The organism is Streptococcus anginosus (genome assembly GCF_900636475.1).
Lineage (GTDB): Bacteria > Bacillota > Bacilli > Lactobacillales > Streptococcaceae > Streptococcus > Streptococcus anginosus.
In genome coordinates this window covers 1556716-1614386 of sequence record NZ_LR134283.1, presented here as the reverse complement: position 1 = coordinate 1614386, position 57671 = coordinate 1556716, and the positions used below count along the sequence as shown (strand labels likewise).

Below are 57671 nucleotides of genomic sequence, written 5' to 3'. Positions count from 1 at the left end.
AAAGCCCACCGATTCCTACTTCAATTAAAGCCACTTCTACCTGCTCTTCGTTGAAATACAATAAAGCCATGAGCGTTAAAATTTCAAAATAGGATAAAGGCTGCAAAAGCTGTTTTTCCATTGCTTGAATGCGATGCCCAATTCTAATGAAATCATTGTCAGAAATGGGTTCATGGTTGATACAAATCCGATCGTGAATGCTTGCCATGTGAGGTGACGTAAAAGTTCCCACTTTCTTTTCATGCTGCACGAATAGCTGACTCATAAACGCAATCGTTGAGCCTTTTCCGTTCGTTCCTGTCACATGAATAATGGGATAATTTTCTTCTGGATGATCTAAAAGACTTATCGCCTGTCTCATTCGCTCTAAGCCAGAGCGAAAATTTAAACCAATGCGACTTTCTAGCCACGTTTCAATTTCATTCATATTCTTCTCCCAGCAAAAAGGGAGTGAAGCAGAACCAGATTTTGGTTCCTGTCACCCCCACAACTCACTTGAATGGTTGGTACTCTTGCTCCACATAGGAATTAAACCAACCACTCATTCGTATACCATAAAATAACGATTCACACAGCCTTTCAATCTCTTCATCGTCTGTAATATGAAAAGCTAGTGTACACAATTTTTATTCTTCCATAAAGCTATTGAAAACTTCTTCAATCATGTCCCATTCAGCATCTGAATCTTCTGGGATTGGTTGCAAATCGCCTTCTGTTCCGTCCTCATTTTCAGTAAACGAGTAGGCTTGAATTTCTACCTCGCCATTTTCATCTTCTTCTGCGCTAGCTGGAATCAATAGAACGTAGTTTTTCCCAAATTCTTCTTTTCCGTCAATGGTCAAGAGAATTTCAAACAAAGTTTCATTTCCTTGCTCGTCTACTAGCGTAATCAACTCACGTTCTTCGTGTTCATGGTCATGGTTATGATCGTGTGCCATGTTTTCTCCTTTATTTATTAAAAATTTCGATCTAAATAATTCTGCAATATGAGCTGCGCTGCGAGCTTATCAATCACTTTTTTTCGCTTCTTTCTGCTCACATCCGCTTGCTCGATCAGCATTCTCTCCGCAGCTACCGTTGTTAGACGCTCATCTTGGTATTCAACTGGCAAATGAAATAATTGCTCAATCTTAGCACCATAAGCTTGACTTGCTTCTACACGTGGTCCGCTTGTGTTGTTCATATTTTTAGGGAGTCCTACAACAAACTTCTCAACCTTATATTCTTTTGCAAGCTCACTTAAACGGTCAAAACCAAATTCCCCTTTTTCTTCATCAATAGGAATAATTTCAAGTCCTTGAGCTGTAAAACCAAGTGGATCACTAACCGCGACACCGACTGTTTTTGAACCAACATCTAACCCCATAATTCTCATTAGAGATCAATGCCTTGCCCTTTCAAATAATAACGAACTAATTCTTCTACAATCTCATCACGTTCATATTTACGAATTTGATTTCGTGCATTATTATAGCGAGGTACATACGCAGGATCACCACTAAGCACGTATCCTACGATTTGGTTGATTGGGTTATAGCCCTTTTCATTCAGCGACACATAGACATCTTTCAATGTTTCACTAATCTCTTTTTTGTTTGAATCATCAAGATTAAAACGTACTGTCTCATCTGTAAATCCCACAATTACACCTTCTTTCACTAGAATACCCATATTATAGCACATTTCAATACTTTTCACAAATGAAAGGGGTTGAAAAAAGCTGAATAAATTTCAGCTTTTTTTGTTTCATATACACCTATAAAATCATGGATTTGCAACTTCTTTAGCACCAGCTGCTTTGACAGATTCAATATACTGTTTGGGTGTTAAATTTTTGATAGTTGAAAACATAGAGCCATATGTATCCAGTTTTGATGCTTCATCAAGGTTGATTTTGCTCATATCAATATTGATTGTAACTTTAATAATATAGTCTTTTGTAATGTCTGTTTTAACATCAACACCGCCCAAAGACTTAAATTTATCCAATCCTGCAGCCTTTTCAAAAGCAGAAATCAAGTGCGGCTTAGTGCTTTCTAAATCTTGACCCGCTAATACACTCTTCATATTTTCAGGAAGTATTTGTTCAAGATTTATCACAAACTTCTTAAAGGTTTTTCCTTCATAAGAAATAGTTTGCGTAAGTGTTTGTTCAATCCCTTGGACAGTCTGTTTTTGTTGAAAAGACTTGGTCACAACAGAATCCTTTTTCACAACACTCGAACCAGTCTTACTATCCCCTGACTGATTCTGACCGGATTTTTGACCACAAGCTGTGAGCAGCAACAAACTTGCTCCTAACAAAACAACCGATTTTCTCATAAAAATATCCTCCTTGTATTTTAGAGCTTTATAAGAATAGTATACCATCTTTTGTAAGCGTTGTCAAAATGACCTGTCTAAAAAGGCAACCAATGATTGACAGTTATTGATTGACTTCCGTTGCACCACTCGCAATCTGATCTTCAACATATTCTTTTGGTTTCATTTTTAAAAATTCTTTTAATTTCATATTTTTTAAATATTCAGTATCAGCGGCCTTATTAACATCCAAAACTTGAAAATCAAAAGTATGAACTCGCTTCAATTCTTGCTCATTTATAATTTCCAAAGAGGTCGAAAAACCTTCCAAACTTTTTGCTTGTGTAAATTTTTCATCTTCAGCCAAAGATTTCTCCAATAATTTTTGCGCCTCAGCAACTCCAACTTCCGCAACTACTTTTTTCATTTCTTCTTTCATCGGCATGATTTGCTCAATCGTTAAACTTAAAAATTGATCGCCTTTGTAAGTAATTGTTTGTGTTTGTTGAACCCCTTCAGCTGTTTTAGGGAATGATAAGGTTTTTGTCACAACTGTTTCTTTTTCAGCGTTTGCAATAACTGGCAACGTATTATCAATTGATTGCTTGCTTGTTTTTGATTTTGTTTCTTTTTTTTGACCACATCCTGCTAAGACTGTAAGAATAATGGTTAATAGAATCAGGCTTCTTTTCATGGATTAACTCCTCCTCATTCTTTATTTTATCATATTTTTAATATCAATAAACATCGAAATAAAAAAAGAGTGGAAATTCCACTCTTTACAAGGCCGCGCGTAAACGCGCTTCTGTATTTTCAACATTACGAACCGAGCGAGGTAAGAATGCACGAATATCATCTTCTTTGTAGCCCACTTGTAGGCGCTTGTCATCTACTAAAATAGGGCTTTTCAAGATGCGTGGAGTTTCCATAATCAAGTCAATCACTTCACTCACACTTAATTCTTCAATATCTACACCTAAGCCTTTTGCATAACGATTTTTTGAAGAAACAATGCTTGCAACCCCATTTTCAGTTTTTGTTAGAATATCTAATAACTCTTCTTTTGTAATTCCTTCTTTACCAAGATTTTGTTCTTTATAAGTTAACTGGTGAGCATTGAGCCATGTTTTTGCTTTTTTACAACTAGTGCAACTTGAGACAGTATAAATTGTAATCATGTAAGTACTCCTTTCGCCACACGGTACTATTATCATACTATATTATACCACAAAATCCCTCCGTCTTGCGACCTATTTTTAAAAAATTATTCCTCAATCTCAATCGTGTCATCCAAATCTAGTGTGACTTCCTCCACCTTGTTTGCTGATTTAGTTGCTTCTGCATTTTTTTCATCTTCAGCATCATCCTCAATCAAACCGTAATGCACTCGAACTTTATGATCAATTTCATCAAAAATTTCTGGATGATCCGCCAAGTATTTCTTAGCATTTTCAGACCCTTGACCAATCTTTTCATCATTATAAGAATACCAAGCACCCGCTTTTTTGATAATATCAAGGTCTGTCGCAATTTTAATCAACTCGCCTGTTTTAGAAATTCCTTCGCCATACATGATTTCTACGAAAGCTTCCTTGAATGGCGGAGCAACCTTATTCTTCACAACCTTAATCTTGGTTTCCTTACCGACATTAGTGTCCTTTTCATCACCAGTTCCCTTGATTTGAGTATTGCCACGGACATCCAGACGGACAGAAGCATAAAATTTAAGAGCTCGACCGCCCGGTGTTGTTTCTGGATTTCCAAACATAATACCAACTTTTTCACGCAATTGGTTGATGAAAATCGCAATTGTCTTCGTTTTATTGATAGAAGCAGACAATTTACGCATAGCTTGACTCATCATCCGCGCTTGCAAACCAACGTGACTATCTCCAATATCTCCATCAATCTCAGCACGTGGTACGAGGGCTGCCACGGAGTCAATAACTACCAAATCTACCGCACCAGAGTCAATCAATTTCCCAGCAATTTCAAGGCCTTGCTCGCCTGAGTCAGGTTGAGAAAGTAAGAGTTCATCAATATTAACCCCAAGAGCCTGCGCATAAGCTGGATCAAGAGCGTGTTCTGCATCAATAAAAGCTGCAATACCGCCTTCTTTTTGAGCCTGCGCCACCGCATGAAGAGCTACGGTCGTCTTACCAGAAGACTCTGGTCCATAGATTTCAATAATCCGCCCCTTTGGATACCCTCCTGCACCAAGAGCGATATCTAATGCCAAACTACCTGAACTCATGACTTGAACTTTTTGTTCAGCACGCTCACCTAGGCGCATAATTGCTCCCTTACCAAAATCTTTTTCAATATTTTTAAGTGCAGTGTCTAGCGCTTTTTGACGTTCCTCGCCAAATTTTTTTGAAATTTCTTCTAATTTTTTTTGTTTTTTCGCCATTTATTTCTCCTGTATAATGATAAATTATTTTTTTGCCTATCTAATTATTGTAGCATATTTTCGTTTTTTAATAAAGTTTTTCGCAGCAGATTGAAAGCATGCAGAACGGCTATTTTACGTACATCTGTCCGACTACGACCCGCACTATTAACCTTAATAGACTGAACATCCTCTGTAGTTGCTAAGCCAATATAAACTGTCCCTGCTGGATGTCCTTCTAAGCTGTCTGGACCTGCCACACCTGTCAAGCTCACCGCATAGTCACTAGCGGTCAATTTTCTTGCCTGCTCAGCCATTTTCTCAGCTGTAAAAGCTGAAACTACCCCATGTTTTTCCAAGTCTGCCAAAGGAATGTCCAGCATTCGGCTCTTTTCCTCCATACTGTAGGTAACAAAGCCACCACTAAAGACATTGGAGGCTCCAGCAAAGCTTGCCAAAGTTGCTTGAAAGAGTCCTGCAGTCAAACTTTCAGCTGCTGTGACGGTCTTTCCTGCTCTTCTCAGCAGTTCAAAAGCTGTTTGTCCCAGAGAACTATCATCTCCATAAGCGTAGAAAAGATCAGCTAAATGTTGTTTCTCAAAAGTCTGTACTGCCAAAATTTTCTTTTCTAAATGAGCAAACTTAGTATCTGCTTCATTTTGACTAGCAGCCTTGGTGGACAATCGCAATGTCACCTCTCCCGTCTTAGCATAAGGAGCAATGGTTGGATCGGTCTGATTATCAATTAAATCTCCTAAAAGGGTTACTAATTGACTTTCACCGATACCAAAGAATCGCAAGACTCTTGAATACAATTTTTGACCAGTTGCTAACAGCGGAACCAGCTCATTATTTACCATAGGTTTTAATTCACTAGGCGGACCAGGTAGAACAACATAAGTCACGCCACTGACTTCAATCACGCCTCCTATTGCAAGCCCAGTTTCATTTTGTAGAGGAGTCGAGCCTTCCACTATCTGAGCTTGTCGCTCATTGTTTGGTGTTCGAGCATAATCCGGTCGACTTGCGAAAAAGCGGTCCAATTTCTCCGTAGCCATTCGGTCAAATACCAACCTACGATTTAAGAATTTTGCCAAAGTCTGCTTAGTCAAGTCATCTTCTGTTGGGCCTAATCCTCCAGTTAAGATGACCAAATTACTACGATTTCGAGCAATTTCTAAAATGGATAACAGACGAGCTTCATTATCTCCAACCGCTGTTTGGAAATACACATCTACACCCAGACTCGCTAATTTTTCCGATAAAAATCGGGCATTTGTATTGACAATCTGACCTGTCAGAATTTCAGTACCCACAGCAATAATTTCTGCTTTCATAGAACCTCCTACTTTACTATTCGCAATTGATTTTATTTTATCACAAAAAATCTGAAAAACTTCATTTTAAGAAAAGAATCTGTAAGCAAATTGATAAGACTAAGAATTTTTCAAAAAGAAAAAGTCTGGAATTGCCAGCCTTCTAATTTATAACTATAATTGTGTCACATCAATAATATGATTACCTCGATTATGGGAGTGAGGTAGAACTCATCTTGAAAATTTTTAGTTCGTAATCTCACCTCCGCAAGCTTGCTCAACAGTCTGGGAGACTGTTGAGACGGTGGATAAAGAAAATAAAGTTTTCGTCAAAAGTGTTTTTGCGAGATTGAAAAGCTAATACCCTGAGACTTGCTTCGCATCACCACAAAGCCGTGCTTTGAGCAATCAGCTACTACGTCATTGATTTATCGCTTTATATACTTTGAAGTTGGAGACTTTCGCCCCAGCCTCTTCAAAAATGAGGATTAGCTTAGCGAAACTAGGGTTTATATAAAAAACAGACAATTTTGTACTGCCTGAGTGCCTTTAGTTTGCTGTGTTAGATAGAATCAAATGTGATAAAATAAAGAAAACAAAACATTTAAGGAGATTTAATGATGTGGGCAGTTTTTGCATTTCTTTCTGCTTTATTTGCAGCACTGACATCTATCTTAGCCAAAATCGGGATTTCTGGCGTCAATTCTAATCTAGCGACAGCTATTCGGACAGTGGTCGTTGTTTTAATGGCTTGGGGTATGGTCTTTTTGACCAAAGGGCAACTCGGTCTCGCTAACATCAGCAAGAAAAGTTGGATTTTCTTGATTTTATCTGGATTAGCGACGGGCGCTTCCTGGCTCTGTTATTACCGAGCATTGCAGGAGGGAGAAGTCTACAAGGTCGTTCCTATTGATAAGCTTAGTGTTGTCCTCACACTCATTCTTGCTTTTATCTTTTTCCACGAGGATTTTACTATGAAATCCTTGATTGGCAGCATTTTGATTACGATTGGAACTTTGGTCATGGTTTTGTAGTGATGTCATATCATCATAAATACAGCAATATTACGAAAAATATAAAACAGTATCGGTCAATAAATATTGCACCGACTACTTACATAAAAGATAGCAAAGCTATTAAAATCGTTTGATTGTTTTTCTTGCTTGATTAAAATCGCAAGTCTCCTCATGGTCATTGACAAGACCTGCCGCCTGCAGGAAAGAATAGACACAGACTGGTCCTACAAATTCAAAGCCTCGTCTCTTCATATCTTTAGCCAGTTTTTCAGACAATGGAGTTTTGGAGGGCATCTGCTTGTAGTCCTTGACAGGATTGTCAATCGGTGTAAAGTCTACAAAAGACCAGAGATAATGATCAAAACTGCCAAACTCTGCCTGTATTTTCAGAAAAGCTTGGGCGTTAGCACGTGTTGCATAGATTTTCCGACGATTTCGGACGACGGCAGGATTTTGTAAAATGCCTTCTAACTCCGCGTCCGTCATGGCTACCACCTGATGAACATCATAGCCATGAAAAGCTTGTCGGAAGGCTGCTCGTTTATTGAGAATAGTTTCCCAAGACAGTCCTGCCTGATAGGTCTCTAGGCAGAGCAACTCAAATAAAGCCCGCTCATCATGCAAAGGAATCCCCCACTCTTGGTCATGATAAGCGACATATAAAGGATTATTCTTTTTTGCCCAACTACATCGTTTCATCTTTTCTCCTTTATTTTACCAGCATTTTAAGAGCCGACTTGATGTAGTTCTCAGCTGTATCGGTCGTACCTTCAAAGAATTTCTTAATTTTCTTGAGTTCAGCCGCCTTGTAGCCCAGAGCCAACATAGCTTCCATAGCTTCTTCCAATTCTTGATTGTCACTAGTAGCTGCAACAGCAACTTGCTTAGGGGTAACACCTGTTGCCACAACCTTACCTTCTAAGTCCAGCACCATTTGTTGGGCTGTTTTTTTGCCGATTTTAGGAAATTTTGTCAGATAAGTAATGTTTTTCTGCTCAATGGCCTGCACCAAGCCGGCATTATCATCGGCAGCGATTATCGCAAGAGCAGAAACAGGTCCAATACCAGAAACCGAAATCAAATTGAGAAAAAGCTGCTTTTCATCCTCTGTGCGAAAACCGTAGAGGAGCTGGGCATCCTCTCTGACCACCTGATGAACAAAAACTTGAATCTCCTGATTGACCTGACCTGAATAGGCATAGGGATTTGCCACATGCAGGATATAGCCAATTTGCCCCACTTCCACTACAATATATTTGGCTGTGATTTTACTTAAAATTCCTTTAAAATATTCGTACATTTTTTCTCCTTTTCAACCCTTCTAGTATATCATATTTTTAACTGATAAATTGCAATAAAAAGTGCAACGTTTACTCGTACTCATCCACTAGAGCTTCACAAGCAGTTCTGTAAGCTAAACATTTTCGTGGTCGGTGATTGATATCATATAAGGCCTTGTTCAAAGCCTCATCAGAGATAGCGGCTAAATCTGTTTTCTTTGGGAAATATTCTCTTAGTAAGCCATTTGCGTTTTCATTGCTTCCTCTCTGCCAGGATGAATAGGCGTCCGCAAAGAAAAAGGAAATTCCTAAATTCTCTACCAGAGGATAGCAGGCAAACTCTTTTCCCCTGTCTGAAGTGAAGGTTTTAAGAGCCTCTTTTGGAAATAGCCTACAAAGTTGTTCGATGGCTGAAAACATGGATTTGGCTGTTCTGTCTAGTATCTTGAAAGCTAAGTAAAAGCGCGTTTTTCGCTCCAGAAAGGTCGCTAAACAGCCCTTGCTTTTGCCTCTGGAAGACACCACAGTATCGAGCTCCCAGTGACCAAAGGTCTCACGATTCCTGACCTCTTTAGGACGTTTGGCAATCGATGTGCCAATCCTAAATGTCCCACGTGTTTCTTTGGGTTGTCGAGTTTTTCCTTTACGACGAAGGATGCTTAAATCCAGATCAATCAAACCAGCATAGAGCCAGTTATAGATAGTTTTAAAAGTTACCATTGGCTTTTGTTCAAGCTGATAGCGGCCACAAATCTGTTCAGGCGACCAGGAGGATTTTAAACCGTCTTCAATTTCCTTTTTCAACTTTGGTGTCAAACGAGACTTCCGACCTTTTTGCTTAGCCCTGTGGTCATAATGTTCCTGTGCTAAGGCTGCGGAATAACCATTTTGGCATCGTCTTAACTCTCTTGAAATGGTAGACTTATGGACGCCAAGTTTATTTGCAATTTAGCAAGGTTTCAAACCTAATTCTAAGTAGGTTTCTATCTTTATTCGGTCGGTTATGGTAAGATGGGAGTAGCTCATAGATTTTCCTCGGGTTCTGTTTGTGTGGTTACTTACAGTTTACACCAATGAAACGCTATGAGTTTTTTTGTTGCACTATATTTTACAATTTATCAACTAGAAAAAATTGAAACTGTGGGAGAAACCTTACATTGGATAGAAAAAAGCTAAAAAACAGAGAATATGGTAACTCTCTGCTTTCAAGATATTTAGTATTTCCCCAATTCTCTCAGGCTGGTATGATTTTCCTGAATCCGACGGAACATTTTTTCCATATCAGATTTTGTGAAGTTGACCAAAACGGGACGACCGTGAGGGCAGTTGTAGGGATTGTCGCATTGTGATAACTGAAAAATCAAATCACGCGCTGAATAGTCATCTAAACTGTGATTGGCTTTAATAGAGCGTTTGCAACTCATCATAATAGCTAGCTCAGCGCGATATTTCTTGATAGAGACTTCCTTGGTTAGAAGCAGCATATCGCACATCTCATAAATAGCTGATTCGATCTCCTCTTCCTTAAGCCAAATGGGATGTTCACGAAGAATAAATTGATTAGTTCCGTATTCTTCAAGGAAAACACCGACTTCTTCTAAAAGAGTCATTCGTTGTTTCAGACGCAACATATCATCAGCTGGAAATTCAAAGATATAGGGAACCAGAAGCTGCTGCTGACTAGCATCTACATCTCCGATTTTTTCGCGGTAATATTCGTACTTTACTCGCTCTTGAGCTGCATGTTGGTCAATAATATAAAGACCACCGTTTCCTTGAGCAAAAAGGTAGGTGCCGTGCATTTGCCCGAAATATTCCAATTCTGGAAACGTTGAAGTTTCTTCTCCATCTAGCTTATCTAAAGCTCTCTCTAAGCTCGCCTGATCCAGCTCTGGATGATCTAGTTGATTGTAAGAAGGAGATTGTCTTTCTGCAAATTTGACAGAAGCAGCTTTTGAATTGAGTTCATCTGTATCAGCAGATTGTTGATCTAATCGAGCAGATTCCTCAAAAGAAGGTTGAGCTTCTGACACTTGTGGTTTCACAAAGAAGTCATTTCTTTCTTTATCGTAATAAAGTCGGTTCTCTTTGAGAGGGAGGCTGGTCTGCTCAGGCTTAATTGCTCGGTTAATGGTTGATTTGGCTAAATTCTCTAATGCGTCCGGAATCAAATCTTGCTCTTTCAAACTTGCAGCAATAGCTTGCGATATCAAGGCCATGAGCTCTCGCTCCTTTGAAATCCGCACTTCTTGCTTGGTCGGGTGAACATTAACATCAGCAAGATATGGGTCAATCCGAATATCAATCACAGCAATCGGGAAACGTCCCACCATGAGCTTGCTACCATATCCATCTAAAATAGCTCGATTGAGTAGGAAATTCTTGATGTAGCGACCATTGATGAGAATAGTAATGTAATTCCGATTAGCCCTTGTTAATTCTGGCAAACTAATATAGCCTGATACTTCAAAATCCAAATCAGATGCTGAAATTTCAATCATTTTTTTGGCTGTTGTCAGTCCATAAATGCCAGCAATTGCTTGACGCAGATTTCCTGTTCCTGCTGTCCGTGTCATCTCTTTACCGTCATTAACAAGAGTGAAAGCGACCTCCGGATGAGCCAAGCTCAAACGATTCATCACATCTACAATATGAGATAGTTCCGCTTGTTGACTTTTCATATATTTCAAACGAGCAGGCGTGTTGAAAAAAAGGTCTTCCACTTTGATTTTGGTACCCCTAGGACAGCTACTTGGCTCTAAAGTCTCAACTTCTCCACCTTGCGCAATCAGAAGCGTTCCATGTGCACCACTACTTGTCGCAGTTTCAATCGTCAAACGTGAAACAGAGGCAATGGACGGAAGCGCCTCACCGCGAAAACCCAATGTCCGAATCCGAAACAGGTCGGCTTGTTTCTTGATTTTACTAGTAGCATGCCGCCGCAAAGCCAAGGAAACCTCCTCATGCTCAATTCCTTCACCATTATCAATGACTTGAATGCTCCTGAGTCCCGCTTCTTCAATCTCAACTATAATCTGAGTGGCACCAGCATCAATGGAATTCTCTATCAACTCCTTGACCACGCTGCTAGGTCGCTCGATGACCTCACCTGCTGCAATCTGATTAGCAAGATTTTCTGGTAGTTCAATAATTTTTGACATAGTTTTCTCCGTAAGTATTCTAGCTATTATTATAACATAAAGCTGTTTTTCTATCAGAAGTCTGGTGTGAGAGGAACACACATCGTTTCCTAGAAAGGACCAAATAGACAAGCAAAGCAACCACTTAGGTAAAAGTCCTTGTTTTCCTAGTCGAAATAATGTTTAATAGATTTAGGGAAGAGGGAGGTAGTTAGTGACCTCTTGGTATTAACGAAAATCAGCAGCAAACCAACATCTGGAAAGAAGGGATGTTTATGAAAGTTCAATTGCATATTGACGAAAAGTTTTCAGAGGAAAAAGTCATTATCGAAGCACCGGCTTTGTCAGATGCCATTCAGCAACTGCTGAAATTTGCTCAACAACTCGATAAAAACAAAGTTATTCGAGCCAAAAAAGAGGAAGAGATTTACCTATTAGATACTACTGAAATTCAGCGGGTTTATATTGAAAACCGCCAAGTTTGGGCTGAAACAGTAACAGACAATTATCACTTAGGGCTTCCACTTTATCAAGTTTTGGAATTGCTTCCTGCTGATTTTCTACAGATTTCCCAATCTGAAATCATCAATACCAAACAGATTGATCATCTGAAATTGACCGGCAGCGGTCTGATTCAGATTACACTAAAAAACGGTCAGATAACTTATTCATCTCGCCGTTATCTCAAAGCTATAAAGGAGAAATTACAGCTATGAAAAAAACATTATTCAGAGATGCTCTAGGAGGTATTGTTATCGGGCTTCTCCTATCCGTCATCTTTTCTTACTTTTTTGCACCTGTCTATCATCCGCTCAACCCTTATTCAGCAGTTGGTCTTTGGATGGAACAGCATCATATTCACGGCGCCTTAGTCGTTCTCCATTGCGCAGCGATATGGTGTCTAATCGGCTTGCTCTTTAGCTTAGGGAAAGAGCTTTTCAAAAAAGATTGGAGCATTCTCAAAGCAACAATCTGTCATTATGGGCTTATGATTTTAGGGTTTATCCCTCTAGCTCTATTAGCTGGCTGGTTCCCAAGTGAACCCATTTTCATCGTACAGTTAATTTTGGAATTTACTGTTGTTTATCTCATCCTTTGGGCAATCCTGTCTTATCTGACTAAAAAGAAAATTGAGAAAATCAATCATCACTTAAACAGACAAAGCAAATAGCAAGAAATAACCGCTGTGAAAAAACTCACGGCGGTTATTTGAGCCCAACTTAGAATGCAGATTGCTAGAAAACGATCATAGCTTACTAAATTGTTGTGGTTTGAAGATTAGACCCTAGCTGCAATTCTGGTATGACATTTCAGTAAATTAAGCTGTTAGCCAGTCACATCCACTATAGCTTCAACATTTTAAAGTTTCTTCTTTATCTCTGCCACAGCCAACATCACTTCCATTGGGGTCATATTATAAATGTCCAACTGGCGCAACTCGTCTAAAATAGGTGATTCAGTTGTTTCTGTAAATAAAGACATCTGCTCAGCCACTTGATTTTTTTCACGAGCAGCCGCAGGCAATGTATTAGAGATGCCAAAAGATGACTTCTCATTTGCTTGGCTTTCTAATCGTGTCAATATTTGATTCGCTCTTGTCAACAAATCATTTGGCAAACCTGCAATTTTTGCTACATGAATCCCATAAGATTTATCAGCAGGTCCAACCTCAATCTTATGAAGAAATGTTACTTGACCATCTTTTTCTAGGGTTGCTACATGGACATTTTCTAGTTGTGTCAAGCTAGTTGACAGTTCTGTCAACTCGTGATAGTGAGTCGCAAAAAGTGTCTTGGCTCCTGTCCGATTGTGAATATACTCAATAATAGCTTGAGCAAGCGCCATGCCATCATAGGTCGCTGTTCCTCTTCCTAACTCATCAAAAAGAATAAGTGAATTTTCTGTTGCTTGAGAAATAGCATGGTTTGCTTCCATCATTTCAACCATAAAGGTTGATTGTCCAGAAACCAAGTCATCAGCTGCACCAATTCGAGTAAAGATTGCATCAAAAATCGGCAATTGAGCGCTTTCAGCTGAAACATAAGAGCCCATTTGAGCCATAATCACAATAATTGCTAACTGCCGCATATAAGTTGACTTCCCACTCATATTTGGACCTGTAATTAGTTGAACATTAACATTCTCATCCATTGAAATGCTATTAGGAATATAGGTTTGTGCACCCATAACTTTTTCTACGACCGCATGCCGCCCTTTATCAATTTGGATAGAGCGTTGCTCAATAAATTCTGGTCTCACAAAGTGTTGCTTTTCAGCTACAGCTGCAAAGCTTTGCAGCACATCAACCGTTGCCAGAGTTTGTGCCAAGGATTGCAGGCGTTTGATATACTTACCAGCTTCCTCACGAATGCGCATAAAAATCTCGTATTCCAAATTAGCTGATTTTTCACGCGCTTCCAACATCTCCCCTTCAATACGAGCCAGTTCTTCCGTACCAAAACGCTCTGAATTTTTCAGAGTTGCCTTGCGGAAAAAATGACTGGGAACGTGTTCAAGCTGGGAATTTGTGACATGAAAATAATAACCATCTTTTTTATTGTAATCAATCTTCAGGTTGTTAATTCCACTGGCTTCTCTTTCTTTCGCCTCAATATCTGCAATCCAGCTCGTTCCATCTCGCATAACCACTCGATATTTATCCAAGGTTTCATCAAAACCTGTTTTAATAATATTACCCTCTGTAATGACATTTGAAGCATCCGGCGAAATTGCTGACTGAATTAAGGACGCCAGTTCAGGAATTTCATCCAATTTGGCAATCAAATCTTCCAAAACTGGGCTGTCAATTCCTTTTAAGATTCCCTTAATTTGTGGTACATGACTCAATGTCGCAGCAAGTTGTAATAAATCTTTTGGATTGGTCTTGCCAAACGAAACCCGACTGGCTAAACGCTCAATATCATACACTCCTTTGAGAGTGTCTGATAAGTCACTGCGCTCAAAGAAATGATCTAAAAAGACTTGCACTACATCCTGCCGCTTGACGATTCGCTCTTTATCAATCAACGGACGTTGAATCCACGCTCTCAACAATCGTGTTCCCATAGCTGTCTTGGTATCATCCATCAGCCAATAAAGGCTCCCGTGCTTCTTTCCTGTCCGAGCATTCTCTGTTAAATCCAGACTTGCCATAGTTGAGTAGTCCATCTGCAAGAAATCTTTGATTTCATAATGATGAACTTGTTTCAAATGACTAAGCTCACGTAGCTGCGTTTTATGAACATACTGTAATAACTTTCCAGCTACTTGGTGCTCTAGCGGTGACAAGTCCTTTCCTAGTAGCTGAACATCATCAAATGTAGTTTCTACTTGCGATAAAAGGAGAGTCATTTGAGTCTCCAATACTTGGCGCTCCATTTCAGGCAATTCATACCCTAAGACCACTTCACGCGCTCGCAAGTTTCGGATTTCTCCACAGACTATGTTAAAGTCACTAAGACTTGTGACCTGAAATTCACCCGTTCCCACATCCATATAAGCCAGTCCATATATACCTGACAGCTTATCCAAAGCCACTAAAAAGTTATTCTGACTGTCTGGTTTTGAAGAATCAACTACTGTCCCCGGCGTAATCACCTGTACTACTTCGCGTTTGACTACTCCAACCGCTTTTTTAGGATCTTCCATTTGCTCTGCAATCGCAACTTTATAGCCTGCTTCAATTAAAACATCAATGTATTGCTGCACTGAATGGTAAGGAACTCCTGCCATTGGGATTGGATTTTCCGAGTTTTTATTGCGACTAGTCAGAGCAATCTCTAAAATCTGTGCCGCATTGGTCGCATCATCATAGAATAATTCATAAAAATCTCCCATGCGAAATAGCAAAAAAGCATCTGGATAATCTTTTTTTATATCTAAATACTGTTGCATTCCTGGAGATAGTTTTTCTTTTGTCATTCTCATCCTTTCTGTTGGTTAATAGTGATAAGAGTGGGATAGAAAACAATAGTTTCGCAGAAACTTGATTTCGTTGTCCCACATCCGCATAGCTGGGAGTGGGACAAAACTCATCTTGAAAATTTTCAGTTCGTCATCTTACCTCCACAGGATTGCTCAACAGTCTGGGAGACTGTTGAGCAATCAGCTACTGCGTCTTGTTGACTACATAAACAAAGGAAGCTGAGCTCTTTGTCCCAGCCTCATCATTCATTCTCTTAATCCATTTTCTCAAGGAGCTGCTCTTCCATTTGTTTTGCAGCTGCTGTATCACGACAGATAACTAAGAGCGTGTTAGCCCCTGCTACCGTTCCTAAAATCAGCTCACCTTTATTGGCATCCACAAAGTTAGCCAGAATAGAAGCATCTCCTAAGCGAGTATGAAGAACCAAGGAAAATTCCGCCCGAGAAACACCCTCTACATGATAAGACAAGAACTCAACCAAATCGATTTTATTTGTTTCATCTGCTAAAACATAATAAACTTCATTGTTTTTCTTGGCTTTCGTCAATCCAATTTCACGTAAGTCCCGAGAGAGGGTTGTCTGTGTTACAATGATGCCTTGTGCCTTTAAACGATCCTGAATATCTTTTTGTGTACTCAGTTTTTCTTCCTTAATCATTCGCTTAATTAGTTTATGACGTTCACTCTTTTTCATTTTATCCTCAATAATGTATATTTATACTCAAAATTATACCAAAAAAATTGAAGATTCGTCAAAAAATATGTTAAAATACTAGTAAAAGACCAAAGGAGAAACCATGGATAATAAACAATTGATTGCAAGTGAACTGGCTAAGGTCATTGACAGCTTAGACCAAGACTCTATTTTAAATTTACTAGAAAAACCCAAAAGCTCAGATTTAGGTGATATTGCTTTTCCTGCCTTTTCTTTAGCGAAAGTAGAACGAAAAGCGCCTCAAGCGATTGCAACAGATATTGCAGAAAAAATTGACTCAACAAACTTTGAAAAAGTAGTGGCAACTGGTCCTTATGTTAATTTCTTCCTTGATAAATCAAAAATTTCAGTTCAAGTTATCAAAGAAATTGTAAAAGAAGGAAATAACTATGGGCAGCAAAATGAAGGAAATGGAGAAAACATCACCATTGACCTCTCCAGTCCAAACATTGCAAAACCATTTTCAGTTGGTCATTTGCGCTCAACCGTTATCGGTGACGCTCTTTCTAATATTTTCCATAAATTGGGTTACAACACCATTAAAATCAATCACTTAGGTGACTGGGGAAAACAATTCGGTCTTTTAATGGTGGCCTATAAAAAATGGGGCAGCAAAGAAGCCGTCGAAGCAAATCCAATTGATGAATTACTGAAACTGTACGTTCGTATCAATGCGGAAATCGAAACAGATCCTGAGCTTGATGACGAAGGTCGCCTCTGGTTCAAAAAATTAGAAGACGGTGATCCTGAAGCTACTGAATTATGGCAATGGTTCCGCGACGAAAGCCTGAAAGAATTTAACCGTATCTACAAATTACTTGGCGTTGAATTCGATAGCCTGGCTGGTGAAGCCTTCTATAATGACAAGATGGACGAAGGCATCAAAATCCTTGAAGAAAAAGGATTGTTGGAAGAGTCTAAAGGAGCTAGCATTGTCAACCTTGATGATGTTAATCTGCCACCAGCTATGATTAAGAAATCTGACGGAGCAACACTTTATATTACACGTGATATTGCGACAGCTATGTACCGTGCTCGCACTTACAACTTCGTTAAAAACATTTATGCTGTAGGTCAAGAACAAGCTAATCACTTCAGACAATTAAAAGCCGTTTTGAAGAAGATGGGATTTGACTGGAGCGATGATATGATTCACGTAGACTTTGGATTGGTAACAAAGAACCGCCAAAAATTGTCTACACGTAAAGGAAATATCATCCTTCTTGAACCAACTCTTCAAGAGGCTATCAGTCGTGCTAAATCACAAATTGAAGCCAAAAATCCTGACCTCGAAAACAAAGAAGCCGTTGCTCGTGCTGTCGGGGTAGGAGCTGTTAAATTCTACGATTTAAAAACAGACCGTCGCAACGGTTACGACTTTGATTTGGAAGCCATGGTATCCTTTGAAGGAGAAACAGGTCCATACATCCAATACGCTTATGCACGTATCCAATCAATCCTTCGCAAGGCTGACTTCAAGCCAAGTGCTGAAGCAACATACAGCCTAGATGATGCTGAAAGTTGGGAAATTATTAAACTGCTACAAGATTTTGCCCGTGTTGTCAAACGTGCAGCTGACAATTATGACCCATCACTCATTGCAAAATATGCGATCAGTCTTGCACAAGCATTTAACAAATTCTACGCACACACTCGTATCTTGGACGAAAGCCCTGAACGTGACAGCCGTCTGGCTCTCAGCTACGCAACAGCTGTTGTTCTAAAAGAATCTCTTCGTCTTCTCGGCGTTGATGCTCCAGAAAAAATGTAATTTCCTAACCCTATCAAAAAATCCTATCGGTATTTACAACGATAGGATTTTTTATTACATTCCGTATAATTCTTCAATTTTCAGACCAATTCGTTTGACATCTTCATTCAAGCCACGAAGTTCAAATGTGTCCAAGACTGGAAAGCCAAATCGCTCTGCATATTGCTTAGCTGTTAAACAATATTGGTTGTTAAAATTACGATTACCACTACCAACAATGCCAAAACAGCGCTTGTAATTCTCTTCAAAAGCGATAAAGTCACCTAAATCATTGGTAAGAATCTCCACATCCCCATTATCCAAACCATTTCCACCTTCTAAGTAGGTTGGCAAAAAGGCTACAAAAGGCTGAGACATGGCGTAAAATGGTCGCTCCTCTTTCACCATATCTTTTATATCCACCTGCTCAATCTCAACATTTTCATGTCGCTCTTGCAAAAAAGTAGACAAACGTTTGATAAAACTCGCTGTGTTGCCACTTAAGCTAATATAAACCAAGGAAATCTTCATATTTTCTCACTTTCTAAAAATAAAACACATCTATCATTCTCTTAAAATTTTAAGCTGATAGATATGTTTTGTCAACTATTGTAATTCTTCTTTTGCTAAGTCTTGTTGCTGCCGTTTCATCTTGAAAAAGACAATAACAAGGAAAAGAATATTAAATGCAAAATAAATAATGGTCAAAACTCTTGTCGATGAGATTGCTGTGGCACGCATCGTTTGATCTTTATAAAGATTGTTGAGTGGCATACCACCGATATAATTGTAAATTGTCCCAATAATTCCTAATAGCACATAAGCAATATAGGCAAAATTAGCGTATAGAATTTTTTTCTTGACGATAAACACAATGGCAGCAATCAACAGTAGAATGGAAAGAATAACTAATATTTTATGCGGAATATTATGAAGAAAAACAAGACTTCTTTCAGTTACTTCCACGATTTGCTTCACAACCGTTTCAGACAATCCTTTATAAGAACTTGTATTCGTTATTTTTTCACTGCCAAAAAAGGTTCCTACAAGTGTAAAAGATGATAGAATGGCTGATAGTGTCAGCAAGACATATAGATAAATTGGTCGTTTTTTCACAATAATCCTCCTCGTTGTGAAAAAGTTTTCAGTTTTATTTATTATAACGTAAGCAGTCAAAAATGGCAACAAAAGTTTCACTAGTGTCAATTATTTTTTTCAAACAAAAGCCCCTCAACTATCAATCAAGGGGCCTATTCGCTATTGAACTAGTTCAAATGCCAAATTTCATCGTTATATTGAGCAATCGTACGGTCAGCAGAGAAGAAGCCTGCTTTTGCAATATTGACAAGAACTTTTTCAAGCCAAACATCACGGTCTTCATAATCCGCAAACATACGTTCTTTTGTTTCGATATAGTCTTCCAAGTCAAGAAGCGTCATGAACCAGTCTTTGTTGATCAATTCATTGTAAAGTCGTTCCAAGCGCTCTTTCTTACCAACTGCAAGAACGGCATCACTGACAATGAAATCAACCAGCGGTTTGATTGCTTTACGAGCATAGAATTCACTTGACTTATAAGCTTCTTTGGCATACAAATCAATAACTGTTTCAGAATCTTCACCGAAGATATAAATATTATCATCGCCAACTAATTCATGAATTTCAACATTTGCCCCGTCTGACGTACCAAGTGTCAAAGCACCATTTAGCATGAATTTCATGTTACCAGTACCTGAAGCTTCTTTAGAAGCAAGGGAGATTTGCTCAGAAATGTCACCGGCTGCAATTAAGAAGCTAGCTGCTGTTACATTGTAGTTTTCAACCATAACGACTTGCAAGTACGGAGAAACTTCTGGGTCGTTAGCAATTACTTCTGACAAGCAAAGGATTAAATGAATAATATCTTGCGCAATCGTGTATGCTGGAGCAGCTTTCCCACCAAAGAAGACTGTAATTGGACGCGCAGGAATGTTTCCGGCCTTGATATCCAAGTATTTGTGAATGACATAAAGAGCATTCATTTGTTGACGTTTATACTCGTGAAGACGTTTGATTTGGATATCAAAGATTGATTCAGGATTGATTTCAACACCTTGGTGCTCTTTCAAGTGACGAGCTAATTTCCGTTTGTTGTGAGCTTTGATTTTTTCAAGTTCAGCTTTCACATCAGCCTTACCAGAAAATTCAAGTAAGTCTTCTAATTTTGAAGCATCATGGTGCCAATCGCGGCCAATCAAGCTATCAATGTAATTTGACAAGCGTGGATTTGCATGCATGAGCCAGCGACGGAAGGTGATTCCGTTTGTTTTATTGTTGAATTTTTCTGGATAAATGTCGTAAAAGGCTTTGAGTTCTGAGTTTTTCAAGATTTCTGTATGAAGAGCAGCAACCCCATTGACACTATATCCATAGTGAATATCCATGTGAGCCATGTGCACACGATCGTGTTCATCAATGATTTGAACAGCTGGATCTGCGTATTCAGCCTTCACGCGCTTATCCAATTCTTTGATGATTGGAACCAAGTGTGGAACAACTTCTTCCAAGAATTCAAGTGGCCATTTTTCAAGCGCTTCTGCAAGAATAGTATGGTTTGTATAAGCAGTCATATTACGAACGATTGAGATTGCTTCATCAAGCTCAATCCCACGTGCAGTCAAGAGACGAATCAACTCAGGAATGACCATTGATGGGTGAGTATCATTAATTTGCACAACTGCGTAGTCAGCCAAGTCATGAAGATTGCTCCCTTTTTCAATCGCTTCATCAATAATCAATTGTGCGCCATTTGACACCATAAAGTATTGTTGGAAGATACGGAGCAATTCACCTTGCTTATTACTATCATCTGGATAAAGGAATAGAGTCAAATTACGAGCAATATCTGTCTTATCAAAGTCAATCCCATCTTCAATGATACTTGCATCTACTGAGTCAAGGTCGAACAGACGAAGACGGTTTTTAGTAGCTGTCTTGTAACCAGGCACATCAATATCGTAAAGAGTTGATGTTAAAGTGAAATCAGCAAATGGTACTTGATAGCTACGGCTTGATTTTACTAACCAATTTTGCTCTGTTAACCAGAAGTTTGGTACTGTCGTTTGCTCATTATTTTTCAAAACTTGTTGGAAAAGACCAAAGTGATAGTTCAGACCTACACCGTCTCCATTCAAACCAAGTGTTGCAATAGAATCAAGGAAACAAGCAGCCAGACGTCCTAAACCACCATTACCAAGTGAAGGTTCTAATTCTACTTCTTCCACTTCAATCAAGTCTTTACCAGCATCTGCCAATTCTTTTTTGACATCATCATAAAGGCCAAGGTTAATGAGGTTGTTTGACAACAGTTTTCCAATCAAAAATTCTGCTGAAATGTAATATAATTTCTTTTTACCAGTATTAACTGGCTTTTGTGCACTAGCCAATTTTGTATAGTTTAAAAGGGCAATATACAATTCTTCATTGCTGCATTCAGCAATTTCTTTTTGATAAGTTTGTTGGATAAATTCTTGTAAATTTGACATTTTTTCTCCTACCTAGAAAAGAACGTTACAATTCATTCTCTTCCTTTAATAATTTTTTATTTAAACGACGATATGTTTTCGTCAAGCTATATAACTCTGCTTCAATCACAGGGTCCAATTCATCTGCTGTCATACGCCATGACCAATTGCCACCAATGCTTGATGGATAGTTCATGCGAGCTGAGCCGTCTAGTTCAAGCAAATCTTGCATGGTCGCAATAGCCATAAAGCTGACAGAAGCAAAGATAGTCCGTAGCATAGCATGAGGTACTGTTTCATATTCTTTACGATTAGTATATTGAGCCATATATTCACGTGTGGCATCATCAATTTCATCGCGATACCAACCAAGTACCGTGTTATTATCATGCGTACCTGTGTACATGACAGAATTGTTAGGCGCAAGATGTGGACTATCAATACTTTCAGACTCTGGATTAAAGGCGAATTGAGTGACTTTCATACCAGGGAAGCCTGTTTTTTCCCGCAAAGCAATCACTTCGTCGGTCATAAAGCCCAAGTCCTCGGCGATGATGTTTAGTTCACCCAATTCTTCCTTCACAGCTTTAAACAAAGCGTAATCAGGGCCTTTCACCCATTTACCAGGAGCGGCTGTATCGGATCCAGCAGGGATTTCCCAATAAGATTCAAAACCACGAAAATGATCGATACGAACCACATCGTAGATTTTGAAGCTTTCGCGTAAGCGTTCGATCCACCAACTATAGCCATCTTCATCCATTGCTTTCCAGTCATAAATTGGATTCCCCCAAAGTTGACCGGTCGCAGAGAATTCATCTGGCGGACATCCTGCTACACATGTAGGCTGTCCTAATTCATCTGTTTTAAAGAAATGCGGTTGCGCCCAAACATCACAGCTATCAGCTGCCACATAGATTGGCATATCGCCAACGATTTCAATATGATGTTCGTTAGCATAATTTTTCAATTCTAACCATTGTTTGAAGAAGAGATATTGCGTAACACGATGATAGGTCAATCGATCAGCTAGCTTTTCGCGATAAGTTGCTAAGCTAGACGCTTCACGATGACGTACCGCTGCATCTGGCCATTCCGTCCAAGCTTTCAAGTCGAAATGCTCTTTAATCGCCATGTATTCAGCAAACACTTCAAGCCATGATGCATTATCTGCTACAAATTTTTCATAGGCTGCTAAGTCTCCACGTTCTAAGAAACGTTTCACAGCTTTTTCCAAAACAGGCCTGCGATTGTTAAACACTTTCGCATAATCTACTTTTCTTGGATCTTGACCAAAGTCTAATCCTTCAAGATCACTTTTTACAAGCAGTCCTTCTTCAACCAGTCGATCAAAATCAATAAAATGTGTATTTCCCGCAAATGCAGAGAATGATTGGTAAGGAGAATCTCCATAACTGGTCGTGCCTAAAGGCAAAATTTGCCAGTAACGTTGCTTTGTTCTTACCAAAAAATCCACAAAATCGTAAGCACTTTTCCCAAATGAGCCGATTCCGTATTTCCCTGGAAGAGAAGAAATATGCATGAGAACACCACTTTGACGCTCTTTCATCTTATCACCTCAATAAATTTTTCTGTTAAATTTTGCATTCATTTAACGAAAACGTTTGCGTTGATTTGATTATAACTTAATTCCGACCTGTGTGCAACCATTTTTCTAGTTTTTTTGTAAAATTTTAAAATATTTTGGACAATTGAATCATTTTCTTCTATTTTATCAAGATTTTTGGAGTGGAAAATAAAAAATTTTTAAGATTTTTTTAAAAAAGTGTTGCAACCGTTTTCTATTTGTGGTATACTTAAGTATAGTTTAAGAAAACGTTTGCGTAAACTATTTTAAATTGTTATCTTATTATTTTATTCTTTAGGAGGAATAAATCATGAAACATAAAATGTTGAAAAGTGTTGCAGTTCTTGGAACTGTAGGATTAGCTAGTTTGTTACTAGTAGCTTGCGGTAGCAAAAATAATAAATCAGCTTCTTCTGGTGATGGTAAAAACCTCACTGTTTACGTAGAAAAACAATACGAAGGCTACATGAAGAAAGCTGCTGCTGCTTTTGAAAAAGAAAGTGGAACAAAAGTTACTATTAAAACTGGCGACCAACTTAAAGGTCTTGAAAATCTTTCACTTGACAACCAATCTGGCAAAGCTCCAGACGTTATGATGTCTCCATATGACCGCGTAGGTAGTCTCGGTTCAGACGGCCAACTTTCAGAAGTGAAACTTGACAAAGGTTCAATGACTGATGACACAACAAAAGCACTCGTAACTACAAAAGGTAAGACTTATGGCGCACCTGCTGTTATCGAAACATTAGTAATGTACTACAATAAAGACCTTGTTTCTAAAGCTCCAACTACATTTGCTGAATTAGAAGAACTGGCAAAAGACAGCAAATATGCTTTTGCTAACGAAAATGGCAAAACAACTGCTTTCCTCGCGGACTGGACAAACTTCTATTATGCTTACGGTCTGTTAGCTGGTAACGGTGGTTACGTATTTGGTAAGAACGGTACCGATCCTAAAGACATCGGTCTTGCAAATGACGGTTCTATTAAAGGTATTGAATACGCTAAATCTTGGTACGAAAAATGGCCAAAAGGAATGCAAGATACTAAAGGTGCCGCAAACTTAATTCAAACTCAATTCCAATCAGGTAAAACAGCTGCTATCATTGAAGGCCCTTGGAAAGCTGCATCATTTAAAGAAGCTAAAGTGAACTATGGTGTTGCCACTATTCCTACACTTCCAAATGGTAAAAACTATCAAACCTTTGGTGGTGGTAAAGCTTGGGTCATCCCTGCAGGATCTAAAAATGCCAAAACAGCTCAAAAATTTGTCAACTTCTTGACATCAACAGATCAACAAAAAGCTTTCTATGATGCTACAAACGAAGTACCTGCTAATACAGAAGCTCGTAAATATGCTGAAGGTAAAAATGATGAATTGACTTCAGCTGTTGTTAAACAGTTCCAATCTGCTCAACCTATGCCAAATATCTCTGAAATGAGTACTGTATGGGATCCAGCAGCAAGTATGCTCTTTGATGCTGTAAGTGGTAAAAAAGATGCTAAAACTGCTGCAAATGATGCCGTTAAATTGATTAAAGATACTATCAATCAAAAATTTGGTAAAAAATAAAACAGATTGAGGTAGGATAGAACTCGATTGGCAGCACCAGTCGAGTTCTATATTTTAGACAAAGGAGGCTCTGATGACTACACAACAACAGCCACGTAAAGCATTGCTGCTCTCCCTCATCCCAGGACTTGGGCAAATTTATAATAAACAAAAAGCAAAAGGGGCTATCTTTTTAGGAGTTACCATTTTATTTTTGATTTACTTTTTCGCCATTGCTGCTCCTGAGTTAGGAAACTTAATTACTCTCGGTGAGGTGCCTGGACGCGATAACTCTCTTTTCATGTTGATTCGTGGTGCATTCCACTTTATTCTTGTCATTGTTTATTTCATCTTTTATGCTCTCAATCTAAAAGATGCTTATACTATTGCGAAACGTTGGAATAATGATTATCCAGTTCCTACGACTTTCAAAGATATGTTAAAAGGAATTTACGCTAATGGTTTTCCTTACCTATTGATTATTCCTTCATATATTGCAATGACTTTTGCTATCATTTTCCCTGTATTGGTCACTCTTTTAATCGCCTTTACAAACTATGATTTCCAACATTTGCCTCCAACCAAGCTCTTGGATTGGGTTGGCGTGACAAACTTCACTAATATTTGGCAACTTAGCACTTTCCGTTCTGCTTTTGGAGCCGTTCTTGGTTGGACTATTATCTGGGCACTGACTGCCTCAACTGTCCAAATCGTTATTGGTATTTTTACCGCTATTATTGCAAACCAACCATTTATTAAAGGAAAACGCATTTTCGGCGTTATCTTCCTACTGCCTTGGGCTGTCCCAGCATTCATCACTATCTTAACTTTCAGTAACATGTTCAACGATAGTATCGGTGCAATCAATACCCAAGTCATTCCGCTTCTTGGTAAAGTATTGCCATTCTTAAATGGACATCTGATTCCTTGGAAAACAGATCCGACCTGGACTAAAATTGCTCTAATTATGATGCAAGGTTGGCTTGGTTTCCCTTACATTTATGTATTGACACTTGGTATCTTGCAATCCATTCCAAACGATCTTTACGAAGCGGCTTACATTGATGGTGCAAATGCATGGCAAAAATTCCGCAATATCACTTTCCCAATGATTTTAGCAGTTGCTGCCCCTACACTCATCAGTCAGTATACTTTCAACTTCAACAACTTCTCTATCATGTACCTCTTTAATGATGGCGGTCCTGGTACAGTTGGTGGTGGTGCAGGTTCGACTGACATCCTCATTTCATGGATTTATCGTTTAACGACAGGTGCAGCTCCTCAATACTCAATGGCCGCTGCGGTAACACTTATCATTTCTCTTATCGTGATTTCAATCTCCATGATTGCGTTCAAGAAACTACATGCATTTGATATGAAGGATGTGTAAGATGAATAATTCTATTAAATTTAAACGCCGTTTAAACCACTTTTTAACTTATTTCTATCTAGTGGCTTTATCTATTATCATTATCTATCCTCTCTTGATTACGATTATGTCTGCTTTCAAGACAGGGAATGTCCTTGCGTTTAAGCTAGATACAGATATTAATTTTAGCCTAGAAAACTTTAGCAAGCTTTTTACTGAAACTCTTTATGGGACTTGGTACTTTAACACTTTAATCATTGCTATCTTGACAATGATTATCCAAACAAGTATAGTTGTACTAGCTGGTTACGCTTATAGTCGTTATAATTTCCTAGCTAGAAAACAAAGTCTGGTCTTCTTCTTAATCATTCAAATGGTGCCAACAATGGCTGCCCTGACCGCCTTCTTCGTTATGGCTTTGATGTTAAATGCTCTCAACCACAGTTGGTTCCTCATCTTCCTTTATGTCGGCGGTGGTATCCCAATGAACGCTTGGCTCATGAAAGGGTACTTTGATACTGTACCTATCTCGCTTGATGAGTCCGCTAAATTGGACGGTGCTGGTCACTTCAGACGCTTCTGGCAAATTGTACTACCACTCGTTCGTCCAATGATTGCTGTACAAGCTCTCTGGGCTTTCATGGGACCATTTGGAGACTACATCTTATCTAGTTTCTTACTTCGTGAAAAAGAATTCTATACAGTTGCTGTTGGTTTACAAACCTTTGTTAGTGATGTGAAGAATTTGAAGATTGCCTACTTCTCAGCAGGTGCTATCTTGATTGCCTTGCCAATCTGTATCTTATTCTTCTTCCTACAAAAGAACTTTGTATCTGGTTTAACAAGTGGTGGCGACAAGGGATAATCTTGTCCCACCCTCTTTTATTTATAGTTGTATGATAGCTAATAAATTTAATTTTATTAGCTATCACCTGATTATAATTTTTTAGAAAGTGTGTCTTATGCTACCTTATCCATTTAATTATTTTTTTAGTATTTCCGGTTTTAAAAAGCCTTTTGCCAACCGAAAATTACTGACCTGGTGTCAATTGATTTTTACAAGCATCTTTTTAATTTCCTTATCCATGATACCAGTTGCTGTGCAAAACGCGTCTCTCAAGACTTATCCACTCACTACTTTTGTAGATGGTGTTTTTGACCCTGTTACAAAGGAAGTAATGGACGATATCACAGAGAATGCTAAAATAGCAAATCATCAATTCAGCTATGCTGGTCAGCAATCAACTCACAATAGCAAAGCAGGAACTGTCCTTCTAGGGAAAGAACAGTCTACCTTAGGAGAAAAACTAACACTTGCTTTTGGATCCAAACAACTGATTATCAGCAAAAAAGGAAAAAAACTGGCAGACATTCAATATCAGCATATCAATCAAGCTGCTCTAAAAAATAAAAAGTCGCTCAGTGCCGCCATTTCACAAGATTGGTTTCAACAAAATCGTGTGACAGTCAGTCTATTTCTCGTTCTCCTTTCTGGCGGTCTTTTGACACTGAATTTCTTCATCATCATCTTAGGAGCTACCTTTTTCCTTTATTTAACGAAAAAATCACGTCTTTTTTCTTTTAAAACCGTCAAAGAATGCTATCATTTTGCTTTGAATTGTTTAGGTTTGCCAACATTGATTGCTGTCGCGGCAGGGTTATTGTTCGGTCAAGCCATGACCACTATGATTACCATTCAAAACATTCTTTTTGCCCTTTATCTCGTCATCATTTTCTATCGGACACATTTCCGTGATGAAAAAATGAAAAAGTAGGGAGGTTTTTATGCGAGTTACTATCAAAGAAGTTGCTAAGTTGGCAGGGGTTTCTCCATCCACCGTTACCCGTGTAATTCAAAACAAATCCAGCATTAGCGATGAAACGAAAAAAAGAGTCCGCAAGGCTATGAAAGAGCTGAATTATCACCCTAATCTCAATGCACGTAGTCTTGTTAGCAGTTACACACAAGTCATTGGTGTTGTTTTACCTGATGATTCCGATGCTTTCTATCAAAACCCATTTTTCCCTTCAGTCTTTCGCGGGATTGCTCAGGTGGCTTCCGAGCATCACTATGCTATTCAAATTGCGACTGGAAAAAATGAAAAGGAACGCATGGAAGCTATTTCCCAAATGGTTCTTGGCAAACGAGTAGACGGACTCATCTTTCTTTACTCTCAAGAAAATGATCCACTAGTGAAAATGGTCAGTGAAGAACAATTTCCTTTCTTAATTTTGGGAAAATCTCTTTCTCCCTTTATTCCTTTGGTGGATAATGACAATATCCAAGCGGGATATGATGCAACAGAATATTTCATCAAAAAAGGCTGCCGAAATATTGCTTTTATCGGTGGTAGCAAAAGACTATTTGTAACGCAAGACCGCTATAAAGGATACCAAAAAGCGCTAGAAGATTACCATTTAGAGCTTGACCCTCAAAATACAGCCTTTGCAAATGAATTTTTGGAAGATAAAGGATATCAATTTACCAAGCGCCTTCTCAGTCATGATACAAAAATTGATGCTATTATCACAACAGACAGTATGCTGGCAGAGGGAGTTTGTAATTATTTAAATGAAAATCAATTATCTGTTCCCACTCTAGCCTTTGACTCTATTAAACCCAAACTTGATTTAATAGCTTATGTAGATATTAACACATTAGAGCTAGGGCGGGTTTCGTTCAAGACTATTCTACAAATTATCAATGATACCAAAGAAAATCGACAAATTTGCTATCGCCAATTGATTCCACATCGCATTATCGAACGATAAAGAAAGGAAGTTTATGGCTTTCCGAACATTCCAAGCCTACTTAGATGACCAAAGTCTCATCACGATCGAGTTAGAAAAACAATTTTATACTGAACAATTACAATTTACAATCGAAACGGTTGATAGCACACAAACCTTACAGATAAGAACTCTGGAAGAACAAGATGACTTCGTGCAATACAGTCTTGCTCCTCTTGAGCCGTTAGATTTAACCAGTCATTATTGGATTTACGACCAAGATCGCAATAAAACCTTTTTGCAATTTCGCCATATTGTGAGAAAACCGATTTTTGACCAGACCTTTGCTTATGATGGCGATGACTTAGGAGCTCATTACACTCCTAAAGTAACGACTTTTAAACTCTGGGCTCCTATTTCCGAGCAAGTTTTGCTCCATTTACAAAATCAAGTTTATCCGATGACACTTGGTGAAAAGGGCGTTTGGCAAATAGAAGTCTCTGGAAATTTTGATGGAGCTGCTTATTACTATCTACACAAAGTAAATGGTCACTGGGTGGAAGTCCATGATCCTTATGCCTTATCTTCAGAAAGTAATTCTGGTGTTAGTTATGTTGTCAATCCAGAGAAAATTACTCGCCCAATTCACCGAGCAGCAACACAAATTCCAATAACAAAAGCTGTTATCTACGAGATGAGTGTACGAGATTTTTCCATGCAAAAAGAAGCAGGATTTACCTACCCTGGGAAATTCAAGTCCCTAACAGAGTCTCCTGATTTACAAGAACACACTTTGGGAATGGATTATGTCAAACAACTGGGTGTTACTCATATCCAACTCATGCCAGTGTATGATTTTGGCAGTGTTGATGAAAATCATCCAGAACTCGTGTATAACTGGGGCTATGACCCTATGCAATACAATCTTCCTGACGGCAGCTTTGCAACAAATCCACATGATCCTTATACAAGAATCGTTGAATTGCAAGAAGCAATCGCTGCTTATCATCAAGCCGACATCAGTGTTATCATGGACGTCGTTTACAATCATGTCTACGATCCCCAAACCTATGCTTTTGAAAAAATCGTCCCAGGCTATTTCTTCCGCTATGATCACAATGCCAATTTAACAAATGGGACTTTCTGTGGGAACGACGTAGCAAGTGAACGAGCAATGGTTCGTAGCTATATTAAGCATTCCCTCAAACAATGGCTAACTCTTTATGGAATGGACGGCTTTCGCTTTGACCTCATGGGCATTCTAGATATGGAAACCATGAAACAAATCGCAGAGGAATTGAAGTTTCTTTATCCAAATGTTTATTTGTACGGAGAAGGGTGGCGTATGGCCACCGGACTGGATAGCAATCGGCTTGCACATCAATTCAACGCCGCTCAGTTACCAAGCTATGGTTTTTTCAGCGACCACTTCCGCAATACAATCAAAGAAACGATTTTAGAAGGCAGTCAAATCCAAGACTCCAAACCAATAGATACGATAGAAAATGTATTGACAGCTAATGTTGGATTAACGGAAACAGCACATTTTATCGCACCCCAGCAAGCTATCAACTACGTGGAATGCCATGACGATGCAACGGCTTTTGATTATTTTGCAATTAAAAAGCCAGATATCTCTCTAAATGAGCGGTTAGCAGATGCACGACTCGCTTTGCATATTACTTTGTTAGCTCAAGGGGTACCATTCCTCCATAGCGGGCAAGAGTTTTTCCGTAGTAAAAACCTCATGGATAATACTTATAATGCTCAAGACGCCATCAACCGTCTTGATTGGCTACACTCAATTGAATATGAGAAAGACGTAGATTTTGTTCGCCAGTTGATCCAATTCAGAAAAGCAAATCTGCTCCTCAGTTTGGAAACAAGAACAGAAATTAAAGATTACTGTTCTGTCGAATGGCTAAGTGATTCTGTGGTCGAATATAAAATTAAAGAAAAAGAAGATCAAATCACAATCCTCATTAACTTTGGAAACGAAGCATTTAGCTATCCAAATCAAGATAAACAAGCTATTTTTATCAACTACCCAGAGATTAGCCTTGACGTTCCTCTCAATACCAACAGAGATTCCTATACTGTCCCTGCAAAACAAGTTCTCGTACTTAAATAATCGTGAGGCTGGGCAAAAACACCATTTTTAATCAGAAATGGATAATCAACGACATTATAAAAGGCTTAAAATCAAGATTTATTTAAACCAGATTCTAAGCCTTTTTGCTTTTATGCTTGTTTTTGCCCAGCCTCTATTTGTCCCGCACCGAAGGCCGCGAGACAGACTGCAAGTCATATAAAAAAACATCAGATTGACCAAACTAGCCAATCTGATGTTTTATTCTTCTACGAAACGTCCAAGAATGTGAACATTATCTGCTACCGATACAAAAGCATGCGGATCAGTTTTACGCATGATATGCTTGAATTCATTAAATTCAGCACGCGTAATAACTGTAATCAAAACTGCTTTTTTCTCATGATTGTAAGTTCCTTCTGCACCATTAACCATGGTTGCACCACGATGCAATTTGTTATGAATTTTATCAATAACTTCTTCGGGATGACTGGTAATAATCATCGCCTGCATCTTCTTTTGCTTAGTAAAGACTGCATCTGTCACACGGCTTGACACAAAAATCGTAATCATCGAATATAGTGCATATTTCCAGCCGAAAGTCACACCGGCAATAATCATAATCATGCCATTGACCATAAAGGAAATATTTCCCACATTTCTGCCGGTTTTCTTCCGAACCGTCAAGCTGACAATATCCGTCCCACCACTAGAAATATTGGAACGCAAAGCAAAGCCGATTCCCATTCCCATGATAACCCCACCAAACAAAGCATTGATAATCGGGTCATTTGTTAAGGTCACTTCAGGAACAAACTGGATAAACAGCGAGCTCATGGAAACGGTTATAAAAGTAAATACCGTAAATTTGTGCCCAATTTGATACCAAGCTAAAATCATCAGCGGGATATTGATGAGATAGAAAGTCACAGAAACCGGAATAGTAAATCCTAAAAAACGCGTACTTAAAGCGGCTAAAATCTGTGCCAATCCAGTCGCACCGCTTGAATAAACATGTCCCGGTTGAAAGAAAAGATTCACTGCAACCGCAGATAGAAAACCATAAATGAGCGAAGCAGAAATCTTTTCATCGTACTTCTCACGAGAAATACTCTTAAGTACTCGTATCAACTTAAAATCATAGGCTAGACGGCGCAAATAATAACGCAATCGTTTGTAAATCTTACTTTTCTTCATGAGTTTCTACTTGTAAACTTAATTCTTCAAGTTGTTTAGCGTCGACTATGCTTGGCGCCTGAGTCATTGGATCACTTGCTTTGTTGTTTTTAGGGAAAGCAATCACTTCACGGATATTTTCCTCGCCAGCCAGCAACATGACAAAACGATCTAGCCCAATTGCCAGTCCACCATGCGGTGGAAAACCATAATCCATTGCTTCTAGCAAGAAACCAAATTGATCAGTAGCTTCTTCTTCAGAAAAACCAAGGGCTTTAAACATTCGTTCTTGCAAATCTTTGTGGTTAATACGAAGACTTCCACCACCCAATTCATAACCATTCAAGACAATATCATAAGCAATAGCACGAACCTTGCTCAAATCACCTTCTAATTCATGAGCTGTGTCTGCTTGTGGAAGAGTGAATGGATGGTGCGCACTCATATAGCGACCTTCTTCTTCCGACCATTCAAACATTGGCCAATCCACAACCCAAAGGTAATTAAATTTCGATTCATCAATCAAGTCTAGATCTTTTGCAAGACGAACACGAAGAGCTCCCAAGGATGCATTGGCAACTTCAAGCGTATCCGCTACAAAAAGAACCAAATCATTGTCTTCAAGCTGTAAAGCATCTGTCAAGTCACTTGTCAAGTCTTTCAAAAACTTAGCAACTGGTCCATTTAGTTCACCTGATACCACTTTCACCCAAGCAAGTCCTTTTGCTCCATACTGTTTTGCTTGCTCTGTCAACTTATCAATATCTTTGCGAGAATATTTATCAGCAGCATTTTTCACAACAATCGCTTTAACTGCTGGTGCTTCTGAGAAAACTTTAAAGTCAATTCCCTTGACAAGCTCTGTCAAGTCTTGCAATAGCATCTCAAAACGTGTATCTGGCTTATCACTTCCATACAAAGCCATTGCATCATCATATTTCATTCGTGGGAATGGTAGTGCAACCTCAATCCCCTTCGTTTCTTTCATCACTCGAGCAATCAAGTCTTCTGTAATATCTTGAATTTCTTGATCAGATAGGAAAGAAGTTTCTAAGTCAACCTGTGTAAACTCTGGTTGACGGTCTCCACGCAAATCCTCATCACGGAAGCATTTTACAATTTGATAATACCGATCAAATCCAGCATTCATCAACAGTTGCTTGGTAATTTGAGGACTTTGTGGCAGAGCATAAAAATGACCTTGGTTCACTCGACTTGGTACCAAATAATCACGCGCCCCTTCTGGAGTTGACTTAGTAAGAAACGGCGTTTCCACATCAATAAATTCAAGCTCATCTAAGTAATTGCGAATAGAATGTGTTACCTTAGCCCGCAATTTCAAATTTGCCAACATTTCAGGACGACGAAGGTCTAAATAACGGTAACGGAGACGGGTATCATCATTCGCTTCAATACCGTCTTTGATTTCAAATGGAGTCGTTTTGGCCGTATTGAGAACTGTCAGATTCTCCACGTGTAGTTCAACAGCTCCCGTTGCTAATTTATCATTCGCCTGCGTACGGGCTTCTACTTTTCCAGTCACTTCAATCACATATTCGCTTCGCAAACTTTCAGCGGTTTCCATGACTTCTTTGGCTACATTTTCGGGATTGATAACTAGCTGCATTATGCCTTCACGGTCACGCAAATCAATGAAAATCAGTCCTCCTAAGTCACGACGACGGGACACCCAACCTTTCAAAGTGATTTTTTGACCAACATGTTCACTACGAACACGCCCGGCATACATTGAACGTTTCATTTTTATTCTCCAAACTTTTAATTCTTTTACTATTTTACCACAAAAGCGATGAAAAAGAAGACATGCTTTTCAAAATCTTCATATCTTAACGTAATATTTTTACAAAAGAAGATGACGACTCACCTCTTACTTTCTTTGTCATATAATTCAGGATGCAAAACCTTGACCACATAACTTGATGCTAAGCGCAATAGCCCTGCTGCCAAGCCAAAAATCGGTGCTAAAAACCGAAAAAAGAAATCCCCTCTTACAAAATAGGCAATTCCTCCTATAATCAAAAAAACAATTAGAAACTGAATTACAGACGGAATGATTATTTTTTTCATTGTTCTCTCCACTTCTACTTCAACATTCTACTATGTTATGAGAGAAAAAAGCCATTCGACTGGCTTTCTCCCTTTTTAAATTAAAACCCCAGTTGTTCAAAAATTGTTTGAAAATCTTCTTGGATCTGATTTAAACTGACTGTCAATTCTTCACGAGTTTGATTGTTTTTGATGGTAACTTGATTGCTTTCAATCTCACTTTCACCAAGAGTTATCAAAGTCTTAGCAGAGAAAGTATCTGCTGACTTGAATTGCGCTTTTAACTTACGATTTAAATAATCACGTTCAGCTGTAAATCCCTGCTTACGAAGTGCTTGTACAATTTCCAAAGCTTTGTTATTAGCACCGTCTCCCAAAACTGCAACATAAACGTCTAAGCTATCCTCCAGCGGCAAGGCTACACCCTGCTTTTCAAGAACGAGGAGCAGACGTTCTACGCCCATCCCAAAGCCAAATCCAGCCGTCTCTGGTCCACCAAAATAAGCAACAAGGCTATCATAACGACCGCCTGCACAAATAGTCAGTTCATTACCGGCTACATCTGCAGTAAATTCAAAAATCGTGTGATTGTAATAATCCAATCCGCGGACCATATTGGTATTGATAACATAAGTAATTCCTAGTGCTTCCAACATCGAACGCACAGCTTGAAAATGAGTTTGGCTTTCCTCATCTAGATAATCCAGGATAGAGGGTGCATTTTCAACAGCGAGTTTATCTTCTTTTTCCTTACTGTCTAGCACACGGAGAGGATTTTCTTCCAGACGACGCTGACTATCTTTAGAAAGACTGTCTTTCAACGGCATCAAATAATCAATCAATGCTTGACGATAAGCGGCGCGACTCTCTGCATTCCCCAAACTATTCAACTGCAACGTTACACCTTGAATACCAATTTCATTGAAAAATTGAGCTGCCATGGCAATCGTCTCTACATCAGTCGCAGGATTGTTGGAGCCAAAACACTCTACACCAATCTGATGAAACTCACGCAAACGCCCTGCCTGAGGACGCTCATAACGAAACATAGAGCCCATATAATAAAGTTTCACCGGTTTTTGGACTTCTGGTGCAAAGAGCTTATTTTCCACATAAGAACGTACAACTGGTGCTGTTCCTTCTGGGCGTAATGTGATATGACGGTCGCCTTTGTCATAAAAATCATACATTTCTTTGGTCACAATGTCAGTCGTGTCGCCAACAGAACGACTAATCACTTCATAATGCTCAAATAGTGGGGTACGAATTTCTGCGTAATGATATTTTTTAAATGTTTTGCGAGCAAATTCTTCTACATATTGCCATTTGACAGACTCTTGAGGGAGAATATCCTGAGTCCCTTTCGGTTTTTGTAATTTCATAGCTTTCCTCTTCATTCATATAATATAATTATTTTACCACAAGTAGCCGATTTTGAGGACAGTTTCGGTATATTTTCTCTGAAAAGCTAGCACGCTCTGCTATTTTACAAAAAGTAAAAGAAAATCTGTCAAGTAACTTTACTTTACAAAATTTTTTTGATATACTATTACAGTTGATGAAAATCAAAGAGATTGAATCGAACTTATATTAAAAGGAGAATAAAGAAAATGGCAGTACCTGCACGTCGCACTTCAAAAGCGAAGAAAAACAAACGCCGCACTCACTACAAAATTACAGCTCCATCTGTACATTTTGACGAAACTACTGGAGATTACTCACGTTCTCACCGTGTATCCCTCAAAGGATACTACAAAGGACGTAAAATCGCCAAAGTTGCAGCAGCAGAATAATAGAAGGGAGCTATCATGCGCGTAAATATCACACTTGAACACAAAGCATCTGGTGAACGCTTGTACCTTACTTCTAAAAACAAACGCAACACTCCAGACCGTCTTCAATTGAAGAAATACTCACCAAAATTACGTAAACACGTGGTTTTTACAGAGGTTAAGTAAGGGTTTCAGTACACGTCAATAGACGTCAAAATATTGATTTTAAGCGATTTTTGATTTTTTGAAACTCATTATATCGCACTACAAATCAATAAAAACTCTACCTTTTACTCTACCTTTTTTAGATAAATATATCATCTGGATATTGAAGTTAAGCCCTGCTATCATTTCGATGGCAGGGCTTTTTAATATTTGGTACATTAACTTCTTATCTATATTTTGGTGGATTTTAAGTTGACATCTACAAAGTTTAATGTTAGAATACATTCAAAAATATATTTGAATGAGGTATTTTATGATTCAAAATGTTGTTACTTCAATAATCCTGTATTCTGGGACAGCCGTAGACTTACTTATTATCCTAATGTTATTTTTTGCCAAAAGAAAAAGCAGAAAAGACATCATTAACATCTATTTAGGACAGTTTCTAGGCTCTGTTAGTCTAATATTGCTAAGTTTACTTTTTGCATTTGTCTTAAATTATATTCCTAGTAAAGAGATTTTAGGTTTGCTCGGTTTGATTCCAATTTTCCTAGGACTCAAAGTTTTGCTTTTAGGAGATTCTGATGGAGAAGCTATTGCAAAAGATGGTTTGCGAAAAGATAATAAAAACCTGATTTTTCTAGTCGCTATGATTACTTTTGCAAGTTGTGGTGCTGACAATATTGGTGTTTTTGTCCCATATTTTACCACCTTAAATTTAGCGAATTTGATAGTGACTTTACTTACTTTTCTAGTCATGATTTATCTCTTGGTTTTTTCTGCCCAAAAATTGGCACAAGTCCCTTCTGTTGGAGAAACTTTGGAAAAATATAGCAGATGGTTTATTGCCGTTGTCTATTTAGGATTGGGGATGTATATCCTGATTGAAAACAACAGCTTTGACATGCTATGGACTGTGTTAAGCTAGGAGAAAATATTATGAAAAAAGATAGTATCTGCCAAGTGAATGTTATAAATCAACAAAATGTTACAACCGCAACGAACTACCTTGAAAAGGAAAAAGTCCAAAAATCACTTCGCATTTTATCAAAGTTTACCGATAATAAACAGATAAATATCATCTTTTATCTCCTTGTTGTTGAAGAACTCTGTGTCTGCGATATAGCCTGTTTACTAAATCTCAGTATGGCATCTGCCTCCCACCATCTTCGTAAACTAGCCAATCAAAACATCTTGGACACTAGAAGAGATGGGAAAATTATATATTATTTTATAAAAGATGAGGAAATCAGAGATTTTTTTAATCAACTAGGATAACAACTATTTTTACTACTTTTCCATGATTATAGGGGGATTATATATGAAATTTTTTGAAGAAAATTATTCACAAGAAATACCTACTCGTATCAAAAATTTAAGAAAAAAACACAATATTACACAAAGCGAACTAGGCAATGCAGGTCAAGTTAGTCAAGTTGAAAGTGGTAAGCGACCAATTACGAGTTCGATGTTAGTTTATTTAAATGCTCTAACCGCTTCGAGCTATACGTATATCGTTTTTGGAGAGTTAGATGAGTTTATTGAGAATCTGTTTCATTATTTTTTCAGTTCTATTTTATATAGAGATTTAGAGGCTGTAGATGAAAACCTATATTCTTTCATGAGTGATGATTTAATTTCAATCCAATCTAGCTGTCTTAGACTTTCTAAGACATTCGCAAATTTCAATATTAAAAGAAAAAATTTTTTGGTTTCTGATGAAACTGAAATGGATACTTTTCACAAGAAAGATGACATTGATATTACTGTTGGTGAAAAAAGTTATAACCTCGCTAGAAGTTTTAGAACCCGTACCATCAATGAATTGACTGTCATTGATTTTGAAGAAATGTTTGATATTCTTTGGTTGATGTTAGGGGATAATTTAATTAAATCATTTGAAGTTAATGTCTGTGGTATCCTATTTGAATTGGACGGAAATGGCATACCCTCAACATTTAGGAAAGAAAACATTGATCCTCTCATCAATAAATGGTGGTATGATAACGTTTCGACAGAAATTATCCCTAATCTAATAAAAAAACTCAAAGAAAATCCACTATTCAATATCGGATTTCTGGTTGATGATATTCTAGAACGAATGTATAAAGAAAATATCCCAAAATCTTACCTTACGTCCGTTCCGTTAGTTAGTTCCAAAAAAGCAAGGTCAACTTTATCAGTTAAGTCAAACGGAAGTCAAAAAATAGATAAATCAAAATTTGCACAGATAAATTATGACTTTATGAAGTTAGTAAGTCAAGGTAAAGATATCACAGACTTGTACCAAAAATATTCTGAAAAGGAGCTAACAAATATGGGTATTCGTATTCATAAATCCACTGATATAGAAAGGATTGAGGAAAAAACTTTTGATGAAATAATCAGCTGGGTTTCCAATCCTTATGCAACAAGACCAATTCAGGAAATATCCAGTATTCAAATAGAGCCCACAAGATTTTCACTAGAGGATAAGAAAAGAATTGAAGAAGCTGCAGCTCAAGGACTAAGCGAAATCGACCTTATTGATTTAGTTGACCTATATGATATTAATTTAGACAATACAAGCGTCAATCGCTATATTGAGGGATTATTGACGAATAATACACAAGTAACATACTATTTCCAAGAACAATTAAACGAGGAATTACTCGCAATGGCTTCGACTTTAGATAGAGTTCAACAAGCATTTATTAAACTATTAAGCGAAGAAGAGATACGAAAATTTGCTCTTTAAAAACTAGGTGAATCGCCTAGTTTTTTTTTGCGCTTCGTTTTACAAATTAGTCTATTGAAGTAAAAAAAGAAGTAAAAAATAAAAGAACATTATGCCTTATACTGAATATATCAAGAAAAACTCTTGATAAAAATTTTAACAGTCCATATTGATGGCCATCAAAGGACAGATTGAAACAAATATGATGATATGACAATAAAGGTCATGTCTTGCATAGAATTGTTTCGCTGTTTCTTTGTTGTGCCTTTTAGCATACTCAGCGTTCAATATTTGCTCATATACGTTTCTTTCTGTCCAAGGACGAGAAAGGATCATATATTACTATGAGTAATAAAGTACAAGAACGCCGTGAGCGTAAAATCACAGAAGCTATTAAAGCTAAAAATTGGAATGAAGTAACTCGTTTGCTTCAACAAGAACAAAGTAATGCAGAACGGCGTGACCGATACCACCATAAACGAAGTATGGAAGAAAACATAGCTCGTAATGACGGTAAACGACGTGAACGCTATGAAGTAGTTGCAAGTTCTGATTTGAATCCCGAAGAAGCTTTAATCCTAGAGGAGTTAATACAAGCTATTCGTGAAGCTAAAGCATCCCTATCAGAAATTGACAGTAAGATTGTTGAAATGATAGCGGAACAAGGTTCAAGCTATAAAGAAACGGCTCGCTATGTCACTGAACATTATAAAAAAATGAGTGATGTAACAGTTAAATCCCATTATTGTAAAGCGCTAAAAAAATTAGCACCTTTATTAAAAACTTATCGCTAATCCCTCAAATCCAGTGTCTCTTATCACTGGATTTTTTTGTAAAAAAATTAAAAATTCAACAAATAACTTTGCGTTTAGCTGTCTCATTCTCCTTAGTAATAAGGAGGTGGTACACAACCAAAACAACTACGTCCAGCTCACGACCAAAACCGAGCAACTCGCATTCGCATTATTTCTCAATAATAAAGGAGGAACAGCCCTATGGCGTTTAAAATGAAAACCACAAAAGGTGGTTATACAACTACATTGGCTGATAAAATTATCAGTCAAAAACAACCGATTTACTCACTTAGTACCGAACTTGAACCACAACAACGGTTTGAAGAAGGAAAACCAACAGGAGAAATCGTAGCCTATAAAGCATGGTTTGTACAGGAAGGGCAAGACCCTTTCCAAGTAAAATTCGAAGATAGGATTGAGCTTCCATCGTTCCAATCCATGATTCAATTTGACACCCTACAAGCTTGCGAAGTAAAATATAACGTTTACTTCAAAGCAAATGGTATCAAGGAGGTGCGGTAATGACCTCACAATCTCGTGATGCGCTGAACCAATCTTTCCTGCAATCTTACCTGCTCCAGAGCCTAAACATGGCTCTGGGGGCTTTAATGCAGGGGGAAACCAGCTATACTAATTCTTTTAACGTCATTATTCAAGAAGACGGCTTTGTCTTTGTCCCTCGCCTGCCTTGTGCTTATATTCTTGATGATGACTTGTACAAGAAAATTTTTCTGATTGCTAACGCTTCTCTCTACCCTCAATTTACTCTCTTGAAACAAAATGCAACCTATTTTGTTCCACTCAAAACAGATGACTTACACATTCAACGTGGATTGTTTTTCCCTTGGAAAAAGGGAATTTCAGAACGTTTAACTATTCCTGATTTGGATAAATTTTCAGCTAGCCTACCACAAGGAAAAATTCCCATTATGAAGCACTTTGAACTAAACCTTGAAAAGATAAATCACTGGGCTATTGCTGGAAATTCAGGCTCTGGGAAAAGCTATGCTTTAACGTACTTTTTGAGTGTTCTGAAACATATGTCTGACTTAATTATAATTGACCCCAAATTCGATACACCAAGCCGATGGGCAAGGGAAAATCAAATTGCAGTTATCCACCCTGTCGAAAACCGTTCAAAATCTGATTTCGTTTCACAAGTCAATGAACAATTAAGCCAATGTGCAACCCTCATTCAGAAACGACAAGCTATCTTATATGATAACCCCAACCATCAATTTACTCATCTAACCATTGTCATTGATGAAGTCCTAGCCCTATCAGAGGGAGTCAATAAGAACATCAAAGAAGCCTTTTTCTCTTTACTCTCACAAATTGCCTTGTTGGGACGTGCTACCAAAATCCATCTCTTTTTAGTAAGCCAGCGTTTTGACCATAACACTATCCCCATTTCAGTGAGGGAACAGCTAAACGTATTGATACAAATTGGAAATATCAATCATAAAACCACTCAATTCTTATTTCCAGACCTAGACCCAGAGGGTATTGTCATTCCAACAGGACATGGAACAGGCATCATTCAAGTTATCGACAATGAACACCCCTACCAAATTCTGCCCCTACTCTGTCCAACCTACTACACTAAGCGAGGTATTTTATGACCACTAAAACATACTTTATGAGAAGTTTCAATCTCATACTATACTTACTTCTATTTGCTCCTATCTGTTCTGCATTTGGTTGCTTATTCAATTTTCTTTCTGTTCAATTAACCAACATCACATTTTTCAATCTAGATACGGTCAAAAGTACTACGGATTTCATTAGTTCCGTTTGTCATAGATTTGCTCTTGTTTCTCTACTACTTGCCTTATTATTGGCTGGGATAGAGATGATACAACGATTGAAAACAGATAGTTTTTGGAATTACTGTCAATCTGTCTATCGTACTTTCATGTTGCGACACTTCCTGTTTCAGCGTGAACGAGTACAGAAGATAAGCAACCTTGAACATCAGACCGTTACCACTATCAATCCAATCCATAACGGATTTAACCGAGCTGTTCGCAAGTGTATTGTAGATATACGAAAAGATACCATCACTATTTTTCTAAAAGTCCCTAGAGACCAACAGGGGCAAAAAATCCTAAAAGAGATGGAAGCACAATTAAAAGAAGAAATCGTCAGCCAACATGCAGACTATTATTTCTCCTCTCCTATTCGAGTTCGTAACCAATTGTGGTTCACTGGACAAAAACGTTAATACCTTGGGGCTGTGGCTTGCGTTAAGCAAAAGCCAGACAGCCCCTTTTTATATTCTTATCTATCATGACCTATTGGGGTTACTACGACCCCCAATAGGTCAATAATCAATAATCACAAAAAATTCAATTTTTTCAAAAAACTTTGCATCTGACCTGCCATTTCTCCTTAGTAATAGAGCCCAAAAGAAATGAGGTAACTGCCTATGGCAAAAGAACAACGCTCAACCAAATGGACGTTTCTCTTCTACGAGGAAAGCGCACCAGAGGACTACTTGACTATCTTAGAGAAACTTCATATCCCCTTTATTCTTAGTCCTTGGCATGATAAAGATGTTAATAAACAAACAGGAGAGTTCAAAAAGTCGCACAAACACGGTGCTTTCTTCTTTGATTCACTGAAAAGCTATTCTCAAGTATCAAATATCATCAGTGACAAACTGAACGGTCCAGCACATGTGGAGGTAGTTATGTCTCCCACTGGTTTATTTGACTACTTTACCCATGCGGAAAATCCAGATAAGACCCCCTACAACATTGAGGATATTGAAGTCGGTTGTGGATTTAATTTGGAAAAATTCTTGATGGAGATGAACTCCTCGGATTTTATACATGAAGTAGTCGATATTATCGAAGAAAACGACTTTACCGAATTTGAAGAATTGGTCTGGTATGCCCGAGCAAACAATACCAATTTATTAGGACTTATCATTGAACGTACATATTTCTTCGCCAAGTACCTAGATTCACGACGATACAATCCTAATCGACTCCATAATTCAAACACAGAGGAGAAAGAGAATAATGAATAACGAAAAATTAGAACAAATTGAACAATCATTGCAAACTCTTATCAAACTCATTCAAATCAAAGAACAGAACATACAACTAAAGATAATACAACAGCGAGAATTGTTAAAACAGCTAAACATCTCTCCAAACACACTAAAAACTTGGGAACAAAAGGGACTAAAAAGGTTAGAACCTCCTATCGAGGGAACAAGAACTGTCTTCTATCTATTAGATGATATTATTGACTTCTTGCAACCCTAATTTTGAAAAATTGTGCTAAAATAGTTTTATCTAAAAGAAAGAGTGGTAACTATTTTAGCCTACTTCAATATTCATGAAGAAAGGCAACTATGAAAATAGAATTCATTATCCATAACGGAAAAAAGATAATTAAAAAAATCAAAAAAGATAAGTCCATATCATACACCTTAAAAGGTGCATTTCTAGGAAAAGATGTAAAAACTGGTAAACAAGTTACTACTACCATTACAGCCAAGACACTAAAACAGTTAGATAGAGCAATCATTCAAGCTCGACTAGAATTTGAAAAAAATGGCTCAACACGAGAAAAAGTTATCATCATTGATACACTTGAAGATTTAGCTGAAGAATGGTTTAAATCATACAAGACCTGGGTTAACTCGCATAATACACTGAACAGAGTAAGAGGTTATCTTGATAATTATATTATCCCTAAATTTGGAGATTACAAACCAGATAAAATTGAATCTGCGGATATCCAGCTTTGGTTAAATGATTTGGCAAAGAAATCAAAAGAGTCCATTGAATCTGGTGTAAAGCGTGCTGATAAAGGTAGTGCTAAAGATTTTGGTGCTGTTATCCATAAGTTGAAAGATATTTTTGACTATGGAATTACAAACTATGGACTAATTACTAATCCTGTTGTCTCTGTCAAGATACCACCTAAGCCAAAATCAAATAAGCAACGCATCATGGTATTACATGATGATAGTCTTGTAGTATGGCTTAATTATCTTGAAAGTTTAGATAACACTAGAGCCAATCGTAGATTTAAGTTAATTTGTAATACTTTATTAGCCTCCGCTTTGCGAATAAATGAACTACTTGCATTGACGATTGATGACCTAGATTTTGAAAATTCTTCTATTAACGTCAGTAAAACATTGATGTGGAAAACTGCAAATAAAAAAGATGGGACAAAAGGGGAAGTTATCTGTAAAGCTACACCAAAAACTGATGCAGGAAATCGCTCTGTTCCTGTCCCTCTCCCCATAATAGAAAAACTCATAGATTTCCACAATGAAATGAACAAGTATCTCGAATTGCACAACAGACATAGAACAAAACTGATTTTCCCTACAATCTATGGGAACTATATGTGTGATAGAAACGAGAGAACAACTCTTAAGAAAAGGTTAGTAGGTCTTGGATTACCAAACTATGGTTTCCATTTATTCCGACATACTCATGCTTCAATGCTACTTAATGCTGGAACAAATTGGAAAGAACTCCAAGTCAGAATGGGACATAAATCCATTTCAACTACAATGGATACTTACGCTGAATTAGCACCACAACGAAAGTTAGAAGCTGTGGGGATTTATCTTGAAAAGATTGCTGAACTAACGCAATAACTACTCTACCATTCACTCTACCTTTTATTATGTAGCATTCTAAAAACATTGATGTACCAACGTTTCTAACAGCTAAAATAGAAATTATTTAACTCTTACAGAAGTTAAATAAGGTTTCATTACATTTCAGTACATACTGAAAACCCTGATTTCATGCGATTTTTGAAATATTGAATTTCAGTACAAATCATTTGAAATCAGTTCTATGGCAACCTTTTTGGCAACCTTTTTTGAAATAAAAAAAGAGAGTCAGCAATCGAAGAATGAGAAGTCCTAGAAGATTCCTAGGGCTTTTTTCATTCCTAAAAATGAGTGAAATAGCATAGTCTTTTCAATCCTTTGTGGAATATAAAAATCTTCCTACACCATGTAAGAAGATTTTTGAATCTTATTCTATTTTTCAGTTACATAAATACGACACGAAGCGCCAGATATACTTTGTAAAAGTGGATATTCCCTTTCGTTCGTACTTTTATAGGAATTTAGTTCTTCTTCCGATATTTCTCTTACCCCTTTTAAAGCAAACCAAGTATAACCTTGTTCTATCTCATTGAAAACATCCCACTGGGATGGAAGTGTATAAATATATCCATCTTTGACTTTCTCAGGAAAAACTCCATGCGCATCTACTTCTGCAAATAAAGATTTTGAACCGTCTTTCAAAGTAAGGATGATATTATCGATTTTTTCAACTTTTTTCCCAACTTTTGTATTATTTTGTGTTAGCACAGTGAATAATACTTTATCACCATGACACTTTGCATGGAATAAGTGAGCATCAAAGACGCTAATTGCAGACATTTTTTCGTCATATTGACTACCTAGACGATATACTATTGTTGTTACTTCTGCCATTTTCCTATCTCCTTCTATGTTTTCCTTTATATCCCAATCCTAGACCTACTAGTAGGCTAAGTCCTAGTAAACCGAACATAGATTCTCTTGAGCCTGTGTTTGGTAGCTGCTTGCTTCTTTCAACCCGTGAATAGGAAACAGGAACTACCTTAGAGTTAGTAGGCACTTCTTTGACCGCTGCATCAATAATATCTACGACATTACCTTTATCATCAAGGACTTCTTTAGGTTGACCACCATTTTTACGGATTTCATCAGCCTTAGTTTTCAAGTCTTGCAAACGTTTAGCATCAGCTTCAGACTTGTCTTGTTCAGCTTTAAGTTTAGCTAATTCATTGTACTTAGCAACCTTTTCTTTAGCTGTTGCCTGCAACTTAGTAAGTGCTTCTTTAGCAGTTTCAAGCTCTGCACGAGCTGCTGCTGCCTTAGTTTGAGCTTCTGCAAGTTTGGAATTGAGTTCTTTAAGAACTGCTGGCTTATCAGAAAGGGCTTTTTCAAGGTCCTGAGCTTTTTTATTAGCTTCATCAGCAAGAACTTTTACCTTGTCACGGTTAGCTGTCGCAGACTCAACAGCCTGTTTAGCTACCCCATTAGCTTTGGTAAGTACTTCTAGTTCTTCCTTAGCTTGTGTAAGAGCTTGTTGAGCTTTAGTATTTTCTGCTTTAGCTTTTACAAGTTCAGCCTGAGCCTTAGAAAGAGCATTAGCTTTATCAACCGCACTAGCCTTAGCTACTGCAAGTGTTTCCTTAGCAGATTGCAATGATGCCTTATCCGCATCTAACTGTGCTTGTGCATCTACTACCGCTTTTTCAAGAGCAGGAATATCTACTGTACCCGATTGCAAGTCAGAGAGTTGTTTTTGAGCATCTGCCAAAGCCTTCATAGCAGTATCGTACTTAGTTTGAGCCTCAGCCAACTTAGCTTTAGCATCTTGGTCTGCTTTAACAGCAGTATCGTACTTAGTTTGAGCACCTGCTACTGCTTTTTCATCTACAATGGTTTTTGTTTCATAAATAGGAACAACCTCTGTTTTTCCACCTGTTAAAGTCTGGTAAGGATTGTCGATAGCCTCTCCATTAGTGTTTAGCATCAAAGCATAAGTTGCCGGTGCAGAGTACCCCAGTCCGTTAAATGTTGTATAGAAGTCTACACCTACCCCAGCTGAGTTGTAGTTGCCCCTAAGACCAAGCAAAGCGAGAGCATCTGAAAAATTATCACGTGAAGTACCTGCTGTTGATACATTAGAACCCGTACCAGTAGAACCGTAGAGCATATTTCCTACAAAAGCAAGCAAATTAGCCTTTAAATCAGCCATAGTCTGATAAGCACCATTATGCCCTTGGTACTGTACTTGATTAGCTACTACACCATTTAAAAGTTTTCCTGAACCTTGAACAGAATTTAAGTGTTCTTGTGTTTGATTTGACTCTGTTACTTTTTTAATAGACTCTGGTCCCCAGAAACCATTAGCCTTGAGTTCTGCCTCAGACATATTGTTATATGCAGGGAATGTTTTATTAAACAAATCTTTTAGTGCTTGTTTAGTGGCTGCTATACTCTCTTTAGTTACTTTAAGTGGTTCTGTACCAACCTTAGAACGCAAATCATTAACCAAAGCAGTATAGAACAAAGCTAAGTCAGTCAATTGTTCGTCTGTTAAATCATGAACTGATACCTTAGTCGTGGAATCTGTATTAGAGAATTGCGGATTGTAATTACTTTTCCAACTTTTAAATACTGAACGATTAGGTGCTGCAATATCAGCTAAAGAACTTCCTGGAACATTCTCTACACCATCAGCAATAGCTTTACGAACATCAGCATAAGAACCCCTACCCTCAGCCAAAGCCTTAATAGCTTTTAAGTAAGCATCAGAAGTTACTACCCCGTTTGAATCAAAAAATTCAGATTTAGCTACTCCATCCTTAAGGGTTGCCTTACCACCAGTTGTTACAGTTTTAGTACCGACCTGAACCTGTTTAGTTGTACCTGCCTTAGCTACATCAAGAGCTTTTTTAGCGTCTTCTACTTTCTTAGTAGAAGCAGCTTCAGCAGATTTAGCAGTATCTAAAGTTTGCTTAGCAGAAGCTTCAGTTTTAGTTGCATCATTAACTGCTTTCTTAGCATCTTCAATAGCTTTAGCTTTATTAGCTTCAGCAGACTTAGCAGTATCCAAAGACTGCTTAGCTGTTTCTAGGGATTTTTGGTCGTCAGATACCTTCTTAGTAAGGTCATCAACATCTTTTTGCAATTTAGTAGTATCAGTTGTTGATTTAGAAAGGTCATCTACCTTCTTCTGAGCATCAGCCACAGCACTTGCAGTTTTATTAGCATTAGCCTCAGCCTGATTAACAACAGTTGTTTGGTCTGCTACCTTTTTAGCAGTATCAGCCTGACTCTGTTCAGCAGACTTAACGGAGTCCTCAGCCTTAGCAAGCTCATCTGATTTAGTTTGAGCTGCCTGTTTAGCTTCATCAACCTTAGCAGGTGTAACTGTTTCTACTTCTTTAATTTGATTTGTAGTGCCATTAACAACTTTATCAGCATCACTCACCGCTGTCTCTGCCTTATTCACTACCCCTTGTTGAGCCTCAACAGCCTGATTAGCAGTATCCGCTTGTGTTTTTGCTTCTGCTACTTGATGTTCTGTTACTTTAGCAACAGGGGCATCAGTCTTAGCTGACTCCGTCTTAGTAGCCGTACCGTCTGGCTTCTCTACAGTTTTAATAATGCTATTATTAGTAGTCGCCCCTACCTCATCCGCACTTACCGTTGTAGATACCCCATATACAGACGACAAAGCCAATACAGATACCACAGCACCCGTGCGTAACTTCTTAATAGTACCATGACCACTAGTTTTGAAATTTGACATAATAATGTTCTCCTAAATAGCTTTTTAAAGATATTATACCACAAAAGTGTCTTTATAACACTATTTTGTTTGAATAATCGCTTTTAAAGTAGTTCTTTAAGGCTACAAATTCAAGTAGTATAGTTTTTAAAGAGGTGTCTATATGAAAGAACTAAACTTAAGAGCATATATTGGTAAACGAATCAGAATACTTAGAACACAGAAACACTTAACTCAACAACAACTGGAAGAAGATGCTGACCTCCCCTTAAAATATACTTATAAACTAGAAAATTTAGAACCAAATATCACAGTTGAGACACTTGAAAAAATTATGACTGCACTTGATACAGATATAGAAAGTTTTTTTGATATTTCATTAAAAGAAGATAATCCCCTAACAAACCAATTACTATCCAAAATAGCAGAATTCCCAGCAAGTAAACAAGAACGACTTCTAAAACTACTGATTAACATAATTAATGAAGTTGAAAAATAAGCCAAGTCTAAAAACTGACTTGGCTTTTTTATTTTTCTAAATTTGTAGATTTCCTCGACACTCAAAATAGAATTCATACAAATTATTGAGAATGAAACGGCTGTTTAACAATGGCTCTAATAAAACTTCAAGCTCTTTTTGCAGTTTTTGATTTTCTTCTGATAACTCATTCAAATTCATCTTGGTTGGAATATTTAAAAGAGGCTTTCTACCTTTATCGTTGGTCACTTCTCTTGTTTGTAAAGCTGATGATTCTGTTATACCAATACGAACTTTAGCAAGTAAAAACATAATTCCCATGATATTTTTTTGTGCTTCGCTTTTATTTTGGGAATTGATTAGATTAGCAGTTAACTCCTCTAATAAGTTTAAAAAATTTTTTTGGTTTAAATACTCTTCCAGAGCAGTATATTCTAAATCAAAATTGTTCTTATCCTGTGAGTGCATAATAAACTGTAGTAGATATGACTTCATGTGGTTTAGCTGTTCACTAGAAAGTTCAAAAATACTATATCGAATATTGCATATTTTTGTTATATTTTCATATTTCTTAACGACTTTAAAGCAGCGTCTAATTAAGTCTTCATCCTCTTTTGATAAAAGTAGTTCATTTAATTCAGAATCTTTATCCTGAAAAAAGTCTTCTATTCCCCCCTTTAGCATATCTTTAATTTCTTCTGACCCCCCTTTGATTTCTTGAAAAACCAAAGAAATTACAAATTTTGTAGTTCCTTTAGCTGAAAATGATTTCCACTCCTTCATTTTGTTGTCACTATCATAATCTTCTATAAATCCACCTTTACTTCCTCCTCTAAACCGTTTAGGTAATATTTTATCCCTAAATTTTGTTAGAAAATCATAAGTTTGCCAATAAGTGATGTATTTCTTCAAGATTGCAATATCAAATATAATTTGTTTAAATTCGTTCTTAAACTCTGTATTCTCCTTATATAAATTTTCTAAAACCTCAAAACACGAAATGTTATTTTGCATATTAGTTCCCCCAAAATATCACACTATTAAATACATTATATCAAAAAAATCCCTTTGATTAAGGGGAAAATATAAAATATTGTGATTTTTTTAACATGTATAATCAGATTAGAATTAAAACAGGAGGTGATTCCAATGTACACATTATTCTAATGTTTACAACTGTTATATTACTCGATTGCTTAACAAGTCCCATCAAGCAATTTAAAGTTCTGTGGCTAGAGGAAAACACTTATGTTTTGTCAAGAAATTCTTGTAACCGTTTCTGTTCTTGGGGTCAGTCCTGAGATTGACTTTGAAACAAAGCAGGCTACTGGCAACATCAAGATTGATGCTGGCTTCCGTAATTCTAGTGGTAAGCATATCACTAGAACGATTAAGATTGCTAACTCCACCGTCTCTGAGTACAGCACGTACTTAGACGAAAAAGTCAATCTTAGGCTAGAGAGGGTAACCTTCTCACCATATCTATCAAACGGAAGAGCTGCTTTATCTATCAAGGCAGAAAGCGCAACTGTAGAGGTGTAACTATGATTTTAAAAAGAGCTAGAGCACCAAATAGGATAATTGACGGTACTACTATCATTCAAAATATTTAAAGGAGTATTATAAAATGACAACTATTTTTGAAAATTCGATAAAACAAACACCCACCATCACTTTTGATAAATGTGTTACAGAGTGTGAAAAGATTCTTGGAGTACTCGGAATCGACCAATTGGTTAACTTAAGCGTAAAAGACCGTATGAAGCTGTCAAAGAAGTTTGAATATAACTCTTATGATAGCAGAGGTATTCTATCCTTACAAGCACTCGTTCCTAAATATGCTATTAAAAAGGACTCTTTACTATTAAAACAGAGAGAAAATTCCTTTGTTACTACAGCTCAACGTCAGCATGCTCAGAAGTTATATGATAAGATTTCTCGTGCAGTTAATAGTTATCCTTATGGTGTTATTACTTGCTACGACTTTGAACAATGGATTGATGAGCATTTGCGCCTGTGTATTATGTTGAAATATGACAAGGATTTTGAGGGAGATAATACTTTATGATACAGATTTTACAGTTAGTATTCTACTTTATAATCATTTTTTTAGTTCTCTACTTAGGGCTTGTCTTAGTTAATACCGTTATACTTATTTATACACTACCTGCTGAGCAACTACTACCTCAAGCAGTCCAAAATACTAATATCCAAATTCAAAAGTGGTTAAAGGGATTTGATAATTTACCAGAAGAACGAAATTGTTACTCAGATTTTTATATTGAACTAATACATCAAGCTACCAAGCTCCACCCATATCTGAATACAGGTTCTTATCCTAACGGCGTCCAACAAGAGGGATTGGATTTTTATCTCTGGCTGTCAAAAATACCAGACCCAAAAGCGCTTGAAGACTGGAAAATACAACTTCGTCAGACGGTACGTGCCTATGATGATAATCTTGATGTTCTATTTAATATGGTGGAAGAAGAACCTTTTTTGAAGTTAAAAATAAATCTGGTATCAAAAGAATTGCTAAATCAATTAGAACATGGGCAAGCTAAGGCTTTGTATAGCGAAGAGGGGGAAGTCTAATGTCAGTAAAACTAAACATTTTACGCCAAGAGGGAAGCAATCAGCCTATCTCTTGGGACATACGAAAGACTCCACATATGCTGGTCTCAGCTCCGACGAATAGTGGAAAGTCTTATTTTATCAAATATTTGTTGAGTATTCTATATCTCCATTCAAGCAATGCTTCATGCCTAGTTTTGGATTACAAGCAAGGAAAGGACTACTGGCAATGGCGAGATAATGAGAATGTATTTCTGGGAGATAGTGTCTATGATGGTTTCAACAAAGCCTATAGTATCTTTGAAAACCGTAGAACCAATCCTAATAAAAAGTACCCACCATTCTTTTTGGTTTTTGAAGAGTATCAGAGCACGGTAGAAAGTATTTCAAAGAAAGCGGATAAGGAGGCATTCTTGCAAAAAGTAGGAAATTTGCTACGTCTATCCAGACAGGTCAACTACCATCTTATCTGTATTTGTCAAAGAATAGATGCTTCTGTCTTTCCTGCTGGAGGTCGTGAAAATTTTTCTACTAAAATTTCCATTGGTCGTCTCAGCCCCCAAGCCAAGCAAATGCTCTTTCCTGATGATGAGGTCAACCGTAATAAAGGGCAGGGAGAAGTTAATATTCAATTTGATGGACAACCTGTCATTGAAGCTAGAACATACACCATACGAGATAGGAATAGGGCAGTTCAATTAATAACTGATTTACTTAGTAGGGGATTTCCACTAAGTGAGGAGGCTGTTAGCCCGTAGCTTCAAGCGTAGGATTAGGCTTACAGCCTCGCCAGCTTTAGCTGGCTAAGTTCGGGCTAGTATTACCCCGAACTTCATGACAAGTGACAAAACGGTCACAAAGCCTTATAAGTAAAGGTCTTAAAAGAATAAAATATGTCATTAGTGTAAATGACAAAGAAGGAGATTTATGACAAATTCCAATATTTCATCAGACTTCCGTGCTAATAGCTTCTGTTGCGTATTAAACAACGTTGATAAGTTGTTCGATAAAGAATCAGATTTCTTTGATAGCGACAAGTACAAAGAAAAAACTAAAAAACGGATTCAGGAGTTCCGCAAGCTCCTTCCAGATACCAATGAGCCACTCAGCCCTGAAGAAATTGTTGATTTCTTAATGGAACGTTGGATTGCTCGCAATGAGAACGTCGTTTGCGCTATAAACTATGAAATTGGAGACAATGGAGTTCATCATTGTCATATGGTGCTTGAAGATAAGAAAGCTTTCCGCTTCTCGGCACTCCAAAAGCTTTATCCTACTATTCATGCAGAGATAACACGTGGAACAAAAGAGCAAATTATTGCTTACCTTGAAAAAAGCGGGGAGCATGAAGAAAAGGCACATACTATTGTAGTACCTATGAAGGTTCACGGTGAGCTTAGAGCTAGAAATCAGGGGCATCGAAGCGACTTTGATTATATTCAAAAACAAATTGAAAATGGTGCTACGCCTGAAGAAATTATGATGGGTAACCTTGAATACCGTAAGTATTCTAAAATGATTCGTGAACACTTCTTTCAACATCGACTTGCTCAAACTCCAGATATTAAAGACATGAAAGTCTACTGGCACGTGGGAGAATCTGGAAGCGGAAAATCTCACACTCAAGTTAATCTAAAAAAAGAATTTGGGCGAGATAATGTCTATATTTGGACGGACTTTGATAATGGAGGATTAGACCTCTATTGTGCTGAGCCAATTCTTTTCATGGATGAATTTAAAGGCATGTCCTATAAAGAATTTCTTAAGGTAACAGATGTTTACCCTGTTCAGCTTCATGCTCGCTACACAAATACTATAGCTCTTTGGAATGAGATTCATATCACATCAATTTTTACTCCAAAAGAAGCTTATGGCTTAATGGTGCCAGAGAGTCAACAAGAGATTGATAGTTACAAACAGTTACAACGTAGACTCACCAATGTTATCTATCATTTCAAAATCAGAGAAGATGATGGCAACTTCAAGTATAAAACCATTACATTTACACCTGAGGATTTCGAGAGACATAAGCAAGAACAGATTGAAAAATTTGCTTATTTATTTGATAAGTTTAATCCTAATGTTCTAAACTATGACTTTACAAAAGATGCCTTTCATCTCTCAATGAATCCAATTAACAACAAAAAGAAAAAAGCTACTACTCTCAAATTGACCAAAGCAGAGAGTAATAGCAAGTAGTTAGCGAGAGATAAGCAGTAGCTTCCCTCTACTGCTATTATCTCATATTTCATTTACCAAAGAAAGTGAGAATAGTATGTCTAGCAATAATTTTGATTTAAAGCAAATCGAACTCATGCTTCTTACTGTTATTGACCTACTAAAACATTTAAATAGTGAAAAGAATAGAACTGGTATTATTTATACTCAAAAAGAGTTATTGAATTTACTGAGTATATCTCCAAATACATTGAAGTCATGGGAAAATAGAGGTCTTAAACGTTTAGAACCACCTATTGAGGGTACTAGAACCGTTTACTATCATATTGATACTGTTTTAGAGTTTTTAAGCCACAACTAGAAGTGAAATGTGCTAAAATAGGAGTATCAAAAAAGAAAGTGAGATACTATCTATTTTAGCTTTTTTCAATTCTTCGATTGATTGAAGAGAGCAGCAATGAATACAGAAAAAATTATCCATAAAGGAAAAACCGTCCTCAAGAAAGTAAAGGATAATGGCGAGATTAGTTATTCAGCAAAGAGTATCTATCTAGGCTTAGATATAAAGACTGGAAAACCTGTAAAAACAACCGTAACAGCTAAAACCTTACGCTCCTTAGACCGTAAAATTATTCAAGCTAAAATTGATTTTGAAGAAAGTGGTTCAACAAGGAAAGAAACTTTTAGCATTGCTACCTTGTCAGATTTAGCTGAACTATGGTTTTCAAATTACGAGACTTGGGTCAGCTCAGATAACACTCTGAACCGAGTGAGGAACTATCTAGATACCTACATTCTCCCCAAATTCGGACAATATCAGCCTGATAAAGTTACTTCGTCTGATATTCAAAACTGGGTTAACGAGCTTGCAACAAAATCAAAAAAATCTGTCGAATCTGGCGTAAAGCGTGCTGAAAAAGGCTGTGCTAAAGATTTTGGAGCCATTGCCCATAAATTAAGTGATATTTTTGATTTTGGAATAACACACTTTGAATTAAAGCATAATCCTGCTCAATCTATCAAAATTCCCCCAAAACCTAAAAGCAATCAAAAACGCATTATGGTTCTTCATGATGAAGATTTAACTATCTGGCTAAATTTCGTTGATACTTTACCTAATACTAGGGCTAATCGGCGATTTAAAGTTATCTGCGACAGTCTACTTGCTTCAGGAATGAGAATCAATGAGCTATTAGCTTTGACTATCTATGACCTTGATTTTGAAAGTTCTGAAATATTAGTCACTAAAACTCTTATTTGGAAAAATGCGAAACCTAAGTTAGGATTAAAAGGAAAGGTTGTTTGTAAAAATACTCCTAAATCTGATTCAGGTAATAGAAAAATAGCTGTTCCGTACCAAATTATTGAGCAACTTCAAAACTTCCATGATGAAATGAATCTTTATTTCAAGAAGAACGGTCTTTCAAAAAGTAAGTTGATTTTCCCAACTATCTACGGAAACTATATGTGCGATAGGAATGAACGTGCGACACTCAAAAGACGATTACAGGAAGTTAATCTACCTGACTATGGTTTTCACTTGTTCCGTCATACACATGCTTCTATGATGTTAAATGCTGGTATGAATTGGAAAGAGTTACAGGTTCGTATGGGACATAAGTCTATCAAGACTACTATGGACATATATGCCGAGCTTGCCCCTAAAAATCAAACACAAGCGGTAGATATTTATCTAAATAAAATTGCGGAGCTAACCTCATGAAATTCATGGCAACCTTTTTGGCAACCTTTAACAGTTTTATCCAAATCAATAGCTTATAAACCTTGATTTAATAAGGTTTATCACAACTAAAATAGATTTTAAGTATTCCTTACTGAGGTTAAATAATTGAGATTAAAAAAGCCTATGAAACCAACGTTTCTAGGCTTTTTTGTCCTTACTAAGCGGACTGTTTTAGTGTAACCTATCTATCATATCTCACAGCTTGCATACAATGTAACCGTCTATATCTTACAACTCTTAAAACAAATTTACTGTTTTTGATTTATTCTTTGTTACTTTATTTCTTACCCTTATTGCTAAAAACAGACTTAAATAAAACAACTATAAGAATAATGAGCAAAGCTAGTTCTGAGAAAATTATCATAACCTTCTCTGTCACTTCCATTTTATAGGAAATGGTAACACTATTTTTAGCATTTGGAAGTTGCTGGAAAGTGGGAGTTCCGATAGCACTTAAATTTAAGAGGTCATTATTCAACTGCTGCCCGTTAAATGTAATGATAGTATTCTTGTAAACTATTATAGGTAACTCTCTAAACGAAGCGGAATCCCCCTGCCACTCTAAAGTCAATCCACTCTTTTTTCTTGTCTTTTTAAAGCCTTGATTTTGGATGACCTTGGTGATGTAGGCATCGTAATAAGAACTGGATTGTTCAGCCAATTGTCCATAAGAAGGCAGATAGTCAGGCGTTCCTTTGGCAACTAATTCTAATGCTTTTTGCTTATCTACATTATAGAAAGAACTTTTAATAGTATCGGAATCTCCAGTAAAAACTACTTTATACTGATTACGCAAAAAGTTATCTGATGAATTCCAATCCAGAACTGCCGTCGCAATCAGAACAGTAGGCTGAATAAGGCTTACTACTAAAATAGATAAGAATAATGGTTACAGGAACGAAGAAGCGAAAAGGATATTGGATTAGTTGAGCAACTGGATTTCTCCTCTCAATTAAATCGTTCCAAGGGAAAATGCTAGTTGTTAAGAACAAGAAAGCATTCATGACCCAAAACCATGTCTTCATTCCACTATCTAAGTCTTTCCATTTTCTGAAGAAAAAGAAATAGACAAGGAGAAAAATGGGAATCAGCGTTACTGGATTCATCAACCAATAATAACTATTTTGGTTAATGGTATTGAGGTTCATAGATGTATTTATTTTAGGACTTATGAGTTGATTACCAGTTAAAAGGTAAAAATAACTAGACCAGATATTCATTGTCAACCCAAAGAAAATCCCTATTTCAACAAATAATCTTTTTATGAAAACCAACTTTTTAGGATGTTGAAAAAATGCTAAAGCAAAGAATGGTAAGTAAATCAGCACTAATAATACGGAAGATAGCATATGTGTCTGAACCATCAAAGCTGTATAAATGCCTAAGGTATATTTTGGTACCTGTTTCGTATCCTTTAGTTCAAATAAGATACTCAAAGCTAAGGGCATTAAAGCTGCACCCCAACTGGTAAATCCTTGCCGAATTGTCCAATATTGAATAGAGTAGCTAGAGATATAGAGCAAAGCGCCAAGGACAGCGTACTTCTGCTCCATTTTACTTTTAATAAGAAACACATACATAGACAAGCCAGCTAGATTGAATAATACAATATTGGATAAGACCTGATAGATAAACCAATTCTTACTGATTAGAACCAAGAAGCCATGAAAATAAGCTATAAAAGGACCATAAAGGGCATTAACTATCCGTCCAGACTGCTGAAAACCATATAGAGAGATATGATAGTTAAAATTGACATTCTTAATTTGTTCAGCTGTATCATAAAATCGGTTAAAGTGAAAGATGGAATCCGAACCTAAAATTAAGTTACCTGAAAAAAATTGAGGTAATAAGATAAGGATAGAACACAGAAATATCAGAAGCAGACTCGTCAGGTGATTTGTTTTGTTCCTATCAAACACTATAATTTACCTCCAAATTATCATATAAAAACTAAAAGTTGATTATAAATCGACTTTTAAGTACACCACAGTATAATCCATTACTCAATAAACTAAGTATGTCTATATTCTTTGCTTGTATTACAAGTGCTATAGCATGCATACAAAGGACTTACAAAAGTATTTTCTGCTCATCTACTATAATAGCCATGCTTTTGTTTCCATGCTATCCTCCAATAACTTCTTTGTTTTGTTTAATTGATTTTTTCATGACAGATACCTCCTGTTTTTAAAATGAAGTATACTATATCTAATTGAATAATACAATGATTACCTAAAATAATCAACCATTTTATGAAAGTAGAATTTTCAACAATCATTAAAAAGAAAACATAAAAATAAATAGTTTAAAACATCTGTCTTAAACTATTTACCCCTCACTGTTGCTCACCAATACAGCATTCTTCGTGCTCATCTAAACTTTCGTCTGTCTGAATGGTTACTTTTGTAATTCCATATATTTTGAGATGTTGGCGAATGAGCTGCTGAGTTTCTGCTTGTTGTTCGGGATGTTTCATGCAAATATGAATCATCGCAAATTTTTCTAGTCCATCGGTTGTCCAAACATTTAGCTGAGTGACTGTTTGGATATTCTCGATTGTTTGAATTTCTGCATAAAGGTCATTCAGATTTACATCGCTCGGTACGTGATCAAGAAAGATTTGAACATTTTCCCAAAACTTTGGTAGTGCTTTACTCAAGATAAAGGTTGAAATGATGAGTGAAAGCAATGGGTCAAGGAAATACCAGTTTGTAAAACGAAGAATAAAGGATACAAAGATCACAGCCAACCAGCCTAAAATATCTTCTAAGAAATGCAGACTCAGAATGGATTCGTTGTGCGTATGTCCATGACTAACCACCCTGCTGGCTGCAAAGTTGATTACAATTGCAAAAATTCCCAAGATAAGCATACCGTCGTAATTTACCCGTTCAGGCGCAAATAGCTTGGGAACATTTTCAACCAAAATGAGAATAGAGCCCACTATCAAAATGGTAGAGGTCAACATGGCTCCCAGTAAACTATACCGTTTATAGCCTAAT

The 57671-nt window shown here is 37.4% G+C and carries 59 protein-coding genes and 1 pseudogene (2 of these 60 only partly in view); 30 read left to right on the top strand and 30 right to left on the bottom strand.

The window, feature by feature from the left end:
* The 9 genes from EL079_RS07995 to EL079_RS07955 all read right to left on the bottom strand — a co-directional run.
* On the bottom strand, nucleotides 1-427 hold the 5' end (the start) of the coding sequence (locus tag EL079_RS07995) for a bifunctional folylpolyglutamate synthase/dihydrofolate synthase (protein ID WP_003031267.1). The gene continues 806 nt to the left of window position 1, outside the view; 427 of the gene's 1233 nt are visible here — the first part of the coding sequence; the start codon lies at nucleotides 425-427; the stop codon falls past the left edge of the window.
* A 199-nt stretch (nucleotides 428-626) separates the two neighbouring features.
* Complete coding sequence (locus EL079_RS07990; protein ID WP_003027765.1) at nucleotides 627-938, bottom strand: DUF1292 domain-containing protein; 312 nt, start codon at nucleotides 936-938, stop codon at nucleotides 627-629.
* 17 nt (nucleotides 939-955) lie between these two features.
* Nucleotides 956-1375, bottom strand: a complete 420-nt coding sequence (gene ruvX, locus EL079_RS07985; protein WP_003031265.1) for a Holliday junction resolvase RuvX — start codon at nucleotides 1373-1375, stop codon at nucleotides 956-958.
* A complete protein-coding gene (locus tag EL079_RS07980) occupies nucleotides 1375-1641 on the bottom strand; it encodes an IreB family regulatory phosphoprotein (protein WP_009569646.1) in 267 nt (88 codons plus the stop codon). Before EL079_RS07980 ends, ruvX begins: the two co-directional genes overlap by 1 nt.
* Nucleotides 1642-1764: 123 nt before the next feature.
* On the bottom strand, nucleotides 1765-2322 hold the full coding sequence (locus tag EL079_RS07975) for an SP0191 family lipoprotein (RefSeq protein WP_003026633.1): 558 nt from the start codon (nucleotides 2320-2322) through the stop codon (nucleotides 1765-1767).
* A 103-nt stretch (nucleotides 2323-2425) separates the two neighbouring features.
* Complete coding sequence (locus tag EL079_RS07970) at nucleotides 2426-2995, bottom strand: SP0191 family lipoprotein (RefSeq protein WP_018543617.1); 570 nt, start codon at nucleotides 2993-2995, stop codon at nucleotides 2426-2428.
* 85 nt (nucleotides 2996-3080) lie between these two features.
* Nucleotides 3081-3479, bottom strand: coding sequence for a transcriptional regulator Spx (gene spx, locus EL079_RS07965; protein WP_003026638.1), 399 nt, complete (start codon nucleotides 3477-3479; stop codon nucleotides 3081-3083).
* 86 nt (nucleotides 3480-3565) lie between these two features.
* A complete protein-coding gene (gene recA, locus EL079_RS07960) occupies nucleotides 3566-4711 on the bottom strand; it encodes a recombinase RecA (RefSeq protein WP_018543618.1) in 1146 nt (381 codons plus the stop codon).
* A 44-nt stretch (nucleotides 4712-4755) separates the two neighbouring features.
* Nucleotides 4756-6027, bottom strand: coding sequence for a competence/damage-inducible protein A (locus tag EL079_RS07955; RefSeq protein WP_003031814.1), 1272 nt, complete (start codon nucleotides 6025-6027; stop codon nucleotides 4756-4758).
* A 599-nt stretch (nucleotides 6028-6626) separates the two neighbouring features.
* On the opposite strand from EL079_RS07955, the gene EL079_RS07945 reads away from it, so the two are divergent.
* Nucleotides 6627-7040: an EamA family transporter gene (locus EL079_RS07945; protein ID WP_018543619.1), complete on the top strand. Its 414-nt coding sequence runs from the start codon at nucleotides 6627-6629 to the stop codon at nucleotides 7038-7040.
* 102 nt (nucleotides 7041-7142) lie between these two features.
* Here the strand turns inward: EL079_RS07945 and EL079_RS07940 are convergent, their stop codons facing one another.
* The 4 genes and pseudogenes from EL079_RS07940 to mutL form a co-directional block, all read right to left on the bottom strand.
* Nucleotides 7143-7721, bottom strand: a complete 579-nt coding sequence (locus EL079_RS07940; RefSeq protein WP_003031817.1) for a DNA-3-methyladenine glycosylase I — start codon at nucleotides 7719-7721, stop codon at nucleotides 7143-7145.
* 10 nt (nucleotides 7722-7731) lie between these two features.
* Nucleotides 7732-8322, bottom strand: a complete 591-nt coding sequence (ruvA, locus tag EL079_RS07935) for a Holliday junction branch migration protein RuvA (protein ID WP_003031812.1) — start codon at nucleotides 8320-8322, stop codon at nucleotides 7732-7734.
* Between the two features lie 70 nt (nucleotides 8323-8392).
* A pseudogene (locus EL079_RS07930) lies at nucleotides 8393-9328 on the bottom strand (IS30 family transposase).
* 188 nt (nucleotides 9329-9516) lie between these two features.
* Nucleotides 9517-11463 carry a DNA mismatch repair endonuclease MutL gene (gene mutL / locus EL079_RS07925; protein ID WP_003032320.1) on the bottom strand — a complete coding sequence of 649 codons (1947 nt, stop codon included), beginning with the start codon at nucleotides 11461-11463 and terminating at the stop codon, nucleotides 9517-9519.
* A 254-nt stretch (nucleotides 11464-11717) separates the two neighbouring features.
* Between mutL and EL079_RS07920 the strand changes: the two genes are divergently transcribed.
* Both EL079_RS07920 and EL079_RS07915 read left to right on the top strand, forming a co-directional pair.
* Complete coding sequence (locus tag EL079_RS07920; RefSeq protein ID WP_003032335.1) at nucleotides 11718-12158, top strand: LytTR family DNA-binding domain-containing protein; 441 nt, start codon at nucleotides 11718-11720, stop codon at nucleotides 12156-12158.
* Nucleotides 12155-12613: a DUF3021 domain-containing protein gene (locus EL079_RS07915; RefSeq protein ID WP_003032341.1), complete on the top strand. Its 459-nt coding sequence runs from the start codon at nucleotides 12155-12157 to the stop codon at nucleotides 12611-12613. The genes EL079_RS07920 and EL079_RS07915 overlap by 4 nt, the downstream gene beginning before the upstream one ends.
* Nucleotides 12614-12801: 188 nt before the next feature.
* On the opposite strand, the gene mutS is transcribed toward EL079_RS07915, so the two are convergent.
* Entirely contained in the window at nucleotides 12802-15363 is a 2562-nt protein-coding gene (gene mutS / locus EL079_RS07910) for a DNA mismatch repair protein MutS (RefSeq protein ID WP_018543668.1), read from the bottom strand.
* A gap of 257 nt (nucleotides 15364-15620) precedes the next feature.
* Nucleotides 15621-16061, bottom strand: a complete 441-nt coding sequence (gene argR / locus EL079_RS07905; RefSeq protein ID WP_003027809.1) for an arginine repressor — start codon at nucleotides 16059-16061, stop codon at nucleotides 15621-15623.
* 103 nt (nucleotides 16062-16164) lie between these two features.
* On the opposite strand from argR, the gene argS reads away from it, so the two are divergent.
* On the top strand, nucleotides 16165-17853 hold the full coding sequence (gene argS / locus EL079_RS07900) for an arginine--tRNA ligase (protein ID WP_003032324.1): 1689 nt from the start codon (nucleotides 16165-16167) through the stop codon (nucleotides 17851-17853).
* Nucleotides 17854-17907: 54 nt separating this feature from the next.
* Here argS and nrdI read toward each other — a convergent pair whose 3' ends face one another.
* The 4 genes from nrdI to malQ form a co-directional block, all read right to left on the bottom strand.
* The gene (gene nrdI / locus EL079_RS07895; RefSeq protein WP_003032317.1) at nucleotides 17908-18363 is read right to left on the bottom strand and encodes a class Ib ribonucleoside-diphosphate reductase assembly flavoprotein NrdI; all 456 of its coding nucleotides are present in this window, start codon (nucleotides 18361-18363) and stop codon (nucleotides 17908-17910) included.
* A 75-nt stretch (nucleotides 18364-18438) separates the two neighbouring features.
* Nucleotides 18439-18948, bottom strand: coding sequence for an ABC transporter permease (locus EL079_RS07890; protein ID WP_003032313.1), 510 nt, complete (start codon nucleotides 18946-18948; stop codon nucleotides 18439-18441).
* 149 nt (nucleotides 18949-19097) lie between these two features.
* Nucleotides 19098-21356, bottom strand: coding sequence for a glycogen/starch/alpha-glucan family phosphorylase (gene glgP / locus EL079_RS07885; protein WP_003032339.1), 2259 nt, complete (start codon nucleotides 21354-21356; stop codon nucleotides 19098-19100).
* Between the two features lie 25 nt (nucleotides 21357-21381).
* Nucleotides 21382-22905 carry a 4-alpha-glucanotransferase gene (gene malQ / locus EL079_RS07880; protein WP_003032322.1) on the bottom strand — a complete coding sequence of 508 codons (1524 nt, stop codon included), beginning with the start codon at nucleotides 22903-22905 and terminating at the stop codon, nucleotides 21382-21384.
* A 328-nt stretch (nucleotides 22906-23233) separates the two neighbouring features.
* On the opposite strand from malQ, the gene EL079_RS07870 reads away from it, so the two are divergent.
* The 6 genes from EL079_RS07870 to pulA all read left to right on the top strand — a co-directional run bounded on the left by EL079_RS07870 (nucleotide 23234) and on the right by pulA (nucleotide 30705).
* Complete coding sequence (locus tag EL079_RS07870; RefSeq protein ID WP_003032326.1) at nucleotides 23234-24496, top strand: extracellular solute-binding protein; 1263 nt, start codon at nucleotides 23234-23236, stop codon at nucleotides 24494-24496.
* 73 nt (nucleotides 24497-24569) lie between these two features.
* Nucleotides 24570-25865: a sugar ABC transporter permease gene (locus EL079_RS07865; protein ID WP_003032331.1), complete on the top strand. Its 1296-nt coding sequence runs from the start codon at nucleotides 24570-24572 to the stop codon at nucleotides 25863-25865.
* Between the two features lies 1 nt (nucleotide 25866).
* Nucleotides 25867-26709: a sugar ABC transporter permease gene (locus tag EL079_RS07860; protein ID WP_003026676.1), complete on the top strand. Its 843-nt coding sequence runs from the start codon at nucleotides 25867-25869 to the stop codon at nucleotides 26707-26709.
* 97 nt (nucleotides 26710-26806) lie between these two features.
* Nucleotides 26807-27619: a hypothetical protein gene (locus EL079_RS07855; RefSeq protein WP_003032315.1), complete on the top strand. Its 813-nt coding sequence runs from the start codon at nucleotides 26807-26809 to the stop codon at nucleotides 27617-27619.
* A 10-nt stretch (nucleotides 27620-27629) separates the two neighbouring features.
* Nucleotides 27630-28616 (top strand): LacI family DNA-binding transcriptional regulator, encoded by a 987-nt coding sequence (locus EL079_RS07850; RefSeq protein WP_003032332.1) that lies wholly within the window; start codon nucleotides 27630-27632, stop codon nucleotides 28614-28616.
* Nucleotides 28617-28629: 13 nt separating this feature from the next.
* Nucleotides 28630-30705, top strand: coding sequence for a type I pullulanase (gene pulA / locus EL079_RS07845; protein ID WP_003032312.1), 2076 nt, complete (start codon nucleotides 28630-28632; stop codon nucleotides 30703-30705).
* Between the two features lie 219 nt (nucleotides 30706-30924).
* Here pulA and EL079_RS07840 read toward each other — a convergent pair whose 3' ends face one another.
* The 4 genes from EL079_RS07840 to hisS all read right to left on the bottom strand — a co-directional run bounded on the left by EL079_RS07840 (nucleotide 30925) and on the right by hisS (nucleotide 35288).
* Nucleotides 30925-31860: a YitT family protein gene (locus EL079_RS07840; RefSeq protein WP_003032340.1), complete on the bottom strand. Its 936-nt coding sequence runs from the start codon at nucleotides 31858-31860 to the stop codon at nucleotides 30925-30927.
* Nucleotides 31847-33601, bottom strand: coding sequence for an aspartate--tRNA ligase (gene aspS / locus EL079_RS07835; RefSeq protein ID WP_003032323.1), 1755 nt, complete (start codon nucleotides 33599-33601; stop codon nucleotides 31847-31849). Before aspS ends, EL079_RS07840 begins: the two co-directional genes overlap by 14 nt.
* A gap of 119 nt (nucleotides 33602-33720) precedes the next feature.
* On the bottom strand, nucleotides 33721-33927 hold the full coding sequence (locus tag EL079_RS07830) for a hypothetical protein (protein ID WP_003027825.1): 207 nt from the start codon (nucleotides 33925-33927) through the stop codon (nucleotides 33721-33723).
* An 80-nt stretch (nucleotides 33928-34007) separates the two neighbouring features.
* Nucleotides 34008-35288 carry a histidine--tRNA ligase gene (gene hisS, locus EL079_RS07825; protein WP_003032319.1) on the bottom strand — a complete coding sequence of 427 codons (1281 nt, stop codon included), beginning with the start codon at nucleotides 35286-35288 and terminating at the stop codon, nucleotides 34008-34010.
* A gap of 228 nt (nucleotides 35289-35516) precedes the next feature.
* On the opposite strand from hisS, the gene rpmF reads away from it, so the two are divergent.
* Together rpmF and rpmG are read left to right on the top strand one after the other, a co-directional pair.
* A complete protein-coding gene (gene rpmF / locus EL079_RS07820) occupies nucleotides 35517-35699 on the top strand; it encodes a 50S ribosomal protein L32 (protein WP_003032338.1) in 183 nt (60 codons plus the stop codon).
* Nucleotides 35700-35714: 15 nt separating this feature from the next.
* The gene (gene rpmG, locus EL079_RS07815; protein ID WP_003026692.1) at nucleotides 35715-35864 is read left to right on the top strand and encodes a 50S ribosomal protein L33; all 150 of its coding nucleotides are present in this window, start codon (nucleotides 35715-35717) and stop codon (nucleotides 35862-35864) included.
* A 78-nt stretch (nucleotides 35865-35942) separates the two neighbouring features.
* On the opposite strand, the gene EL079_RS09835 is transcribed toward rpmG, so the two are convergent.
* Nucleotides 35943-36128 (bottom strand): hypothetical protein, encoded by a 186-nt coding sequence (locus tag EL079_RS09835; RefSeq protein ID WP_026248198.1) that lies wholly within the window; start codon nucleotides 36126-36128, stop codon nucleotides 35943-35945.
* A gap of 28 nt (nucleotides 36129-36156) precedes the next feature.
* Between EL079_RS09835 and EL079_RS07805 the strand changes: the two genes are divergently transcribed.
* The 10 genes from EL079_RS07805 (at nucleotide 36157) to EL079_RS07760 (ending at nucleotide 43983) form a co-directional block, all read left to right on the top strand.
* A complete protein-coding gene (locus EL079_RS07805) occupies nucleotides 36157-36771 on the top strand; it encodes a CadD family cadmium resistance transporter (protein ID WP_003032325.1) in 615 nt (204 codons plus the stop codon).
* Between the two features lie 11 nt (nucleotides 36772-36782).
* Nucleotides 36783-37121, top strand: a complete 339-nt coding sequence (gene cadX, locus EL079_RS07800; protein ID WP_003032337.1) for a Cd(II)/Zn(II)-sensing metalloregulatory transcriptional regulator CadX — start codon at nucleotides 36783-36785, stop codon at nucleotides 37119-37121.
* 43 nt (nucleotides 37122-37164) lie between these two features.
* Nucleotides 37165-38580, top strand: a complete 1416-nt coding sequence (locus EL079_RS07795; protein WP_003077408.1) for a helix-turn-helix domain-containing protein — start codon at nucleotides 37165-37167, stop codon at nucleotides 38578-38580.
* 323 nt (nucleotides 38581-38903) lie between these two features.
* Entirely contained in the window at nucleotides 38904-39353 is a 450-nt protein-coding gene (locus tag EL079_RS07790; RefSeq protein WP_003032329.1) for an RNA polymerase sigma factor, read from the top strand.
* A 201-nt stretch (nucleotides 39354-39554) separates the two neighbouring features.
* Nucleotides 39555-39875, top strand: a complete 321-nt coding sequence (locus EL079_RS07785) for a hypothetical protein (RefSeq protein ID WP_003032314.1) — start codon at nucleotides 39555-39557, stop codon at nucleotides 39873-39875.
* Complete coding sequence (locus tag EL079_RS07780) at nucleotides 39875-40975, top strand: type IV secretion system DNA-binding domain-containing protein (protein ID WP_003032336.1); 1101 nt, start codon at nucleotides 39875-39877, stop codon at nucleotides 40973-40975. Before EL079_RS07785 ends, EL079_RS07780 begins: the two co-directional genes overlap by 1 nt.
* The gene (locus EL079_RS07775) at nucleotides 40972-41577 is read left to right on the top strand and encodes a hypothetical protein (RefSeq protein WP_003032334.1); all 606 of its coding nucleotides are present in this window, start codon (nucleotides 40972-40974) and stop codon (nucleotides 41575-41577) included. The genes EL079_RS07780 and EL079_RS07775 overlap by 4 nt, the downstream gene beginning before the upstream one ends.
* Before the next feature lie 204 nt (nucleotides 41578-41781).
* Nucleotides 41782-42387 carry a replication protein gene (locus EL079_RS07770; RefSeq protein ID WP_003032321.1) on the top strand — a complete coding sequence of 202 codons (606 nt, stop codon included), beginning with the start codon at nucleotides 41782-41784 and terminating at the stop codon, nucleotides 42385-42387.
* On the top strand, nucleotides 42380-42628 hold the full coding sequence (locus EL079_RS07765; protein WP_002919941.1) for a MerR family transcriptional regulator: 249 nt from the start codon (nucleotides 42380-42382) through the stop codon (nucleotides 42626-42628). Before EL079_RS07770 ends, EL079_RS07765 begins: the two co-directional genes overlap by 8 nt.
* Before the next feature lie 89 nt (nucleotides 42629-42717).
* Nucleotides 42718-43983 carry a tyrosine-type recombinase/integrase gene (locus EL079_RS07760; RefSeq protein ID WP_003032328.1) on the top strand — a complete coding sequence of 422 codons (1266 nt, stop codon included), beginning with the start codon at nucleotides 42718-42720 and terminating at the stop codon, nucleotides 43981-43983.
* A 393-nt stretch (nucleotides 43984-44376) separates the two neighbouring features.
* Here EL079_RS07760 and EL079_RS07755 read toward each other — a convergent pair whose 3' ends face one another.
* Both EL079_RS07755 and EL079_RS07750 read right to left on the bottom strand, forming a co-directional pair.
* A complete protein-coding gene (locus EL079_RS07755; RefSeq protein WP_003030933.1) occupies nucleotides 44377-44838 on the bottom strand; it encodes a hypothetical protein in 462 nt (153 codons plus the stop codon).
* Nucleotides 44839-44842: 4 nt separating this feature from the next.
* A complete protein-coding gene (locus EL079_RS07750) occupies nucleotides 44843-47713 on the bottom strand; it encodes an SEC10/PgrA surface exclusion domain-containing protein (protein ID WP_003030935.1) in 2871 nt (956 codons plus the stop codon).
* Between the two features lie 142 nt (nucleotides 47714-47855).
* Here EL079_RS07750 and xtgS point away from each other — a divergent pair, with 142 nt between their 5' ends.
* Complete coding sequence (gene xtgS, locus EL079_RS07745; RefSeq protein ID WP_003030946.1) at nucleotides 47856-48191, top strand: XRE family transcriptional regulator XtgS; 336 nt, start codon at nucleotides 47856-47858, stop codon at nucleotides 48189-48191.
* A gap of 36 nt (nucleotides 48192-48227) precedes the next feature.
* Here the strand turns inward: xtgS and EL079_RS07740 are convergent, their stop codons facing one another.
* Entirely contained in the window at nucleotides 48228-49184 is a 957-nt protein-coding gene (locus EL079_RS07740) for a hypothetical protein (RefSeq protein ID WP_003030950.1), read from the bottom strand.
* A 234-nt stretch (nucleotides 49185-49418) separates the two neighbouring features.
* On the opposite strand from EL079_RS07740, the gene EL079_RS07735 reads away from it, so the two are divergent.
* From EL079_RS07735 to EL079_RS07705, 7 genes are all read left to right on the top strand, one after another.
* On the top strand, nucleotides 49419-49712 hold the full coding sequence (locus tag EL079_RS07735; protein WP_003030952.1) for a hypothetical protein: 294 nt from the start codon (nucleotides 49419-49421) through the stop codon (nucleotides 49710-49712).
* A gap of 85 nt (nucleotides 49713-49797) precedes the next feature.
* Complete coding sequence (locus EL079_RS07730; RefSeq protein ID WP_003030942.1) at nucleotides 49798-50238, top strand: hypothetical protein; 441 nt, start codon at nucleotides 49798-49800, stop codon at nucleotides 50236-50238.
* Nucleotides 50235-50765 carry a hypothetical protein gene (locus EL079_RS07725; RefSeq protein ID WP_018543667.1) on the top strand — a complete coding sequence of 177 codons (531 nt, stop codon included), beginning with the start codon at nucleotides 50235-50237 and terminating at the stop codon, nucleotides 50763-50765. The genes EL079_RS07730 and EL079_RS07725 overlap by 4 nt, the downstream gene beginning before the upstream one ends.
* The gene (locus EL079_RS07720; protein ID WP_003030938.1) at nucleotides 50765-51502 is read left to right on the top strand and encodes a helicase HerA domain-containing protein; all 738 of its coding nucleotides are present in this window, start codon (nucleotides 50765-50767) and stop codon (nucleotides 51500-51502) included. Before EL079_RS07725 ends, EL079_RS07720 begins: the two co-directional genes overlap by 1 nt.
* Before the next feature lie 169 nt (nucleotides 51503-51671).
* Nucleotides 51672-52943 (top strand): hypothetical protein, encoded by a 1272-nt coding sequence (locus tag EL079_RS07715; RefSeq protein ID WP_003030931.1) that lies wholly within the window; start codon nucleotides 51672-51674, stop codon nucleotides 52941-52943.
* 76 nt (nucleotides 52944-53019) lie between these two features.
* Complete coding sequence (locus tag EL079_RS07710) at nucleotides 53020-53283, top strand: MerR family transcriptional regulator (RefSeq protein WP_018543666.1); 264 nt, start codon at nucleotides 53020-53022, stop codon at nucleotides 53281-53283.
* Between the two features lie 96 nt (nucleotides 53284-53379).
* A complete protein-coding gene (locus EL079_RS07705) occupies nucleotides 53380-54645 on the top strand; it encodes a tyrosine-type recombinase/integrase (RefSeq protein ID WP_003030948.1) in 1266 nt (421 codons plus the stop codon).
* Nucleotides 54646-54943: 298 nt separating this feature from the next.
* Here the strand turns inward: EL079_RS07705 and EL079_RS09830 are convergent, their stop codons facing one another.
* From EL079_RS09830 to EL079_RS07695, 3 genes are all read right to left on the bottom strand, one after another.
* On the bottom strand, nucleotides 54944-55462 hold the full coding sequence (locus EL079_RS09830; protein ID WP_003030951.1) for a hypothetical protein: 519 nt from the start codon (nucleotides 55460-55462) through the stop codon (nucleotides 54944-54946).
* 4 nt (nucleotides 55463-55466) lie between these two features.
* Nucleotides 55467-56588, bottom strand: a complete 1122-nt coding sequence (locus EL079_RS09825; protein ID WP_003030932.1) for a hypothetical protein — start codon at nucleotides 56586-56588, stop codon at nucleotides 55467-55469.
* Between the two features lie 416 nt (nucleotides 56589-57004).
* On the bottom strand, nucleotides 57005-57671 hold the 3' portion of the coding sequence (locus tag EL079_RS07695) for a cation diffusion facilitator family transporter (RefSeq protein WP_003030936.1). It continues 197 nt past the right edge of the window; only the last 667 of its 864 coding nucleotides appear in the window; its start codon lies off the right edge, out of view — the gene reads right to left on this strand; the stop codon is at nucleotides 57005-57007.

What these genes read in the sequence shown, in the direction of transcription:
- EL079_RS07990 (WP_003027765.1), bottom strand. Translation starts at nt 938, where the DNA reads ATGGCACACGATCATAACCATGACCATGAACACGAAGAACGTGAGTTG.
- ruvX (WP_003031265.1), bottom strand. Translation starts at nt 1,375, where the DNA reads ATGAGAATTATGGGGTTAGATGTTGGTTCAAAAACAGTCGGTGTCGCG.
- EL079_RS07975 (WP_003026633.1), bottom strand. Translation starts at nt 2,322, where the DNA reads ATGAGAAAATCGGTTGTTTTGTTAGGAGCAAGTTTGTTGCTGCTCACA.
- EL079_RS07970 (WP_018543617.1), bottom strand. Translation starts at nt 2,995, where the DNA reads ATGAAAAGAAGCCTGATTCTATTAACCATTATTCTTACAGTCTTAGCA.
- spx (WP_003026638.1), bottom strand. Translation starts at nt 3,479, where the DNA reads ATGATTACAATTTATACTGTCTCAAGTTGCACTAGTTGTAAAAAAGCA.
- recA (WP_018543618.1), bottom strand. Translation starts at nt 4,711, where the DNA reads ATGGCGAAAAAACAAAAAAAATTAGAAGAAATTTCAAAAAAATTTGGC.
- EL079_RS07955 (WP_003031814.1), bottom strand. Translation starts at nt 6,027, where the DNA reads ATGAAAGCAGAAATTATTGCTGTGGGTACTGAAATTCTGACAGGTCAG.
- EL079_RS07945 (WP_018543619.1), top strand. Translation starts at nt 6,627, where the DNA reads ATGTGGGCAGTTTTTGCATTTCTTTCTGCTTTATTTGCAGCACTGACA.
- EL079_RS07940 (WP_003031817.1), bottom strand. Translation starts at nt 7,721, where the DNA reads ATGAAACGATGTAGTTGGGCAAAAAAGAATAATCCTTTATATGTCGCT.
- ruvA (WP_003031812.1), bottom strand. Translation starts at nt 8,322, where the DNA reads ATGTACGAATATTTTAAAGGAATTTTAAGTAAAATCACAGCCAAATAT.
- mutL (WP_003032320.1), bottom strand. Translation starts at nt 11,463, where the DNA reads ATGTCAAAAATTATTGAACTACCAGAAAATCTTGCTAATCAGATTGCA.
- EL079_RS07920 (WP_003032335.1), top strand. Translation starts at nt 11,718, where the DNA reads ATGAAAGTTCAATTGCATATTGACGAAAAGTTTTCAGAGGAAAAAGTC.
- EL079_RS07915 (WP_003032341.1), top strand. Translation starts at nt 12,155, where the DNA reads ATGAAAAAAACATTATTCAGAGATGCTCTAGGAGGTATTGTTATCGGG.
- mutS (WP_018543668.1), bottom strand. Translation starts at nt 15,363, where the DNA reads ATGACAAAAGAAAAACTATCTCCAGGAATGCAACAGTATTTAGATATA.
- argR (WP_003027809.1), bottom strand. Translation starts at nt 16,061, where the DNA reads ATGAAAAAGAGTGAACGTCATAAACTAATTAAGCGAATGATTAAGGAA.
- argS (WP_003032324.1), top strand. Translation starts at nt 16,165, where the DNA reads ATGGATAATAAACAATTGATTGCAAGTGAACTGGCTAAGGTCATTGAC.
- nrdI (WP_003032317.1), bottom strand. Translation starts at nt 18,363, where the DNA reads ATGAAGATTTCCTTGGTTTATATTAGCTTAAGTGGCAACACAGCGAGT.
- glgP (WP_003032339.1), bottom strand. Translation starts at nt 21,356, where the DNA reads ATGTCAAATTTACAAGAATTTATCCAACAAACTTATCAAAAAGAAATT.
- malQ (WP_003032322.1), bottom strand. Translation starts at nt 22,905, where the DNA reads ATGAAAGAGCGTCAAAGTGGTGTTCTCATGCATATTTCTTCTCTTCCA.
- EL079_RS07870 (WP_003032326.1), top strand. Translation starts at nt 23,234, where the DNA reads ATGAAACATAAAATGTTGAAAAGTGTTGCAGTTCTTGGAACTGTAGGA.
- EL079_RS07865 (WP_003032331.1), top strand. Translation starts at nt 24,570, where the DNA reads ATGACTACACAACAACAGCCACGTAAAGCATTGCTGCTCTCCCTCATC.
- EL079_RS07860 (WP_003026676.1), top strand. Translation starts at nt 25,867, where the DNA reads ATGAATAATTCTATTAAATTTAAACGCCGTTTAAACCACTTTTTAACT.
- EL079_RS07855 (WP_003032315.1), top strand. Translation starts at nt 26,807, where the DNA reads ATGCTACCTTATCCATTTAATTATTTTTTTAGTATTTCCGGTTTTAAA.
- EL079_RS07850 (WP_003032332.1), top strand. Translation starts at nt 27,630, where the DNA reads ATGCGAGTTACTATCAAAGAAGTTGCTAAGTTGGCAGGGGTTTCTCCA.
- pulA (WP_003032312.1), top strand. Translation starts at nt 28,630, where the DNA reads ATGGCTTTCCGAACATTCCAAGCCTACTTAGATGACCAAAGTCTCATC.
- EL079_RS07840 (WP_003032340.1), bottom strand. Translation starts at nt 31,860, where the DNA reads ATGAAGAAAAGTAAGATTTACAAACGATTGCGTTATTATTTGCGCCGT.
- aspS (WP_003032323.1), bottom strand. Translation starts at nt 33,601, where the DNA reads ATGAAACGTTCAATGTATGCCGGGCGTGTTCGTAGTGAACATGTTGGT.
- EL079_RS07830 (WP_003027825.1), bottom strand. Translation starts at nt 33,927, where the DNA reads ATGAAAAAAATAATCATTCCGTCTGTAATTCAGTTTCTAATTGTTTTT.
- hisS (WP_003032319.1), bottom strand. Translation starts at nt 35,288, where the DNA reads ATGAAATTACAAAAACCGAAAGGGACTCAGGATATTCTCCCTCAAGAG.
- rpmF (WP_003032338.1), top strand. Translation starts at nt 35,517, where the DNA reads ATGGCAGTACCTGCACGTCGCACTTCAAAAGCGAAGAAAAACAAACGC.
- rpmG (WP_003026692.1), top strand. Translation starts at nt 35,715, where the DNA reads ATGCGCGTAAATATCACACTTGAACACAAAGCATCTGGTGAACGCTTG.
- EL079_RS09835 (WP_026248198.1), bottom strand. Translation starts at nt 36,128, where the DNA reads ATGTATTCTAACATTAAACTTTGTAGATGTCAACTTAAAATCCACCAA.
- EL079_RS07805 (WP_003032325.1), top strand. Translation starts at nt 36,157, where the DNA reads ATGATTCAAAATGTTGTTACTTCAATAATCCTGTATTCTGGGACAGCC.
- cadX (WP_003032337.1), top strand. Translation starts at nt 36,783, where the DNA reads ATGAAAAAAGATAGTATCTGCCAAGTGAATGTTATAAATCAACAAAAT.
- EL079_RS07795 (WP_003077408.1), top strand. Translation starts at nt 37,165, where the DNA reads ATGAAATTTTTTGAAGAAAATTATTCACAAGAAATACCTACTCGTATC.
- EL079_RS07790 (WP_003032329.1), top strand. Translation starts at nt 38,904, where the DNA reads ATGAGTAATAAAGTACAAGAACGCCGTGAGCGTAAAATCACAGAAGCT.
- EL079_RS07785 (WP_003032314.1), top strand. Translation starts at nt 39,555, where the DNA reads ATGGCGTTTAAAATGAAAACCACAAAAGGTGGTTATACAACTACATTG.
- EL079_RS07780 (WP_003032336.1), top strand. Translation starts at nt 39,875, where the DNA reads ATGACCTCACAATCTCGTGATGCGCTGAACCAATCTTTCCTGCAATCT.
- EL079_RS07775 (WP_003032334.1), top strand. Translation starts at nt 40,972, where the DNA reads ATGACCACTAAAACATACTTTATGAGAAGTTTCAATCTCATACTATAC.
- EL079_RS07770 (WP_003032321.1), top strand. Translation starts at nt 41,782, where the DNA reads ATGGCAAAAGAACAACGCTCAACCAAATGGACGTTTCTCTTCTACGAG.
- EL079_RS07765 (WP_002919941.1), top strand. Translation starts at nt 42,380, where the DNA reads ATGAATAACGAAAAATTAGAACAAATTGAACAATCATTGCAAACTCTT.
- EL079_RS07760 (WP_003032328.1), top strand. Translation starts at nt 42,718, where the DNA reads ATGAAAATAGAATTCATTATCCATAACGGAAAAAAGATAATTAAAAAA.
- EL079_RS07755 (WP_003030933.1), bottom strand. Translation starts at nt 44,838, where the DNA reads ATGGCAGAAGTAACAACAATAGTATATCGTCTAGGTAGTCAATATGAC.
- EL079_RS07750 (WP_003030935.1), bottom strand. Translation starts at nt 47,713, where the DNA reads ATGTCAAATTTCAAAACTAGTGGTCATGGTACTATTAAGAAGTTACGC.
- xtgS (WP_003030946.1), top strand. Translation starts at nt 47,856, where the DNA reads ATGAAAGAACTAAACTTAAGAGCATATATTGGTAAACGAATCAGAATA.
- EL079_RS07740 (WP_003030950.1), bottom strand. Translation starts at nt 49,184, where the DNA reads ATGCAAAATAACATTTCGTGTTTTGAGGTTTTAGAAAATTTATATAAG.
- EL079_RS07735 (WP_003030952.1), top strand. Translation starts at nt 49,419, where the DNA reads ATGTTTTGTCAAGAAATTCTTGTAACCGTTTCTGTTCTTGGGGTCAGT.
- EL079_RS07730 (WP_003030942.1), top strand. Translation starts at nt 49,798, where the DNA reads ATGACAACTATTTTTGAAAATTCGATAAAACAAACACCCACCATCACT.
- EL079_RS07725 (WP_018543667.1), top strand. Translation starts at nt 50,235, where the DNA reads ATGATACAGATTTTACAGTTAGTATTCTACTTTATAATCATTTTTTTA.
- EL079_RS07720 (WP_003030938.1), top strand. Translation starts at nt 50,765, where the DNA reads ATGTCAGTAAAACTAAACATTTTACGCCAAGAGGGAAGCAATCAGCCT.
- EL079_RS07715 (WP_003030931.1), top strand. Translation starts at nt 51,672, where the DNA reads ATGACAAATTCCAATATTTCATCAGACTTCCGTGCTAATAGCTTCTGT.
- EL079_RS07710 (WP_018543666.1), top strand. Translation starts at nt 53,020, where the DNA reads ATGTCTAGCAATAATTTTGATTTAAAGCAAATCGAACTCATGCTTCTT.
- EL079_RS07705 (WP_003030948.1), top strand. Translation starts at nt 53,380, where the DNA reads ATGAATACAGAAAAAATTATCCATAAAGGAAAAACCGTCCTCAAGAAA.